The following is a 57,671-nucleotide window of genomic DNA, read 5'->3' as shown; positions in this document are numbered from 1 at the left end:
CGCCGCTACCCCGACGGGGGCGCGCCCCCCTCTCCCGCGGCGCAAGAAGGCCTGGTGTGACCGCACCTGAGCGCTCCGGGGGCGGAGGCCGGCGCCCGGGAGCACGGCCTTCGCGACCGTACGGGCACGCATCACCGCAAGCGCGGCCTCACTGCCGGACGTACGGGCCCTCACCGCTGGTTGAAGCGGTCGGCCGCCCGTTCGTTGAGGGCGCCGAGGACACCGCGAAGGTGCCGGGCCGGTGGCTTTTCCCCGGCGGCGACCGTCGAACCGTCGACGGTGCCGCGTGCGCCGTTGCGGGGCAGCACCCGGGCGACCGCCGACACCAGCCGGGTGGTGGTCACCGGCGCCAGCCCGTGCGCCGTGGCACCGAGCCTGGCCGCCGGCGTCAGCACGATACGGGGCCGCCGCCGCTGCAGCGCGGTCACGATGCGCTCCGCCGCCCGCTCGGCGTTCATGGACAGCACCGGGGCCCCGGCCAGCGCCGAGAACCAGGCGTACTCCCGGCGCCGGTCCCCGCCGAAGAGGGCGTGGACATGCGACCCGGTGCGCATCAGGCCGGGGTGGACCGCGGTCACGGTGACGCCGTGCGGGGCCTCCTCCGCATGCAGCCCTTCGGCCAGCGCGGCCACCGCGGACTTGGCGCAGGAGTACGGCAGCAGATGCGGCACCGCCAGCAGACCGCCGACGGACCCGACGAGGGCCAGCCTGCCGCCGGCCGGGCTGCGCCGGAGGTGGGGGAGGGCGGCGAGCGCGGTGTTCAGGGCCCCGTTGAAGACGGAGTCCATCGCTTCCTCGAAACCGTCGGAGCCCAGCGCGTCCGCGGGGCCGACCTGGATGATGCCGGCGTTGGCGATGACGATGTCCAGCCCGTTCTGGTCCCTGGCGATCTCCGCGAGGCGGTCCTGCACCGCGGCGCGGTCGCGCACATCGCACACCACGGCGCGCACCGTCCCGCCGCCCCACTGCCTCAGCTTGCCGACGGCTCTGCCGAGTTCGGCCTCGTCCCGGGCCAGCAGCACGACATCACAGCGGCGCCGCAGCAGCTGGCGGGCCATGAGCAGCCCGAGCCCCCGCGAGCCGCCGGTGACGACGGCGGTGAGCCCTTCGATCGAGGGAGCGGCCGGAAGCACACGCATGATGAGCCCTTCCACTGGGCGCGGATCGGCACGGACGGGGCGCGGCCCCGCGGGGCGAGGCCGGACGCCGAACGCCTGCTGCCTTCGACGGTAGCGGGCCGCGGAGTACGGCGGGCCCGGCGCACGCGCCGCTGAGCAGGGCGTTCGCGCACACTCACGGCATGGACTGCCGGGCCGCCAAGGGTGGGGGAGGCCCGCAGTGGTGCGCGGCACCCGCGAGGGGGCGTTGGGCCAGTCGGGCGGTGGCTGCCGTGCGCTGCCCGGAGCGGCTCGGTGGTACGGGCGGCGCGGCCGCGCCAGGCCTCGTCCACGTCAGGCCTCGTCCGCGCCAGGCCTCGTCCGCTGGGCAGGCCCTCGTACGGTTCAGCCCGCGCCGGGCAACTGCACGTAAACCGAGCCGTCGCCCTCCACGCTCACCCGGAAGGAGGGCTGGGGAGCGGTCGCCGGACCGGCGACATTCGCCCCGTCCGCCAGCCGGAAGACGCTGCCGTGCCAGGGGCACGTCACACAGCCGTCGGCGATGGTGCCCTCCGTCAGGGGCCCGGACAGATGGCTGCACCGCCCGGCGAGGACATGGATCTCCCCGCCCGCCTGACGGACCACCAGCAGGGGTACCTCACCGAGCTCCCGGCGCACGGCCTCGCCGACCGGAAAGTCCTCCACCCTGCCCACGGGGTGCCAGCCCTCTTCCAGCAGGTGCGGCACCGGCGCCGCCTTGTTGGCGCCCGCGCCCTGCCGGAAGGCGAGGTGCCCGCCGAGCATGGCGCCGGCCCCGGCCGCGGACAGTCCGGCGAACGCGAGCAGCTTGCCGTGCGCGGTGCCGCCGCGGCCGCGATGCACCCAGGACCTGGAGTACAGGCCGATGGCCAGCGCCATCGACGCCGCATGCACCAGGCCGGTACGCATCTGGTCCTCGTGCTGCTCGGCCCAGTCCACCCAGCCGGCCCATGCCGCCGGTACGGCCGCCAGGACGCCCACCCCCACCAGGAGGCGGGCACTGCGCCGGGTCCCCGGGACGACGTCCAGCACCGCGGCGGACAGCCATGCGCCCATCGGAACCTGCACCAGTGCCGGGTGCAGCGGATGACCGATCGGCAGGCCGTGCAGCACATCGCGGAAGCGCCTCAGGGGCAGGCCGCGCACCACCCGCTGCACCGGGCCGATGACGGTGTCCAGCTGCTCCCAGCGGCCCAGCGCGTCGAGTGACTTCACGAGTGCGGAACTCATTCCTCCTCTTCCTCCTCGTCTTCCTCTTCCTCATCCCATTCGCCGTCCTCGTCCTCCTCTTCCTCTTCGCCTTCCTCGCCTTCCTCGTCTTCGTCCGTGTCTTCGTCCTCGTCCTCGTACTCGCCTTCCTCGGCGTACTCCTCGTCCTCCTCCTCGCCTTCCTCGCCCTCGCGCTCCTCGGCCTCTTCCTCCTCGACGACCTCTTCGTGGGTCCGTACGACCTCGCCCTCGCGGATTTCGCCGCGCCAGCCCTCCGGCTCTTCGTCGGTGAGGGTGACGTAGCGCTGGAAGTGTTTGAAGTCCAGCCGCAGTCGCCGTCCTTGGACGCGCCAGATATTTCCGGTCTTCTCGAAGAATCCCGAGGCGTAATACTCGACGACCAGCACGATGCGGGTCAGATTGGGCGCCAGTTCATGGAAGCTGACGGCACCGCGGGTCGATCCCTTGGCGCCCTCGGACGTCCAGATAATGCGTTCGTCCGGCACCTGCTCCTGGACGGTGGCTTTCCAGCCGCGCGTCGACGGACCGACCTTGGCCTTCCAGTCACTGGTCGTCTCGTCGTGCAGCGACACATTGCGTACGCCCTTGGTGAAGCTGCTGAACTTCTCGTACTGCGTCCAGTGGTCGTAGGCGGTGCGCAGCGGCACCCCGACATCGAGGACCTCGATGATGTTGGTGACCTTCTGGTCCCCCGATTTGCGCTTTCCGCCACCGAAGAGTTCCTTGGCCTTCCCCGTGACGGTGTCCTTGACGTTCTCCGCCGTTCCCTTGACGGCGGCCTTGATGGGCGAGTCACCGCCCAGAAGATTGCCCGCGATCTTGGACAGCGAGCCGCCGTTCTCGGCCACATCGGTGAGCTGTCCGGTCACGTCCATGAGTTTGTCGCCGGCCCGTTCGGCCAGGTTCCCCACCCATTTCGTCGCGTAGCTCCCCAGTTCTTCTCGCAGCCGATCGAGGCCCGAGTCCGCGTTGTCCTGTCCCGTCTTGGCCATGACCGGTTACCTCCGGCGCTCGACGCGCGATGATGTCTTCTTGGCGCTCTTCTTCGCAGGAGCTGCCTTCTTCCGTGCGGCAGTCTTCTTCGCAGGAGCCTTCTTGGCAGCGGCCTTGGAGGCCGTCTTCTTGGCGGCGGTCTTCTTTCCCGCGGTCTTCTTCGCTGCCGTCTTCTTCGCGGCGGTTTTCTTCGCCGCCGCCTTCTTGGCCGGGGCCGCCTTCTTGGCGGGTGCCTTCTTGGCCGTCTTCTGTGCTGCGGTCTTCTTCGCAGGAGCCTTCTTGGCCGCGGTCTTCTTGGCGGGCGCGGCCTTCTTCGCCGCGGTCTTCTTCGCGGCCGGCCGGCCGGCCGCAGCCTTCTTCCCGGCGGTCTTCTTGGCGGGCGGCTTCCGCCCGCCCTTCTTCTGCGCAGCCGCTCGTGGCGTACGCCGGCGGGGCGGCTCCTCGGGCTCCTCTTCCTCTTCTTCTTCCTCCTCGGGCTCTTCCTCCTCGCCCTCGTCGTACTCCTCTTCGGGCTCCTCTTCCTCCTCCGGCTCCTCCTCTTCTTCCTCTTCCTCCTCCGGCTCTTCCTCCTCGTCGTACTCGTATTCCCCCTCTTCTTCCTCCCCTTCTTCTTCCTCTTCCGGTCCGAATTCGAGCGCGTGGGTACGGTCGTGGAGCGTGTCGGCAAGCGTCGACAGACGGCGGTTGGCGGCGGTCGTCAAGGCCTTCTTGCCGACGTCCAGCACCTCCCCGCGCAGCTGTTCACCCAGCTCTGCGACCTGGGGGATCTCGCTCAGCTTGCGCATCCCCTGGGCCACGAGCTGGCGTGGTTCAAGCCCGAATTGACGCCCGGCGATATAGGACGCCGCGGTGAGGGCGAACCGGCCCTTCTTCGTGCGGCCCAGCACATAGCCGCCGGCCAGAGCGGCGGCCAGCAGGACCTTGGTTCCGTCATTCATGGGTGCGTCACCTTTTCCCGGACGTGCGGCCGATGGGCGTCTGTGCAGGGGGCCGCCACTTGGCGGCGTCGTTTCTGCCCTATCTCCAGAGTGATCGGAGTCGCGACCGCCGCATCTTGAGCGGGCCGAAAAGCCCTCCGGGACCACGCTGTGAAAGGAGCCGGTCCCGCTGGGTGGCCGGGTCATGGCACCGTGACCGTCGGTTGCCGCCCGTACGGCAGGCCTTCACCGGGGCGCCCCACGGCAGGTGTGCGGGAGCTGTGCAACGGCCCTACGCTCGGAATATGCCGGGAACACGCCGTGCACCGTCTCGTGTGGGAGTAGGGGGAGCGCGGTGTGTTCGCCGGCGCATGGCAGCCGTCCGGCTGTCGGCCATGGCGGTGGTGGTGGCGCTGCTCTGGGTCTTCGGGGGAACTCCGGCTGCGACGGCCGTCGATGACCCGGGGCTGGCGACGTTCTACGAGCAGACGCTGTCCTGGGAGCCGTGTGGCAAGGACCTGCAGAACGGGACGCAGGGCGACGGCGCCTCCCCGCCGCCGGGCTTCCGGGAGCGTCTGGAGTGCGCCCGGCTGGAGGTGCCGCGGGACTACGCCCATCCCACACGGAGCACGATGCAGGTCCAGCTGATCCGGCTGAAGGCGACCGGGCCCGGTGAGCGCCTCGGCTCGCTGGTCATCAACCCCGGAGGGCCGGGTGCTTCCGGCGTCAACTATCTGATCGACAGCGGGAGCGCCTTCGCCCGGCTGGGGCAGCGCTACGACATCGTCAGCTTCGATCCGCGCGGCACCGGCCACACCGAACCCATCTCCTGCGGGAGCAAACTCACCACGGGCGGCGACGACAGCCTCGCCGCGAAGGAGAAGCGCATCAACGAGGCCTGCGGCCGGTACTCCGGCGGGCTGCTGCGCTGGGTCGGCACCCCCGATGTCGCCCGGGACATGGACGTACTGCGCGCCGCGGTCCACGACGACAAGCTCAATTACCTGGGCTTCTCCTACGGCACCAAGCTGGGCGCTGTCTATGCCCATGAGTTCCCCGACAAGGTCGGCCGGATGGTCCTGGACAGCGTCGAGGACCCGACCAAGAACACCTGGCAGACCGCGCTGGCCCAGGCCCGGGGCTTCCAGCAGGCGCTGGACGACTTCGCCGCCGACTGCCTCCGGACGGCGGACTGCCCGCTGGGCACCGACAAGAGCCGGGCGCAGGAGCAACTCCGCACCTGGTACCAGCAGTTGAGCGAACGGCCGATGAAGGTGAAGGGCGAGACGGTGGATGAGACCACCTATGTGTACGCCTTGCGCGAGGCCCTGTACAGCAGAAGCGACTGGCCGGCGCTGCGCCAGGCGCTGGCGCAGCTGCGGCGGGGCGACGCCGCCGGAATCCTCCGTCTGAGCGAGAGCGGTGGCGGCAGCGCCACCCGCACGGTCCCGGCACCGCGGGTCGGGCAGGACGAGCTACCGCCGCAGGACCAGCTGGCCCTCCGGGCGATCGCGTGCCGGGACACCTCGGAGCGCTATGACGCCGACGACTACCCCCGGGCGGAGCGCGAACTCACCAATGCCTCCCCGCTCTTCGGCCCGGACATCGCCCCGCTCATGCTGGACTGCTACGACTGGCCCGTCGCGGGCGACGACTCCTCCCGCGAGGTCGCGGCGCCCGGCGCACCGCCCCTGCTGCTCGTCGCGACCACCAATGATCCGGCGACCCCCTACGAGGGCGCGTTCAACATGGCCCGCGAGCTGGGCAATTCCAGTGTCGTGCTGACCTTCCACGGTGAGGGGCATGCCGCCTACACCACCCAAGACCCCTGCGTGCAGCGCCATGTCGACGACTTCCTGCTGAACGGCGTCTTGCCGAAGGCCCAGACCTCCTGCGGCTGAAAGGCGCGGCCGTCCCCGGAGCGCGGGGCCCCACGACGGAACGCACACCGCATGGCCGGGGACTACCTGTAGTAGCGGGGGCGGGGGGCGTCCTCGACGTCGACGACCGGGGCGCCGGGGGACGGGGGCTGGGTGCGCCGCCGCTTCAGAATGCTCACATAGGTGGCGAGGCCGATGATGCCGACGATCATCATGATGATGCCGACCAGGTCGACGTTGATTCCGGCCATGTGCCAGTCCACCGCGAAGGTGAGGATGGCCCCCACCGCGAGCAGACCGATGCATCCGCCGATACCCATGGCGTCCGCCTCCATAACTGTATTGGCAGTAAGGCCTGATGACGGTTCGCGTACCCCGGGGGAGGCGCCTTATGTGCACAGGCGGAGGGGGCCACCGACGGCCGGGCCTCCGGGGGCCGGGCTCAGCCGGCCCGGCGCCCGCCCCTGCTCGCGGTCTTCTTCGCCGCTGCCGTCTTCTTGGCGGTGGCCTTCTTGGCGGCGGTTTTCGAGGCGGTTGCCGAGGCGGATTTCGTGGCGGTGGCCTTCTTCGCCGCGGCCTTCTTCGTCGCGCTCTTCTTCGCGGTACGGCCGGACCGGTGCTCGGCCTCCTCGTCCTCGCCGCGGGACCTCTTGGCCGCCCGGACGCTGTCCTGCAGGGCCGCCATCAGGTCCATCACCTGCCCGGCGGGCTGCTCCTCACCGGCCGGGAACTCCGGCTCGCGATGCGCCAGCTTCGCCGCCACGATCTCTTCGAGTGCCTCGCGGTAGTGATCGTGCAGATCGTCCTCCGACAGCTCGCCGAAGGAGTCCATCAGGGCCTCGGCGGCCGACACCTCATTGGGGGCGACCTCCGCCTGCCGCTCGGGCAGCACCCCGTCCATCGGACGGATCTGGTGCGGCCACAGCAGCACCTGCATGACCAGCGCGCCCTCCATCGGGCGGATCATGGCGAGCGTCTCCCGCCCGTGCAGCGCGATCTTGCCGAGCCCGACGCGCTGATGCCGCTCCATCGCCTCCCGCAGCAGCACATAGGGCTTGGCCGCGGCGGGGCTGTCGATGCCCAGGTAGTAGCCCTTGCCCATCTGCAGCGGGTCGATGTCGCCGCCGGCCACGAAGGCCAGGATCGTCAGGGTCTTCGCGGTGGGCAGCGGCAGCGCGTCCAGATCCTCGTCGCTCAGCGGTACGACCGTGTCGCCGTCCCCGGGCTTGTAACCCCGGCCGATCTCGTCCGGGGAGATCTCGACGTCCTCCAGCGAGCACACGGGCTGATTGCGCACCCGTCCGCCGTCCGCCGTATGGATCCGTACGAAGCTGACCGACGCGGAGCTGTCCGTCGCGTTGTACGCGGCGACCGGGATCGTGACCAGGCCGAAGCTGATGGAGAACTTCGCCGTGGGGCGCATGGGGGCCGCCTTCATCGGAGCCATTCGGCACCATGCTAGGTCGGGTGGAGGGACCGTACATCCCGGGCGCTGCCGGGTGCGCCGATCGGGTGGCGGTGGGCTGCGGACGCCGCTCGGCCCGGCCGCTGTGGCGCCTCCCGCCGGTCTTCAGCCGGGCCTGGCCGTGACCCGGCCCTCCCGGACGGCCTCCTGGAGCGCCTGGTGATCGCGCTCGTTCTGGTCCGCGTAACGCTCCGCGAACCGCGCCAGCGCCTCGTCGAAGGGGGTGCCCCTGCCGAGGTAGGCGGCGATCGCGATCCGGTCGCCGGACCGGGCGTGCGCGCGGGCCAGCGTGGCCCCGCAGCGTACGGCGAACCGCCGCATGCCCACCGGCACCATCATGTCCGCCGGCATGATGCCCTTCCAGTCGCGCAGCTGGCGTACGTAGAAGTCGCGTTGGCGGCCGTCGATCCCGGTGGCCCGCTCCCAGCCGAGGAAGATGTCGCTGGCGGCCTGCATCAGCCGCTGGCCGGCCACGACGCGCTCGCCCTGGTTGGTGTGGAGGCTCGGGCCGGCGTACGGGGCGAGTACCGAATCGTCGGCCTCCTTGGCCTGCAGCAGGAGCGGGTCGCCCGCGTCCTTGCCGAGCAGCAGCACGATCCAGCAGCGGGTGCCCACGCTGCCGACGCCCACGACCTTGCGGGCCACGTCGACCACCCGGTACTGCTCCAGCAGCCGGCGGTGGTCCGACCGCAGACTGCCGGCGTAGCCCTGGATCAGCCCGCGGAGCTGCTCCTCCAGCTGGTCGCGCTCGACGTCCGGCAGCAGGTCGTCCAGCGGCACGATCAACGGGGGATCGGCGGCGAACCGGACCTGGCCGCCGCTCTTCCGGGTCAGCTTGCGGAACGCCTGCACGGTGTCGTGGGTCCGGGCTTCCGCGATGATCCGGGACAGCCCCGCACGGCCCCTGCTGCCGAGCTCCTGCGCTTCCTCGGCCTGGATGTCGGCCATGTCGGCATGGGCGTACCAGACCTCCAGGGTCCGCTGGTCCGCGTACTGGCGCATCCGGTCGCGGTAGGACGCGCAGGCGGCCCGGACGATACCGGCCCGGACCGACTCGCTGAAACCGTTGCCGCGGCCCGCGATGGCGAAGCTGGCCGCCAGCCGTTTGACGTCCCACTCCCAGGGGCCGGGCAGGGTCTCGTCGAAGTCGTTGATGTCGAACATCAGATGGCGCTCGGGGGAGGCCAGCAGCCGGAAGTTCAGCAGATGGGCGTCCCCGCACAGCTGGGTCCGCAGCCCGGTCGACGGGGTCGTCGCCAGGTCCGCCGCCATGATGGCGGCGGCGCCGCGGTAGAAGCGGAACGGCGACTCCAGCATCCGCCCGTAGCGGATGGGCACCAACTCCGGTACGCGGACGGCGGATTGCCGCTCGATGAGGTCGACCGGATCGGCACGGGAGGCGGTGGGCTCGAACTCCGCATGACGGGAGCGGGGCACTTCGGAGCGAAGTGCCCTGCCCTGTTCCGCGCGTTCCTGTGCGGTGGGTCCGGTGGCCATGCCGGGGCCGGAGATGCTCAGCTCACCGCGTGGCGGCGTGTCGGTGGTCGTCCGTACACAGCGCCCAGATGATGAAGATGTCGATGGCGACCAGCACGATGGCCCAGAACGGGTAGTGGGGAATCCACAGGAAGTTCGCGAGCGCACCGAGGCCGGCCAGGATCACACCGAGGATCCGTGCCCACATCGCCCCGGTCGAGAGCAGTGCCACGCCCGCGAGGAGGATGATGATGCCCAGGATGAGATGGATCCAGCCCCAACCGGTGAGGTTGAAGGTGAAGACGTAGTTCCGCGTGGTGACGAAGACATCGTCCTTGGCGATGGCGGAGATGCCTTCCAGGAAGGCCATCGCACCACCGAAAATCATCAGGACCGCGGCGAATGCCGTCCATCCGCCCACGTAGTGCTTCTGAGTGGCCATGGGTCACTCCTCACTTGAGAAACCTGGCCGTCCGTACCGGACCCGCCGGTGACCATGCAGTGCATTCCACGTTTACACAGGGTCCCGTCCGCCGCATGTCAGGGACGTTCGAAGGCCTGCAGCACACCGGCCACCGCGAAGCACAGCGCTCCCGTGAGCGTGCCCCAGTTGGCGACCCGGACGCTGATCTGACTGCCGGTCTCCGGACGGGTGAAGGCGGCCACCGCGGACACCATGAAGAGCACGGAACCCAGCTGATTGACCGCGACGATCCACCAGCCGAGGCTGCGCCGGTGGACGCACGGCCGGCCGTGGCAGATCTCGGCGATCGCCAGATGACCGGAGATCAGGAACAGCAGACAGCCGATGATGTCGGGCGTCCAGACCAGCCGGTTCAGCTGCTGGGTCGTGAGCCCCCGCAGAAAGGAGTCCAGCAGATTGACGCCGAACACCAGCGTCCCCGCGAACAGCACGAACGTACTCAGCCAGTCGATCCGGCCCGGCTCATAGCTCCACCACCGGAAGTGGTGCGTGGTCAGCGCACCGGCCGTGCTCTCCCGGCGCGGAGCGTTGATGGCCTGGACGAGTGAGGCATAGCCGCCCAGGGTGAAGAACGCCCCGCCGATGAAGTAGACCGTGGCGCTCGTGGTCGGGCGCTCCGCGGTGAACTGGGCGAGCGCAGCGCCGAGGGCGAAGAGGGTCCCGCCGATGGTGAAGGAGACCGCGGCCACGCCGTTGAGCCGGCGCAGCCGGTCGAGTGCCGCGGCACCGGCGCGCCGTGCACTGCTCTCGGTGGCCCCCGCGGGCCGTACGGCGAGGGTCCCGCGCTTGCGGGCCGCCCGCGACTCCCAGACGGCGGTGCCCCCGTCTTCGAGGCGCCAGGTCAGCCGGGAGATGAACGGTCCCGCACCCTCGGCGCACTCCTCGGAATTCCGCACCCGCCGAGCCTAGGGGTGCCTCCCCCGGAGATCGGGGAGACACCGCCCAGGGGCCCTGAGGGCTGTCCCGTCATCCCTGGCGGACGCACGGCGACGGCCTATGGCGCGTACAGGGGCGGCCAGGGCGCGTACGGGGCGACGTCGGCCTCCTCGCCCGGCGCGGCTCCGCACCGGGCGACTGCTCCTAAGAGGCGGACCCTTGCCGGGTGGCCTTACGGCGTGCCCGGTGGTTCGGTGCGCCCCGCGGTTCCCGGCGCGGGGAGCGGATCGGGTGCGGGGCCGGGTTCGGGTCCCGGCGTCGGCGGTGCCGGGGTGGGCGGGACGGGGTCCGGCTCGGGACGTGGCGGGGAAGGGGGCACCGGATCGGGGCCCGGTGCGGGGACCGGGCCGGGGACAGGGCCCGGCGTGGGTCCTGGCGGGCCGGGGCCCGGACCCGGGGTGGGCGGGACCGGGTCCGGATGGGTGCTGCCCGGCGGTCCTGGTGGCTGTCGCACCGTCATGAGCTCCTCCACGCGTCGCTCCTCCGCGGCCGGGCGCCCGGCGCCCGCTCCGCGCGGCATGCTGGTCTCCTTGCCGATCCTGCGCCGGCCATGCGACACGAGGCGCACGGGCTCAGCGGGACACCTCCTCACTGTGCGACGCCCCGCAACGCCCGGCGACAGCGGCAGGCGAACGGACCCGTCGCGCCCCGCACCACCCGGACGCGCGAGCGTACGAGGGCCCGGAGCGGGTACCCCCGCCCGCATGAACGACACAGGAACCGGCGCCCGCGCGGACACACGTACGGAGACGGTGCGCGCCGGCCGCCGTACGGTCGAGATCCACCGGCCGGAGAAGGTGCTGTTCCCCGACGACGGGCTGACCAAGGCCGATGTCGTCGGCTACTACCGCCGGGTGGCCGCCTCGATGGTCCCGCAGCTCCGGGGCCGGCCACTGATGCTGGAACGGCTTCCGGAGGGCCTCGGCGGCCCGCAGTTCATGCAGAAGGACACCCCGGCGCACTACCCCGACTGGATCCGGCGGACGGAGGTCACCAAGGAGGGCGGCACCGTCACCCACGCCGTCTGCGACGACAAGGCGACCCTCCTGTTCCTCGCCGACCAGGCCTGTCTCACCGTCCACCGCTGGCTGTCCCGCGCCGCCCGCCCCGATCACCCCGACCGGCTGGTGTTCGATCTCGACCCGCCCGGCCCGGACTTCGAGGCCGTACGGGAGGCCGCCCGGCAGCTCTGCGGGCTGCTCGACGAGCTCGGCCTGCCGGCCGTCCTGATGACCACGGGGTCGAAGGGCCTGCATGTCATCGTGCCGCTGGACGGGAAGAGCGACTTCGACACGGTCCGCGGTTTCGCCCAGGAGGCCGCGGCGGTGCTGGCGGAACGTCACCCGGACCGGCTCACCACCGCCGTACGCAAGAAGTCCCGCGGCAACCGGCTCTACCTCGATGTGCAGCGCAACGCCTATGCCCAGACGGCCGTCGCCCCCTGGTCGCTGCGGGCGAAACCGGGCGCCCCGGTCGCCGTGCCGATCAGCCGCACACAGCTCGACGACCCCCAACTCACCGCACAGAGCTGGACGTTGAAGGATGTCGCGGCAGTGCTGGAGCAGACGGGTACCCGGCCGTGGTCCGGGGTGCCGGCCCGCGGGCGGTCCTTGCGTACGGCGCGCCGGCGGCTCGACGCGCTGCGGTGAGCGTCGTGGAGGTGTGCGGCGCGAAGGTGTGCGGTGTGGAGGTGTGCAGTGCGCGGTGCTGTGGTGTGCGGTGTGGGCCGGCCGGGAGGCACCTCCGGCGTCGCCGTCACCTCACTCCGCGTCCTCCTGCTGCCTCGTCCCGGGCTCTTCGCGCCCGGCAGCCACGGTCTCGTCCAGCTGCCGCCGCTCCCGCCGGGCCCGCTCCCGGTCGTTCGGTGAGGCGTCCGTGACGTCCAGGAACACCTGGTCGGCGATCGGCCACTGCGCACGGATCGCCGACTTCAGCCGCACCAGGACCTCCTCGACCTCCTCGCTGTCCAGCCCGCCGACGAGATCGGTCCGGGCCGCGACCAGCGTGGAGCGGGTGCCCAGACGCATGGTCAGCAGGGTGGTCACCGTGTCGATCTCCGGCTGCTCCTCCAGGAACCTCCGCAGGGCCCGGCGCAGCGCGGGGTCGGCGGCCTCGCCGATGATCTGGCCGCGGGACTCCTTGGCGAGCTGATAGGCGACGAACACCAGCAGCGCCCCGATGATCATGGACGCCCAGGCCTCCCACCGCACCTCGCCGGTGATCATGTGAAGTCCCATCCCGGCCATGGCCACCAGCACACCGAAGCAGGCGGTGGAGTCCTCGGCCAGCACCGTCCGCAACGCGGGGTCGTCGGCCGCGCGGACCGCCTCTCGCATGCTGTGGCCGGACCCTCGTGCCTGGCCACGGACCTGTACCAGGGCGCGGATCAGCGAGGAGCCCTCGGCGACCAGCGCGACGGCCAGCACGGCGAGGCCGACGAGATAGCCCGTACGGGTCTCCGAGTGGTCCGAGCGCAGGGCCTCGATGCCCTGGAAGAAGGAGAAACAGCCGCCCATGACGAAAATTCCGACGGCGGCGAGCAGGGACCAGAAGTACCGCTCCTTGCCGTAGCCGAAGGGGTGCCGGCTGTCGGGCGCGCGGTTGCTGCGCTTGAGCGAGGCGAGCAGGAACAGCTCGTTGAGGCTGTCGGCGACCGAGTGCGCCGCCTCGGACAGCAGCGCGGGCGACCCCGCGAACAGCCCGCCGGCCAGCTTGGCCAGGGCGATCACCAGATTGGCGCCGAGGGCCACGAACACGGTGACCGCGGTCCTGGCGTCCTCCGTGTCCTTCCCGGGGTGCCGATCCGGTGTGCCGGTGGAGTGCGGTGCAGCATCAGCGTGCCGGGACAAGCCTGGCCTCCCCGTGGTCGGTCGGACCGCCGTCGCGAGCGTAGCCGCCCGGGTCCGGCCGCGCATACGGTGCGGCGTCGTTACGCCCCCTGGAGCAGTGGCGGTTTCCCGCCGTGCGGACCGGGGACGGTGACCGCGGACCCCACACCGGACGACGGAGGACAGGGCGTGGCCGGCACTTCCCCCAACGAGGCGAGCCGCCGGGACAGGGGTGCGCCATGAGCCCCCGCGGCGGGCAGCGGGCCCTGGCGCGCGCCCTGCTGGAGCGGCACGGCGAGACCTTCGCCGCCCAGAGCGGGATCCGGGTGGCGGACACCCCGCAGCCGCTGTACCAGGTGCTGGTGCTGGCCGGGCTGCTCAGCGCGCGGATCCGCGCCTCCGTGGCGGTGGCGGCGGCCCGCGCGCTGTTCGACGCCGGACTGCGCACTCCCCGTCGGATGGCGGACGCGACCTGGCAGCAGCGCGTCGACGCCCTGGGCGAGGGCGGATACCGGCGCTACGACGAGCGCACGGCCACCCAGCTCGGTGACGGCGCCACGCTGCTGCTGGACTCGTACGGCGGCGATCTGCGGCGGATGCGGGACGCGGCCGGCGGTGACCTCGGCGCGCTGCGCAGAGCACTGCGGGAGGTGCCGGGCCTGGGCCCCGCGGGCTGCGACATCTTTCTGCGGGAGGTCCAGGGCGTCTGGCCCGAACTCGCCCCGTATCTCGACGGCAAGGCCGTCCAGGGAGCGGAACGGCTGGGCCTGCCGGGCGACAGCGGGAAGCTGGCGCGGCTGGTCGGACCGGACGAGACCACGGCCTTCGCCTCGGGGCTGGTGCGCGCGGCGCTGGACCGGTCCGTCGTCGAGGACGTACGGGAGGCCGCGGGAGCCTGAACCGGCCGCGGGCATGGTCTGCCAGCCGGCGTGGGACGGTCCGGCATCCGGCCGCGGGCACGGCCCGGCACCCGGCCGCGCCCGTCACACGACCAGCACCCCCAGCAGGGTGACGCCCGCCAGGAACCACGCGACATAGTCGCCCATATGGCCGGAGTGCAGCCGGCGCAGCGGCGTGGTCCAGCGGGCCGGTTCGGCGCCCAGGGGACGCCGCACGGCGAGCAGGGCGCCCCCCACGGCCAGCGCGGTGGCCACCAGGCCCCACAGCACACCGGCCGTGGTCCAGTGCGGCGGGGGAGTGGCCGCGGGCTCCGTGGCGCGGCCGTGCAGGACGGCCGCGAGATAGCCGGCGTGGTCGGTGAAGGCGTCGGCGGCCCGGCCGATGCCGGTGCGCAGGCCCGGGACCAGCCCGACCGCCAGGGCCCCGGCGAGCAGCGCGGTGGGCACGGCGAGCATGCTGACCGGGGCCCGCGAGAGCCGCCCGCCTCTGGTCTCCGGCTCCTCCGCCTTCCCGGTCGTCTCGGCGTCGGCGGCGTCGGCCGGCCGGGACGCGGCGGCCCCGCTCCCCGGGACCGGCCCCAGGCCCAGGAACACCCGCGCCCCGGCCCGCAGCACCGCGCCCCCGGTGACCGCCGAGACCACCACGAACAGCGCCGTCGCCCAGCCGCCCACCGCCTCCTCGGTCACGGCCTTGCCCAGCGCGGTGCCGAAGGGCGGCAGCCCGGCGAGCGCCAGCCCGCCGGTCCCGAACAGCACGCCCACCCACGGGAGTTGGCGCCCCTTGCCGTGCAGCTCGGGCTCATCGACGCTGCCGAACCGGTCCAGCAGGATCCCCACGCAGGCGAAGAGCGCGGCCTTCACCCCGGCATGCGCCAGCACGTACAGGGCGACACCGCCGAGCCCCTCCGGGGTGAGCACCGCGAGGCCGATGAGGAACAGGCCGGTGTGCGCGACGGTGGAGTAGGCGAGCAGCCGCTTGAGATGGCGCTGCAGCCCGCACATCACCGCACCGAGCACCGCGGTCAGCACCCCCAGGGCCAGCAGCGCCCGGTGCGCGTCGGGTGCCGGGATGCCGCCGGGGCCCGCGAAGACCGTCCAGTAGACACGGGCGATGCCGTACACGCCCAGCTCGACCATGACCCCGGACATCAGCATGCACACCGGGGTGGGGGCCACCGCATGCGCATCGGCGAGCCAGAAGTGGAACGGCACCGCCGCGGCCTTGACGAGCAGTCCGGCGGCGACGAGGACGAAGGCGGCGACCACCAGCGCGTCCGGGCCGCCGGGGTGTGCGTCGAGGGCGCTGCCGATCTGGGCGAGGCCGAGTTCGCCGGTCCGGGCGTAGAGCAGGCCGATGCCCAGCAAGGTGGTGTAGGCGCCCAGGGAGTTGACGACGCCGAACACCAGCGCCCCCTGGACGGCGCGGGCCTCCTCGACGCGGTAGCCGGTCAGCGCATAGGCGACGACGCCCATCAGCTCGAAGAAGACAAAGGCGTTGAACAGATCCCCGGCCAGCGCGAAGCCGCACATGCCCGCCTGGAAGAGCAGCACCAGCGCGGGGAAGGAGCCCGCGTGGCGCCGCGGGGGTTCGTCGAAGTACCGCCAGGCGTAGGCGAGCGCGGCCACCACCAGCAGGGAGACCAGTGTGGCCAGGCCGAGGCCGATACGGTCGCCGACCAGCACGATGCCCACCCCCGCCCCGCCGTGCGGCCGCCAGCCGCCCAGCCATTCGAGGGGCCGGGCGGTGGACGACGGGGTACCGGCCGAGGCGTACAGCGTGAGCGCCGCCGTGCCCGCGGCGAAGAGACACCCCAGCACCTCCGCGGCGGACCGCGGCAGCCGCCGGCCCGCGCCGACCAGCAGCGCCGCGCCGAACAGCGGAGCGGCCACGATCAGCGGCAGGGTCCGGTCGACGCTCACCCCCGCAGCTCCGAGAGCTCGTCCGGGTCCACCGTCCGGTGCCGTTTGGCGATCTGGATGACCAGGGAGAGCAGCAGTGCGGTGACGGTCGCCCCGATGACGATGTCCGTGAGGGTGAGGGCCTGGACGACGGGGTCGACCACGGGGCGGGAGCCCGGCGTGATGTCGGAGAAGACCGGGGCGGTGCCGCCGTCCCGGTAGCCGACGGCGAGCAGCAGGACATAGGTCGAGGACTGGCAGACGGAGAGACAGCCCACCGCGTGGATGAGGTTCCGGCTGGTGGCCATGCCGTAACAGCCGATCAGAAACAGCCACCCCGCGATCAGATACGGCAGCACACTCAAGTCCCGGCCTCCGCTTCGTCGTTCCCGTCCCCGTCCCCGCTCCCGTCCCCGCTCCCGTCCCCGTCCCCGCTCTCGATCTCCACGGCCTGGTCCAGGAAACGGGCCAGCAGGACGACCACCCCGCAGGCCACCTCCACGCCGATCGCGGCGTTGAGCAGCGGAACGGTGCCGCCGGAGGAGAGCGTGTTGAAGGTGCCGTAGGGAAGGAAGTTGGTCAAAAACGCCGCCCCCGTCACCAGTGCGGCCACCCCCACCAGCAGATAGGCGGCCTCACCCGCGGCATCCGCCACCTCGTACAGGCCGACCGGTCTGATCCGCTCCAGCGCCCGGTAGTCCACGGCGATGTAGAGCAGATGCAGCGAGGTGGCGACCACGACGCCGCCCTGGAAGCCGCCGCCGGGGCTCAGCTGGCCGTGCGCGATGACATACAGGCCGATGAGCAGGGTGACGGGCAGCGCGATCAGCGCATAGCGGCGGACCGGGGGTGCGACCGTGGCCGGCTCCGGGGGCTGCCGGTCCTCGTCCCGGGTCTGCCGCAGCAGGACGACGGTGCCCACCACCGAGCCGAACAGGATGGACTCCTCGCCGAGGGTGTCGAAGGCACGCTGGTCGAAGTTGACGGACGAGACGGTGTTGGCGGTGTGCCGGGCGAGCGCCGCATGGACCGCCCGGTCGCCGTACGGGTGCCAGAGCCCGCCGAACGCGGGCAGGCCGGAACAGGCCAGCACGAACAGGACGGCCACCCCCAGACCGCCGACGGCCAGCACCCACAGCCGCAGCCTGCTGCTCATTCGTGCTCCTCCCGGCGCTCGCTGCGCGCCTTGCGCCGCACCTTGCGTACGGACAGCAGCACCATCAGCGGGGTCAGCGCGGAGCCCACCGCCAGCTGGGAGAGCGCGACATCGGGGGCCTGCAGCACCAGGAAGACCAGCGCGAGCGCCAGGCCGAGCAGGGACAGCAGAAAGGACTGCCGCACCGGATCGCGCACCAGGACGGTGGCGGTTCCGGCGCCGGCCACCAGGAGCAGGGCGAGCAGCAGCGGCAGATCGTCAGCCATCGGCCATTCCCTCCGCGGGGCCGGTCCGGCCGTGTCCCGAGGTGACGGCGGCGGTCACCGCGCGGGCCGCCACCCGGCTCCCCAGCACCAACAGCGCGCCGATGACCAGCAGTTTCACCGTGGCCCTGCCGGGGCTCGCGGCCACACACAGCGGCAGCACCACCACGGGCACGGCCGTATAGCTCAGCGCCGTCACCGCGAGCAGCGAGCGCGGCCGCGGCGGATGCGCCGCCAACTGGTCGGCGAGCAGCCGCACATACAGCAGTGTGCCGGCCGGTCCCAGCACCGCGAGCACCAGCGCCGGATCGGTGTACGCCGGGCGGCCGTAGCCCTGGGCCAGCAGCAGCATGACCAGGCTGAGCAGGGTGGTCACCAGATTCTGTGCGGGCACCCGTCGCCGGACCGGACCGGTGGCGGCGCCCCAGGCGGCCGGGGCGACACCGCACACCAGCAGCGCCGCGGCCGCGGCGGTCCAGCCGCTCACCGGCGCTCGGCCGCACGCCGCGCGCCGCGGGCCGCACCGGCTGCGAGCAGCGCGGCACCGGCCCCGACCGCCCACTCCAGCGTGTCGACCGGACCGATCAGCACGATCCACAGTCCGGTCAACACCGCCCACCAGCCGATGAGTTCGGCGCCCGTCGTCAGCCGTCGCGCCATTCGCGCACCTCCTGAGGCCCCGGGTACCCGGGCCTCAGGCTCACATGCGGGGACCGGGCCGCCCCGTCACCGCGCCGCGCGTTACTCCGTCGGAGGCGGGCCGCAGCCGGGTCCCGTCAGCCCGCCCAGGTCCAGTCGGCGACCTCCGGCAGATCGGTGCCGTGTTCCCGGATCCAGGCGTGGTGGCGGGTGCGGACGTCGGCCATCTCCTGCCGCAGCGCGACGGCCCGCACCCCGAGGCCGGGCACCCGGTCCACCACGTCCATCACCAGCCGGTACCGGTCGAGATCGTTGCGGACGACCATGTCGAAGGGCGTGGTCGTGGTGCCCTCCTCCTTGTAGCCGCGGACATGCAGATTCTCGTGTCCGGCGCGGCGGTAGCAGAGCCGGTGGATCAGCCACGGGTAGCCGTGGTAGGCGAAGATGACCGGCTTGTCGCGAGTGAACAGCGCGTCGTACTCGGGGTCCGGCATGCCGTGCGGATGCTCCCCCGACGGCAGCAGCCGGGCCATGTCGACGACATTGACCACCCGCACCGCCAGCTCCGGCAGATGCCGGCGCAGCAGAGCGGCGGCGGCCAGCGTCTCCTGGGTGGGGACGTCCCCCGCGCAGGCCAGCACCACATCGGGGTCCCGGCTGCCGTCCTCGGTGCCCGCCCACTCCCAGGCACCGGCGCCGCGGGCGCAGTGGGTGCGGGCCTCGTCGAGGGTGAGCCAGTCGAAGCCCGGCTGTTTGCCGGCCACGATCACATTGACGTAGTCGCGGCTGCGCAGCGCATGATCGGCCACCGAGAGCAGGGTGTTGGCGTCCGGCGGCAGATAGACCCGGACCACCTCCGGGCTCTTGTTGAGGATGTGGTCGACGAAGCCGGGGTCCTGGTGCGAGAACCCGTTGTGGTCCTGCCGCCAGACGTGGGAGGTGAGCAGATAGTTCAGCGAGGCGATGGGGCGCCGCCAGGGCAGCCGGCGCGCGGTCCGCAGCCATTTGATGTGCTGGTTGACCATCGAGTCGACGATGTGCGCGAACGCCTCGTAGCTGGAGAAGAGCCCGTGCCGGCCGGTGAGGAGATAGCCCTCCAGCCACCCCTGGCACAGATGCTCGGAGAGGACCTCCATGACCCGGCCGTCGCGGGCGAGATGTTCGTCGGTGCCGAGCGTCTGAGCCTGCCAGGCCTTGCCGGTGGCCTCGTAGAGCGCCTGCAGACGGTTGGACGCGGTCTCGTCGGGGCCCACGACACGGAAGTCTCGGCGCTCCGCGGTGGCATCCATGACCGCTTCCAGCAGCCCGCCCAGCACCCGGGTCGGCTCGTGCAGCACGCTGCCGCGCTTGTCGACCTCCACCGCGTACCGCTCCAGCGGCGGGAGCGGCAGGTCCCGCACCAGCAGCCCGCCGTTGGCGTGCGGCGAGGCACCGAGCCGGCGCGACCCCTCGGGCACGCACGCCAGCACGTCGGGGCTCGGCCGGCCCTCGTCGTCGAACAGCTCGTCCGGCCGGTACGAGCGCAGCCAGTCCTCCAGCTGCCGCAGATGCGCGGCGTTGTCCCGTACGCCGGACAGCGGGACCTGGTGGGAGCGCCAGGTGCCCTCGACGGGCTGCCCGTCGACCTCGTGCGGACCGGTCCAGCCCTTGGGGGTGCGCAGCACGATCATGGGCCAGCGGGGGCGCTCGGTGACGCCCTCGTCGCGGGCCCGGCGCTGGATCGCGGCGATCCGGTCCAGCGCGCGGTCCATGGCGGCGGCCAGCGCCTGATGGACCGTCGCCGGATCGTCGCCGGTGACGTGGAGCGGGTCATGACCGTAGCCGCGCAGCAGGGCGTCCAGCTCGTCCTGCGGGATCCGGGCGAGCACCGTCGGGTTGGCGATCTTGTAGCCGTTGAGATGCAGCACGGGCAGCACCGCGCCGTCGTGCACCGGGTCCAGGAACTTCGTGGCGTGCCAGGACGCGGCGAGCGGCCCGGTCTCCGCCTCGCCGTCGCCGACCACGCAGGCGACCAGCAGCTCCGGATTGTCGAAGGCCGCGCCATAGGCATGGGTGAGGGAGTAGCCCAGCTCGCCGCCCTCATGGATCGAGCCCGGTGTCTCCGGCGCGACATGGCTGGGCACCCCGCCGGGGAACGAGAACTGCCGGAACAGCCGGGCCATGCCCGCGCCGTCCCGGCCGACATCGGGATAGGTCTCGGAGTAGGTGCCGTCCAGCCAGGAGTTGGCCACCACGGCGGGGCCGCCGTGTCCCGGACCCCATACGCACAGCGCGTCCAGCTCACGGGCCTTGATGACGCGGTTGAGGTGGGTGTGGACCAGGTTCAGGCCGGGCGAGGTGCCCCAGTGGCCCAGCAGCCGCGGCTTGATGTGCTCGGGGCGCAGCGGCGTCTCCAGCAGCGGATTGGCCATCAGATAGATCTGCCCGACGGACAGATAGTTGGCGGCCCGCCAGTGGGCGTCGAGCCGGCGCAGCTCGGCGGTGTCGAGGGGCCCCGCCGTCGCCGGGGCCCCTGTCGTTCCGGCCGGGGATTCCGCGTCGTGCATGCTCAGCTCCTCCTCGAGGGGGCGTGCATCGGGCGTGTCACCGCGGGCGCAGTGCGGGCGGCGGCCCGGCCGGGGCCGGTGCCGGGCGTGCGCGCGGGGTGGCCGTACCCGGTGTCAGTCGGGCGGCTCGGGCGCCGGGTGGTCGCCGGGCTCCGCGCCGGGCGGCTCCTCCGGGGCGGGTGCCGGCTCGTCCGGTTCCGGTGCGGCGGGGACCGGCTCGCCGGGGCCCGGGTCGTGCGGCACCGGTTCGGGTTCGCTCGGCACCGGCCCCGGCCCCTCGGGCTCCGGTTCGGTGGTCATGGCGTCAGCGGTCATCAGGGTCATAGCGCTCTCCTTCCTCTCCATCGTCCGTCCAATGCCCGCGGTCGGCCCGTTCAAGAAGTGAACCCGAGGGCGCGCGAACGGCATGGTCGGAAGGGAGCGTTGCGGAGCGGGCGGGCCCCTCAGGACACGCCTCGTACGTCTCGGTACGTCTCAGTACACGTCGCGGACGTAGCGTTTCTCGGCGGCGAGCTGTTTGACGTAAACGGCGGCCGTCTCCTCCGAGTGGCCGCCGTGCGCGACGGCGATGTCCCGCAGCGCACGGTCTACGTCCTTGGCCATCCGGGACGCGTCACCGCACACATAGAAGTGGGCGCCGTCCTGGAGCCAGGACCACAGCTGGGCGCCGTGTTCGCGCATCCGGTCCTGGACGTAGACCTTGGCCCGCTGATCGCGGGAGAACGCGGTGTCCAGCCGGGTGAGGAGCCCGTCGTGGCACAGCCGGCCGAGCGCGTCCTCGTAGTAGAAGTCCGTGGCGCGGCGCTGCTCGCCGAAGAAGAGCCAATTGGGGGCGCGGTGGCCGCGGGCGCGCCGCTCGTCCAGGAAGCCGAGGAAGGGCGCGACTCCGGTGCCGGGGCCCACCATCACCATCGGGGTGGCCGGATCGGCCGGCGGACGGAAGTGGGCGGTGCGCTGGACGAAGACCGGTACCGGGCTGCCGGGCTCGGCATCGGCCAGAAAGGTGGAGGCGACGCCCTTGCGCGGATGGCCCTGGCGGTTCTCGTAGCGGACCACGGAGACCGTCAGCCGGAGGAGCCCGGGGTCGGTCAGCGGGCTCGACGATATGGAGTACAGCCGGGGCTGCAGGCGGGGGAGCAGACCGGCCCACTCCGCCGCACCGGCCCGGACCGGGTATTCGGCGAGGACGTCGACGGCCTGCCGGCTCCAGGTCCACTGGGCCAGCTCACCTTTGTTGTCGGGGCGCAGCAGCTTCTTGAGGACCCGGTCACCGGTGCGTTCGGCGACGAGCCGGAGGAGCGCGGGGGTGATCCTGGCGATGTCCAGATGGCGGTGCAGGGCCTCGCCCAGCGGCACGGTGCCCGGGCCCGAGAGGTCGACGGTGGCGGCGGGATCGAGGCCGGTGACGGCCAGCCACTCCGCGACCAGGTCCGGGCAGTTCCGCGGCAGCACGCCGAGCGCGTCGCCCACCTCGTACTCCAGTGGGGTGCCCGCGCCGTCCCGGGTGTCGAAGGTGAACTGCCGCACCTCCTTGGTGGCCCCGGTCCGGCTCAGCAGATCGTTGCCGACGAGGTGGGCGGTGGCGGGCGCGGCCTTCGAGGGCCGGGCCGCGCCGCCGGCCGGCCGGTCCGGCGCCGCGTGAGCCGGGACCGTCCCCGGGGCGACGGCCGAGGTGCCCGCCTCCCCGCCGGCGTCCGGTTCCGTACCGCCGTCCGGCCCGGCGCCGGCCCCCAGGGCGGTGAGGACCTGGTCGAGCCACTGCTCCGCCGGCGTCTCGTAGTCCGGTTCGCAGTCCGTACGGGGCACCAGCCGCTCCGCGCCCAGCTCGGCGAGGCGTGCGTCGAGCCGGCGGCCGTGGCCGCAGAAGTCGTCGTACGAGGAATCGCCCAGCGCCAGGACGGAGTAGCGCATCCCGTCCAGCCGCGGGGTGTCCGGCGCGTTGAGGGTGTCCCAGAAGCCCGTCCCGTTGTCGGGGGCGTCACCGTCGCCGAAGGTGCTGGTGACGATGAGCAGATCGGCGCCGCGGGGCAGGGCGGCCGGTGCGCTGTCGTCCATGCTCTGCAGCGTCGCCGCCCGGCCGCTGCCGGTCAGCCGCCGGGCCGTGTCGGCCGCGACCTCCTCCGCGTTGCCGGTCTGGGAGGCCCACAGGACGATGACCGTACGGGCGGGCGGGGCATCGGCGGCTTCGGCGGAGACCTCCGCCGGGTCCGTCGACGTCGCCGTCCGGGGGGCCGGAGCGCGCGAGAACATCCCGGCCAGGACGCCGTTGACCCACAGCGCGCTCTCCGGGCCGAACGGTGCGTGGGAGGGCAGCACGGGAGTGCCGACGGCGGGCCCGGAGTCCAGTCCGGCAAGAAAGCCGGAGAGATAGCGCCGTTCGTGCTCGGCCAGCACCGGCGGGGTGGGGTCACCGAGCCGGAACACCTCGGCGAGCACGGCCGTCGCCCCGCGTGGGTCGCCGCCCTGGAACGCACCGGCCGCGCCGCCGGTCCGCCCGGCGCCGCCCCCGCCCTCCGGCTGCCCCGGGGCGGCCGCGACCCTGGCCAGCGACACCGCGCAGACCTTGAACTCGGGCTGGAAGGAGACCGGGTCGACCGCGTCATGGGTCACCGCGTTGACGCTGAGGTACTCGCCGAACAGGTCGTTCCAGTGGAACGGCGCAAAGCAGTCGCCGGGCCGTACCCGGTCGGTCACCACGGCGGGCAGCACCGCCCGGCCGCGCCGTGAGGCGACCTCCACCATGTCGCCCTCGGCGAGGCCCAGCGACTCCGCGTCCTGCGGGTGCAGCTCCACGAACGGGCCGGGGTTGAGCTTGTTCAGCTTGGCGACCTTGCCGGTCTTGGTCAGGGTGTGCCACTGGTGGGGCAGCCGCCCGGTGTTCAGCACGTACGGGAAGTCGTCGTCGGGCATCTCGGCCGCCGGGAGGTGCGGACGGGCGAAGAACACCGCCCGGCCGGACGCGGTGGGAAAGGACAGCCGGGGGCGGGTGCCGTCCGGCCGCTCGTCCAGGGTCTGGCTCACACCGTCGTTGAGGTAGCGCACCGGATTGCGGTCGGGCCCGTCGACGGCCGCGCTGGGCCACTGCACGGGAGTCTCCCGCAGCCGCTCATAGGTCACCCCACGCAGGTCATAGCCGGTCTGCGGGTTCCAGGCGCGCTTGATCTCCTCGAATATCTCCTCCGCGCTGTGGTACGTGAAGGCGTCCTCATAGCCCATTTCGCAGGCGATCCGCGCAATGATCCGCCAGTCCGGCCAGGCCTCGCCCGGCGCATCCGCGGCCTGTCGCACCAGCGTCAGATTGCGCTCCGAATTGACCATCACGCCCTCGGACTCGGCCCACATGGCCGCGGGCAGCACGACATCGGCGTACGCATTGGTCTCGGTCTCCGCGAAGACGTCCTGCGCGACCACGAACTGCGCCGCCTCCAGCCCCTCGATGACCGTCCGGCGGTTGGCGACCGAGGCGACGGGGTTGGTGCAGATGATCCAGCACGCCTTGATGTCGCCGTCCGCCATCCGCTGGAACATCTCGACGGTCCCCCGGCCGGGCCCGTCCGTCCGCAGCGTCCCCGGTTCCAGCCCCCACAGCTCCTCGACGAAGGCACGGTCCTCGGCCACCAGCGTGGACCGCTGCCCCGGCAGCCCCGGACCCATGTAGCCCATCTCGCGGCCGCCCATCGCATTGGGCTGGCCGGTGAGCGAGAACGGGCCGCTGCCGGGGCGGCAGATCGCACCGGTCGCCAGATGCAGGTTGACCAGGGCATTGGTGTTCCAGGTGCCATGGGTGCTCTGGTTCAGGCCCATGGTCCAGCAGCTCATCCAGTCGTCCGCCGCACCGATCCACTCGGCGGCCCGGCGGAGGTCCGCCTCCGGAATCCCGGTGAGCTCCGCGACCCTCGCGGGCGGATAGTCCTGGAGGAAGGCCGGCATGGCCTCCCAGCCCTCGGTGTGCTCGGCGATGAACTCCGTGTCGACCCGGCCGTTCTCGACCAGCAGATGCAGCAGCCCGTTCAGCAGCGCCAGGTCCGTCCCGGGCGCGATCTGCAGGAACAGATCGGCCTTGGCCGCGGTGGCGGTACGGCGGGGATCGACCACGATCAGCTTGGCGCCCGCCTTCACCCGTTCCATCATCCGCAGGAAGAGGATCGGGTGGCAGTCGGCCATGTTGGAGCCGATGACGAAGAAGACCTCGGCATGCTCGAAGTCCTGGTACGAGCCGGGCGGACCGTCCGCGCCCAGCGACAGCTTGTAGCCGCTGCCCGCGCTCGCCATGCACAGCCGCGAGTTGGACTCGATGTGCCGGGTGCGCACGAATCCCTTGGCGAGCTTGTTCGCCAGGTACTGGGCCTCCAGCGTCATCTGCCCCGACACATACAGGGCGAGGGCGTCCGGGCCGTGCTCGTCGACGATCTCGCGCAGCCGCCCGGCGGTCTGCTTGACCGCGGCCTCCATCTCCTCGGCCACCGGCTCGTCGCCGCGGTCCGCGCGCACCAGGGCGGCCGACAGCCGCCCCGGCGCGGCGAGCAGCTCGGCGCTGGTCGCGCCCTTGGTGCACAGCCGTCCGCCGTTCGCCGGGTGGGCCTTGTCACCGGCCGCCCTGCGGACCGTCCGCCGCCCCTGCGGGTCCGTCGCGACGTCCAGCACGATCCCGCAGCCGACCCCGCAGTACGAGCACGCCGTCCGCACCTGCGTGATGCTCTCTGCCAGCGGTTCCGGTGCGGTCACGGACGGTCCCCTTCGTGGTCGGATGCTCGCTCCGACCCTACGAACGGCCCGTTAACCAGGTGTCACATCAAGCGATCACCAGTCGTTACGGCGGCCACACAGTCGCCCGCGGCGCGCCGTGAGAACCGGGCGGCGGCCGCCGCTTCAGGGGAGCAGTCCGGCCAGCGGTACGTCCGGATCGGCCAGCTGTCCCGGGTCGACGGGCTGCCCGCTCGCCACCAGCGCCCGGATCTCCTCGGTGACGTCCCAGACGTTCACATTCATCCCGGCCAGCACCCGTCCCCCGGAGAGCCAGAAGGCGAGGAACTCACGCGCCTCGGTGTCCCCGCGGAAGACGACCTGGTCATAGCCCTCCGGTCCGGTGTATCCGGTGTACTCCATGCCCAGGTCGTACTGGTCGGTGAAGAAGTACGGCAGCCGGTCGTAGCGGACGTCCTGGCCCAGCATGGCCCGGGCGGCGGTCTGCGGCTGGTGGAGGGCGTTGGCCCAGTGCTCGACGCGCAGGTGCCGGCCCAGGACGGGGTGGTAGGCGTTGGCGACATCGCCGGCCGCGAAGACGTCCGGGTGGGAGGAGCACAGCCGCTCGTCCACGACGACACCGTTGTCGACCTTGAGCCCCGCCGCGGCGGCCGGCTCGGTGTTGGGGGTGATCCCGACGCCGACGATGACCGCGTCGGCCCCGATGAGGCTGCCGTCGGCCAGCCGGACGCCGTCCACCGCACCGCCCGTGCCGGTGATCTCCGCGACCTGGGTGCCGCAGCGCAGCTCGACCCCGTGATCGGTGTGCAGCTTGGCGAAGATCCGGGCGACCTCGGGTCCCAGGACCCCCAGCAGGGGCAGCGCCGCGGCCTCCAGCACGGTCACCTCGACACCGGCGGTGCGCGCGGCGGCAGTGGTCTCCAGACCGATCCAGCCGGCGCCGATCACCACGACCCGGGACGCGGACCGGAAGACCTCCTTGAGGCGGTCGCTGTCCGCCAGCCGCCGCAGGTAGTGGACCCCGTCGAGATCCGCGCCGGGCACCGGCAGCGGGCGCGGGGTGGAGCCGGTGGCCAGCAGCAGCTTGGCGTAGCCGAGCCGGCTGCCGTCCGCGAGGGTCACCTCGTGAGCGGCCGGGTCGAGGGCGGTGACGGCCTGGCCCAGGCGCAGCTCGACGTCGTGCTCGGCGTACCACCGGGGCGGGTGGACATAGACCTTCTCCTTCTCGGAGGTGCCCAGCAGATAGCCCTTGGACAGCGGCGGCCGCTCATACGGACGCTCGTGCTCGTCGCCCAGCAGCACGAGCGGGCCGTCGAACCCTTCCGCACGCAGCGTCTCCGCGGCCTTGGCGCCGGCCAGCCCCGCCCCCGCGATCAAGAATGCCGTGTTCCGGTCCATGTCCCGCTCAGCTCCTTCGGACGATCGGTTACCCGGTCATCCGTTCCCGCCCGGGGCCCCGGCAGGTACCGCCGATGGTGTGGCCCTCACTCCCGCCCGGCGGTGCGCGCCAGATGCCCGCGCAGCGCCCGCGCCGTCAGATCCCGGTCCTCGCCCACGACGAACGCCGTGACACCGTCGGCGCGCCACTGCGCGCGCCGGTCCGGCGTGGTGGACATGGCGCAGAACGGGACGGTGTGGCGGGCACAGGCCTCGCGCAGGGTGCGGACCGCTTCCTGGACGCGGGGGTGGCGGACCTGCCAGGGCACCCCGTACGACTGCGAGAGATCTCCGGGTCCGGGCAGCACGAGGTCGACACCGCCGGGGGAGAGGATCTCGTCGATCGCCTCGACGCCCTCGGCGTCCTCCAGGAGCGCGATGACCATGATCTCCGCGTTGGCCCGGCGGAGGTACTCGGCCGGGTCGATCCGGCCGAAGCCGGGGCCGCGGCCGCCGTTGAGGGAGCGCATCCCCTCGGGGGCGTAGCGGGCGGCCCGGATCGTGGCGTCGATGTCCGCGCGCCCGCGGACGTGCGGGACGACGATGCCCATCGCCCCGGCGTCCAGGGCGCGCAGCACGGCGCCGGGGTCGGCCTCGGGGACCCGGACGAAGGGCGTGAGCCCGGCCGTCTCGGCGGCCCTGATCAGGTTCTCCAGCCGCTGCGGGTCGACGAGGGTGTGCTCGGTGTCCAGGATGACGAAGTCATACCCGGCACAGCCGATCATCTCCACCATCGTGGGCTCGGGAAGCGTGCTGAACAGCCCGTAGACCTCCTCGCCCGCACCGAGCTTGTGCCGGACCTCATTGGGCCGCAGCGTCTCAGGCCTCCTCCGCCGCGCCGGGCTCCGCGGCGCCGAGGAAGTGGAAGCCGGGGCGCGGGTGCATCAGGAAGTCGTGGTGCGAGATGTTCCAGGCGTACGCCCCGGCGACACCGAACACCACCCGGTCACCGGCCCGCAGCCCCGGTGCCGGGACCGCCCGGGCGAGGACGTCCTTCGGGGTGCACAGCTGCCCGGTCACGGTGACCAGCTCGCCCTGCGCCGCCGGCCACGGCCAGGGGTGCGGCCAGGGCGTGTCGGACGGCAGCACCGTGCAGGGCTGGTCGTGGCCCTTGGTCGCGGGGGTCCGCAGATGGTGGGTGCCCCCACGCACCACGGCGAACTCCTCGCCGTGGCTGTGCTTCACATCCAGCACCTCGGTGGCGTACCAGCCGCAGTACGCGGTCAGCGCCCGCCCCGGCTCGATCCGCAGGGTGAGCTCGGGGTGCGCCGCGGCGAGCCGGGCCAGGCCCGCCCCGTACGCGGTCCAGTCGAAACGGCGCTCCGGCGCGGCGTAGTCGACGGCCATACCGCCGCCGACGACGACCTCGGAGAGGGGGAACCGGTGCTCCGCGGCCAGCGCGGCGGCCCAGGTCACGATGGACTCCGCCACGGCCAGCTGCTCCGGTGCCTCCAGGCCGCTGGCCAAGTGGGCGTGGATTCCGCGGAGTTCGAGGTGCGGGTAGGTGCCGTCGGTGAGCAGCGCGACGAGTTCTCCGGCCTGGCCCGGGTCCAGCCCGAAGGGCGTCGGGCGGCCGCCCATGGCGAGCGAACTGCCGTCCAGGGAACCGTCGTCGACCGGCAGATTGAAGCGTGCCAGCACCGCGATACGGCGTTCCGGGGCGAGCCGGGAGGCCAGACTCGCGAGCATGTGGAGCTCGTACAGGCTCTCCACGTGGAAGCGCTCCACACCGCACTCCAGCGCCTGGGCGACCTCCGCGGGGGTCTTGCCCGGTCCGCCGAAGGCGAGCGGGGCGCCGGGCACGGCCTTGCCGACGTGCGCCAGCTCACCGCCGGAGGAGACCTCGTAGCCGTCGACGTACGGGCGCAGCGTGTCCAGGATCTCCGGCTCCGGGTTGGCCTTGGCCGCGTAGTACAGCTCCACGCGCTCGGGCAGCGCGGCCCGGACCTCGGCCGCATGCGTGCGCAGCGCCGTCAGGTCGTAGACGTAGGCGGGCAGTTCCTCGGGCGGCAGGCTCCGGATGCGGTCGCGGACCGCGGGGGTGGGGGCGAGGCCGGGGGTGGTCATCGTGCGCTCCAGGGGGTGGTGTCGTCGACGCGCACGGCGCCGGACAGAACGGCTTCGGCCAGCGGCGAGGGCAGCAGGACATAGCCAGCCTCACGGTCGGCCTTGCGCTCCCAGCGAGTGAGCAGATTGGCCTTGGCGGGCAGCGGGACACCGGCCAGCAGGGCGGCCAGCCGCGGCGGGCAGCCGTACCGGTCCGCGTGGGTCCGCAGGGTGCGGCGGACCTGCGCCCACAGCTCGACCTCGGTGTCCGGGTGCAGATCGGCGAGCGCGGCGAGCATCTCGGCGACATGGTTGACCAGCAGGCAGTACACGACCCGGTCCCAGCCGCGCTGGGCGTCATAGGTCATCGGCTGCGCGATCTGCTCGGGCAGCGACGCCAGCAGCTCGGCGTGGTGCTCGGGCACCAGCTTGGTGCCCTCCAGGTCGCGGAAGAGGACCTGCGCGGGCATCCCGTCGCCGTCGACACAGACCAGCACGTTCTGCAGATGCGGTTCCAGCACCAGGCCGTGGTCGAAGTAGGCGGCGAGCACCGGCGGGAGCAGCAGATTGAGGTAGGCGGCCCACCACTCCAGGGCGGCCTGCGGCCCCGCGCCGTCCAGGAGACGGGAGATATGGGCCGGACCGGTCGGGTACTCGTCGGCGACCGCGGCCGCCAGCAGCGGGGTGGTGCCCGGCAGCAGCCGCTGGGACAGGCCCTCGCGGACGATCACGCCGAACCCTTCGAGCAGCTCGGTGTCCGGGCGGCCGTCGGCGCCGGGCAGCGCCAGACTGCGGTAGGCGGGCTCACGGAGCACCGCGCTGCCGGGGAACCGGGCGGCCAGATCGGCGAGCGCCGGTGCCAGCAGCCGGGTCAGTGCCACCGCCCCGGACAGCTCGTAACTGGCGTTCTTCCGCAGGCAGTTGGTGATCCGGACGTTCAGGCTGAACTTGAGGAACGCGTCGCCGTCGTAGAGCGTGCGCACCGACGCGGTCGCGGCGAACGGTGCCCCGCCGGTGCCCAGGACGCGGATGTCGTCGCGGTCCAGCGCCTCCTGCAGACCGGCGTGGTCACACAGCAGCTCGTACTGCCAGGGGTGGACGGGCAGCAGCCGGTAGCCGTCCGGGACCTCGGAGTGCAGCGCGTCCAGCGGGGCGGCGGCACCCTCGTCGGCCGCTTCCTCGGCGATCAGTTCCTCGCGCACGGCGAGCAGCAGCAGCGGGAAGGCGGCCCCGGTCTCGGGTGCGTACGACTGCCAGGCGGTGGGGTCGCCGGTGCGCGCCTTGGGGGTCGGGTGGAAGCGGTGGCCGAGGACCAGCGACTGCTCGGAGGTGACATAGGTGGTCTGCCAGTCCTCCTCGCCGTACTCCCCGGCGGCCGGGAGCTGCCCCGTACGGGCCGCCAGCGCCGCGGAGACGGCCTGGTGGCTGGAGGCGATCTGCGCCAGGAACTCCTCGTTGTCCACCCCGGTCCGCAACGACAGCTCGGCGTGCACGTACTCGGCCAGCCGGCGCCAGCCGACCTCGGCCCAGCCGTCGGCGGTCTGTTCGGACACCGGGCCGGTGAACCGGTGCGCGCCGAGCAGCGAGGCACGGCGCAGCGCGACCCGCAGCAGCACCCCGCGGCGCGGCAGCCGCAGCAGCAGGCGGCCGTGGTCCACGGCGGTCTGGTGCTCGGGGCCGGACACCTCGCGCAGCAGGCAGTTGAGCAGGGTGTGCGCCACGGCCTGGTCGGCGGTGGGCAGACCGGCGGGGGCGGCGTGCGCCGCGGCGGTGCCGGGGGAATTGGTCAGCGGAGGCATCGCGGGCTCCTGCGGGTGCGGGGGAGGCGGGACAGCAGAACAGGGGCGGCGGTCGCGAGGACGGTCACCAGGGCGATCGCGGTGCCGGTCAGGACGGGCGCGGCCGGGCCGAACCAGTCGTTGCCGACCGCGGCGGCCACACCGGCGGCGACCGCGCCGGCCTTGGAGAAGAATTCGATCGAGCCGAACAGCCCGCCGGGGGCCCGGCCCTTGGCACAGTCCGCGGCCAGTACGGACAGACAGACCAGACCGAGGGTGAGCCCGGCACCGAGTACCAGACGGACCGCGATGAAGCCGGTGAGCGAGTCCACCAGGCCGTGTCCGGCCAGTCCGAGCGCGATACAGCCGAAGCCGATACCGATACCGAGCCGGGGGCGGGTGCGGAAGACGGCGTGCACCGCCATCGCCGCGACCAAATAGCACATGTGGGGCAGGGCGAACAGTACGCCGGACACCATCGGTCCGGTGCCCGGAATCCGTTCCTTGATGAGGGAGATCAGGTACGGGAAGGAGATGACGGTGGAGAAGACGAAGGCGAACTCCAGCGCATAGAGGGCGCGCAGGGACGCGACCGGGGCACGCCCGGCCGGCTCCGCCGCCGTCCCCGCCGCCGTCTCCGGCGACTGCACGGCATCGGTCTCCGCCACGGCCTCGGCCTGCTTCGCCGCGGCGGCCGGGGCTCTCGGCGGCTCCGGCAGCGCCGCGAGCATCACGGCCGCGGTCAGCGGCAGCACGGCCAGCAGTGCGTACTGACGGTGCGGTGACAGCCACGGCGTCAGCGAGCCGACCACGATCGGGGCGAAGACCAGTGCCGCACGGGCGCTGCCCTGCATCAGGGTCAGTGCCCGGGACAGCGCATTGCCCTCGAGCGCCGCTCCCAGATAGCCGTTAGACGCGGCGAAGGTGCCGCCGAGGATGCCCTGGAGGACCAGCGCCGCGACGAACGTGGCCAGCGAGTCGGCCCAGCCGGCCAGCAGGAATGCCGCCGCCAGCCCCAACTGCGCCCGCAGCAACAGCCGTTTGCGTCCGAAGCGGTCAGCGAGCCGCCCCCACAGCGGTGCGCCGAGGGCCCCGAAGATGGTGGGGACGATGTAGAGCAGACCGGCCCAGCGGGCGGCGCCGTCACCGAGCTCGGGCAGGATCTCGGTGAGATACGGCGGCAGGCCGAGGGCGGCGAACGACGCCACGAAGTAGCAGCCGGCCACGGCGTGCACCTGGCGGCGGGTGAGGCCCGGACGGTCCTTGGTTTCGACGGCGGCCGGCTCGACCTGGCGAGAAGTGGTGGTCCTCATCGGGAAGTCCCGTTCGGCAGCAGATAGTTGGGGCCGGTGGTGTAGTGCTTGTTGATGTCGGCCGCGCCCGAACGCTCCTTGGAGAGCAGCGTCCCGGCGCTCACCATCGCCTTGACGGGGAGCTGCGGGGCGTCCAGGACGTATGCGCGCAGCGCGGCGCCCGGCTCGCCCGGGGCGGTGCCCAGCCGTTCGACGGCCTCGGCGAGCCGGTCGCGGACCAGACCCAGCAGCCGCGTGAGCGGCGCCCGCCCGTGCCGGGCGAGTCCGAAGGCGTACGAACCGGCGCACAGGTGGACGGTGATGGTGGCGAACAGGTCCAGCACCGGCCGGTCGCTCTCGGCGAAGATCCGCGGGTCGGCGAAGACCGCGGGGTCCGGGGCGTCGGCTCCCAGCGTGTCCCGCAGCCGGGCGGTGTTGATCCGCGGCCCGTCGTTGTCCTTGAACAGCAGCCGCAGCCGTGCGCCGTCCGCCGTACGGTCCCACACCAGCGAGATGTTCTGCTGGTGGGACTCCAGCGCGATGCCGTAGCCGAAGAGCGTGGTCTGCCAGTCGAAGAGCAGGGTGAGGCAGGCGTCCAGCAGGGCGAGCGGATCGCCGCCGTAGAAGCGGTCCGCGAGGTGGTCGATCACCAGTCGCCCGCCGGGCGCCCGGCTCAGCAGTGCGGCCATCGGCACCACGGCACTGCCGTCCAGCCCTGCGGGGTAGCGGCGGCACAGCACGGACAGCAGCTCGTGGCCGGCGTGCGCGTAGACGGTCTCGTCGGCCTGCAGGACCGACTCCCGGAAGCGCGGCTCGCGGGCGAGCACGGTCTCCAGCAGCCGCTGGCCCTCGGCGCCGTCAATGAGCGTTCCGGGCTTGATGGTGCGCCGGTTCCGCAGGCCCAGCGTGGCGGTGGCCAGGGGCAGCTTCAGATGGAGCCGTGGCTCGGCGTCCAGTGCCACGGTGCGCATCGACAGGGTGGGGACGACGTCGACCACGGCGCGCTCGGACAGCACCGCGTCGCCCGCCAGGCCCGTGTCGCGCAGCGCACCGTCCAGCGGGTCGCCGAGCGTCAACGGGTGGACCGGGAGGGCGAGATGGCTGCCGTCGAGGTGGGGGAGGCCCAGCTCGGCAGGCGTCGGCCAACAGGCGGGCAGCGTCGCCTCGCCGCCCGGCAGGGTGACCGCGTCGCGCGGCAGGGCGAGCCAGCGCAGCGGGAAGTCCGGGCGCAACTCCGGTGCGTAGGCGCGCAGTTGGCCCTCGGTCAGACCGGACCGGCCGCGGGCGGTCGGGTAAACGGGGTGGTCGAGCCGGGCGGCGAGCGTGTCGTACGCCAGACCGCCCTTCAGCCCCAGCCAGCCGGCGGGGTCCGCGCCATGACGAACAGTCAGCTCGTCCTCGGCCTCGTCCCGGGTCCGGGTGTGCAGCCGCATCGTCGCCAGGGTCTGGCGGCACTCCTCGGCGAAGGCGGCGAAGCCCTCGTGGTCGGCCGGGTCGGCCAGCGCCTGGAGCGCCGCGAGGGCCTCCTCGACCGCGGTCAGCCGGGCGCCGTCGGACTCGCGGACGAGGAGCGGCAGCCGCGCCGTGTACACGCTCTGGTAGCCGTCCTCGCCGAGGGGCAGCAGCAGCGCCCCGGCGGCCTCGTCCGCGGGCAGCCGCAGCCAGGGGCCGTCCGGCCGCTCCAGCAGCGTGCCACGGGTGCGCAGGCCGACCACGTCCTCGCGGAGCAGCGCGCCCAGGACACGCAGCAGCAGTCCGGATTCCTCCGCGTCCTCCGCGGCCCCGGCCTGGCCGGTTGCGGTGTCGAGCGCGGCGGTCACGTCGATATCTCCCAGCGCTCGGCCGCGAAGAACGCATCCGACACCCGGTCCACGGCGCTCCGGTCGGTGCCGGTGGCCCGCAGTACGCCGAGGTAGTCGCGGTTGGTGCGGTAGTGCGGGTGCTCGGTGCCGACCTCGCGCAGCGGCCGGTAGGTGAGCCGGACGCCGTCCACCGTCCGGTCCGCGGCGGCGGGCGCCGCGGTGAGCGTCCCGGCCCGGTCGGCGCAGGCGTAGTCCACCCGGCCCGCCCCGTCGCGCCGCGCGCCGAGATCGGCGGGCAGCGGCTCGCCCAGGTGGGTCCGCAGAATGTGCTCGAACAGGGGGATGTCCAGGACCTGCGCGAGCATCAGGTCGCACTGGTCCCCGATGACGCGGTAGTTCACCTCGATGAGCCGCGCGCGGCCCTCGTGGACCACGAATTCCGTGTGGCAGGCGCCGAACCCCACGCCCAGCGCGTCCAGTTGGGCCAGCACCTGCTCCACCACGGGCTGGGGGTGGGCGGCGACGAAGTCGAGCCGCTCCTCGATGAAGGCCGGCGGGGCGGAGACCGTGGTGTGAAAACCGCCCAGGACATGCCGTACGCGGCCGTCGCCCAGGGTCTCCAGGGTGTAGAGCTCGCCGGCCAGGAACTCCTCGGCGACCAGCGCCGCCTGCGGGCGCCGCGCCTGGATCTCCTTGGCGAGCGCCACCAGCTCGTCCGGTCCCTCGGCGAGCACCACATCCTCGCTCGCCACGCCCTCGCGGGGCTTGAGGACACAGGGGTAGGGCAGGCCGGCGGCGGTGAGCGCGGACGGGTCCTGGCCGGGCGCGAGCTCCGCGGACCGTACGGTGTCGGCGCCGGCCGCGGCGAGATGACGGCGCATCTCGGCCTTGTTCTTGGCGCGCAGCGCGGCCCGCCAGTCCTTGCCGGGCAGCCCGAAGTAGTCGGCGACCAGCGCCGCCTGGGTCTGCAGATGGTCGCTGTTGGTGAAGACCGCGTCGGCCGGGTGGTGGGTGGCTATGCGGGTGATGACGGCGCGGAAGTCATGGACGTCGCACTCCAGGACCTCGATCTCGGGGTAGCCGCGCCGGTGCGCTTCGGGCTGGTCCGTCAGGACCGTGACATCGAGACCGAGGCGGGCGGCGGCGGGCAGGAAGCCATCGGTGACCGAGTCGGTGGGGTTGAGGGCGAGCAGGTACATCCGCATGAGCGGGGCCCCTTCGGGATCAAGGGTGGTGTGTGGGGGGGGAGTCGTGGCCGGCCCCGGCGGATCGTGGCCGGGGCCGTGGGGGCGGGCCGGGGGACGACGGCCCACCCCCGGGCGGTTCAGCTCTTCGGCAGCGCCACGCCGGTGGCCTTCGCCACGTCGGCGAGCATGTGCTCGGCGGCCTGGATACCGATGCCGGACATCCAGGTCTCGTCGGACACGTTGTGGACCTTGTGGTCCTTGACGGCCCGCAGGTCCTTCCAGACCGGGTTGGACGTGACGTCCTTCTGCTGGGTCTTGTCCGGGTCGTCCGCGACGGTCACGAACACCATGTCGGCGTCGGCCTTGTCGATCTGCTCGGGGCTGACGTCGAGCATCGTCTTGACCGGGTCGGTGGAGCTCTGCGACTTCGGCCGCTCCAGGCCGATGTCGTTCAGGACCACGCCGCTGTAGGAGGACTTCTGGTAGAGGCGGGTCGGGCCGGCGACGAAGCGGACCACGGAGGCCGACGGCATCTTGCCGTCGTACTTCTTCTTGATGGCCTCGCCCAGCGCCTTGGCCCGGGCCTCGTACGCCTTCAGCCTCTGGTCGGCCTCCTTCTCCAGGCCCAGGGCCTTGGCGTGGACCTTCAGATTGGCCTTCCAGGGGCCGCCGGTGGTCTCGGTGAAGACGGTCGGCGCGATGGCGTTGAGCTTGTCGTAGATCTTCTCGTGCCGGACCTTGGAGGACAGGATCAGATCGGGCTTCAGCATCGCGATCTTCTCGAGGTTCGGCTCAAGAAGCGGACCGACGTCCTTGACGCCGCCGATCTTGCCCTTGAGGTAGGCGGGGAAGCCGCCGTCGTTCTTCATGTGCGGGGAGACCGCGCCGACGGGCTTGATGCCGAGCATGGTGACGTCGTCCAGCTCACCGGTGTCCAGGACGACCACGCGCTTGGGCTTGGCCGGGATCTTCACCGAGCCGCCGAGGACGCTCTTGACGGTGCGCGGGAAACCGGCGCCGCCCTTCGCCGAGTCGTCGCCGTCCGAGGACGCGCCGCCGCCGCACGCGGTCAGGGTCCCGGCGCCCAGGGTGGCGGCGAGCAGGGCAACCGACAGCCGGCGGCCGCCGGGGAAAGCAGATCTCGTGAACATGAGGGTTCGACTTCCTTGAGGGGAGAGCGGAAAGGGAAGTGCTCGTGGGGGAGAGCGGGCGGGTCAGGCGGAGACGGAGGTGTGCCGTTTCGCGCTGCCCTTGGGCACGACCAGCGGGGTGCCGGTCTCGGGGTCGGGGATCACCCGGCAGTCCACGTCGAACACGGACTTGACCAGCTCCGCGTCGAGTACGTCCGCCGGGGCGCCGGCCGCCGCCAGCTGCCCGTCCTTGAGGACCACGAGATGATCCGCGTAACGGGCGGCCTGCCCGAGGTCGTGCAGCACCATCACCACGGTGCGGCCCGCCTCGGAGTGCAGCGCGGCGACCAGGTCGAGGACATCGAGCTGGTGCCGCAGGTCCAGGAACGTGGTCGGCTCGTCGAGCAGCAGCAGATCGGTGTCCTGGGCCAGCGCGAGCGCGATCCAGGCGCGCTGCCGCTGGCCGCCGGAGAGCTGGTCGACGGGCTGGTCGCGCAGCTCCACGGTGCCGGTGCGCCGCAGCGCCTCCTCCACCGCCTGCTGATCCGCCGTCGACCAGGGGCTCAGCAGCCGCTGGTGCGGGTAGCGGCCGAGCCGTACCAGCGCCTCGACGGTGATCGCGTCGGGGGTGACCGGCTGCTGGGGCAGCAGCCCCATCCGCAGGGCCAGCGCACGGGCCGGCATCCGGTGGATGTCTGCGCCGTCCAGGGCGACGGTGCCGGCGGCCGGCGGCAGCAGCCGGGTCAGACCGCGCAACAGGGTCGACTTACCACAGGCGTTGGGGCCGACGACGGCGGTGACGGCGCCGCCGGGCAGCACCAGATCGAGGCCGTCGACGATCAGCCGGTCGCCGTAGCGCAGATCGAGTCCGTGGGTGGAGAGCTGGTTGGCGGTCATCGGGCACTCCTGTTCACGGAACTGCTCTGTCGGATCATCAGCACCAGCAGCCAGGGCGCGCCCAGAGTGGCGGTGACCACTCCGACCGGCAGGCCGCTGACCGGCAGCAGATACTGCGCCACCAGATCGGAGGCGAGCAGCAGTACGGCGCCGGCGAGGGCGGACAGTGCCAGCGTCCCGGCGGTCGGCGGCCCGGCGAGGAACCGCACCATGTGCGGGACGGCCAGCGCGACGAAGGCGACCGGGCCGGTCAGCGCGGCGGCCAGCGAGGCCAGCACGATGGCGATGACCAGGACCTGCAGCCGGGCGGTGTGGGTGTTCAGACCGAGCGTGCCGGCCGAGTCGTCGCCCAGGTCGAGGACGGCGAGCCGGCGGTGCAGCGCGAAGGCCAGGGCAAGGCCCACGGCCACCGCTCCGCCCGCGGACCACACTTCGGTCCAGGTCCGCCCGTACAGCGAGCCCGTGGTCCACTGCAGGGCCGAGCCGGCCAGCTCGGTGGGGAAGCTGACGATCATGAAGCTCACCGCCGCGGTCAGGCCCGCCTGTACGGCGAGACCGACCAGCACCAGGCGGGTCACACTGGTTCCGGAGCGCCAGCCGAACACGCCCAGCAGGACCGCGGCGAGCAGCCCGCCGCCGAGCGCGGCCAGCGGGATCATCGCCTGCGAGGCCCCGGCGGCCAGCATCGCCACCGCGCCGAACGAGGCACCGCCGGTCACCCCCATCACATCGGGGGAGGCGAGCGGATTGCGGAACAGCCGCTGCAGCAGGGCACCGCCCACCGCCAGGCCCGCCCCCGCGACGATTGCCGCGGCCATCCGCGGCGCGCGGAACTCCTGGACGATCAGGACCGTGCCGGCATCACCGGCACCGAACAGTCCCTTGGCCGCCTCGACGGGAGGCAGCGGCATCTCACCGTTGGCCACGGACACCGTCACCAGCGCGCAGAGCACCACCAGACCGGCGAGGGCGAGCAGCAGGGTCCGGCCGCGTCCGGCCCGGCGTCCGGGGGCCGCGGCGGGCGGCAGGGAGGAGGAGCCGAGCGGCTGCCGGCTCCGCAGTGCGTCGTTCACCGGGCCACCTTCCGGGCCAGCATCGCCAGCAGCGGCGCGCCCAGGAACGCGCTGATGATGCCGACCTGCAGCTCGGACGGCCGGATGACGAGCCGTCCGAGGATGTCGGCGGTGAGCAGCAGCAGCGGGCCGGCGATCAGACAGCCGGGCACCACCACCCGGTGGTCGGAGGTGCGCAGCAACTGGCGGACCAGGTGCGGTGCGGCCAGCCCGATGAAGGCGAGCGGACCGGCCACGGCCACCGCGGACGCGGCGAGCAGTACGACGGCCAGGCCGCCGGCGGTACGGATCCGGGCCACCGGCACACCCAGCGCCTGCGCCGAATCGTCGCCCAGGGCCAGGGCGTTGAGGGCGGGGGTGAGGGCCAGCGCGAGGACCAGACCGATCACCAGGGTCGGCAGCACCGGGTAGAGCACCGCCAGCGGGCGCTCGGCCAGCGAACCGGCCAGCCAGAACCGGGCCTCGTCCAGCGACCGCTTGCTGGCCAGCATGACCGTCGACGTCCAGGACAGCAGGACGAGTTGCAGCACGGTGCCGCCCAGCGCGAGGCGTACCGGGTCGAGGTCGCCGCTGCGCCGGGCCAGGGCCTGGGCGAACAGCGCGGCGGCCGCGGCGCCCGCGAAGGCGAACCAGAGGTATTGCACGGGCCGGGTCAGATGCAGTGCGTAGATCGCGGTGACCACCGCGAAGCCCGCGCCCGCGTTGATGCCGAGGGTGGTCGGTGAGGCGAGCGGATTGCGGGTGATGCCCTGGACGACCGCTCCGGCGACCCCGAGCGCCGCGCCGACGGTGAGCGCCACCACGGTCCGTGGTACCCGAAGCCCCGTCACCACCAAGGCGTCCGGCCCGTGGGCGGCACCGGTCAGCGCGTCCCACACGGTGGCAAGCGGTACGGAGCGGGCGCCGAGGGCGAGGCTCAGGGCGGCACAGACCGCCAGTGCACAGAGCCCGGCCACGAACAGCGGGATGCGCCGCAGGGTGTGAGCGGCGGGGCGCGGATCGGGCACAGGGGGTGCAGTGGCAGGTGGTTTGGTCGTCGACACGTGTCGTTACATTAGGTTAGGCATACCTAATATTGCAAGCGAGGGTTCGGTAAACGGTCAACTATCCCATTTGTCGGCCGATCATCGTCCCGACGCTCCCTGAGGGCCCCGACCTGGGGCGACCTACCCACTCGCCCGCCCTCTCACTCCGCCCGCGCCGTCACCGGTGACGGCCCGTCAACCCCTTTTGGGGCTTCTGGGTTGAGTCACCCCGCAAGTGCATCGATTGTGCGTTATGGGGCACTGTGCTTCTCTGGCGAGGGGGACTTGTGGTTCCACCCGCCGAGGAGCGCCATGCACCCCACCACTCCGCGTATCGCGATCATCGGTGCCGGTCCCGGGGGGCTGACCTGTGCCCGCGTGCTCCAGCGCAGCGGCGTACCGGTCACCGTCTTCGCCCATGAGTCCTCGGTCGCCGTCGATCCGCAAGGCGGCACCCTGGAACTGCAGATGACGACCGGTCGGACCGCGCTGCGGGCGGCCGGTCTCTACGAGGAGTTCACCGCCCTCGCCCGCCCCGCGGGGCAGGAGGTGCGACTGCTCGACCACACCGCGACCGTGCTCCTCCAGGACGCCCCCGCCCCCGGCGGCCCCGACCGCACCGAGGTCGACCGGGCCGGACTGCGCCGTCTGCTGCTGGCCTCCCTCGCCGCCGGGACCGTGCACTGGGACCGCTATCTGCGCACCCTGCATCCGCTTGGCGACGGCCGCCACAAGGCCGAGTTCGACGACGGCCACACCGAGACCTTCGACCTGGTCATCGGTGCCGACGGTGCCTGGTCCCGGGTGCGGCCGATGCTCACCGACGACACTCCCCACTACTCCGGTGTCACCTTCGTCGAGACCGGTATCTCGGATGCCGACAGCCGCCATCCGGACCTCGCCCGGCTGGCCGGCGACGGCAGCGTGCTGGCGCTGTCCGCAGGCAAGGGGCTGATCGCCCGGCGGCACGGTCATGGCCGTCTCCTTGTGTATGCCGCGTTCCGTGGCTCCCAGGACTGGGCGCTGGAGGCCGGGGTGACGATGACGGACACCGAGGCCGTCCGCGCCGTACTGCTCGACGGGTTCGCGGGGTGGGGCGACCGGCTGCTGGCGCTGCTGCGGGACAACGACGGCGGATTCGTCAACCGGCCGCTGTTCGCGCTGCCGGTGCCGCACCCCTGGCCCCACACCCCGGGCCTGACCCTGCTCGGCGACGCCGCGCATCTGATGACACCGTTCGCCGGCGGGGGCGCCGGCCTCGCCATGCTCGACGGCTGCGAACTCGCCCGGGCCCTGGCCGAGGCCGGGGACCCGGACGCGGCGGTACGCGCCTACGAGTCGGCCATGCTGCGCCGCGCCGTGCAGGTCGCCGAGCACGCCGCCCGCGCGCTGGCCCAGGCCTTCGCCCCCGACGTCCCGGACGGCGCACTGCGCCTGCTGCCCGCCCGACGGCCGTGACCCGTGACGGGAGCGGGGCGGCCCGCCCGGCCGACGCCGCCCTCCGGTTGCGGCCCCGCCGTGCCCATCGGACGATCGGCAGCGTACGGAGACCGGCAGGGTACGGACGCGAATGCAGCACCGCCCGGCAGTGCCCGGCGCGGAGGGACGGAACACACCGTGAAGATCACTGAGCCCACGCCCGGCGCGCCCTGCTGGGTGGAGCTGGGCACCTCGGACGTGGAAGCCGCCAAGGTGTACTACCGCCATGTCTTCGGCTGGCGCGCCGAGACCGACCCGCGGGAGGAGGCGGGCGGCTACACCACGCTGTATCTGGGAGACGCACCGGTCGCCGCGCTGACCCCGCTCTACGCCCCCGGGCAGCCGACCGCCTGGACCGTGTCGTTCGCGACCCGGGACGCCGATGCGCTGACCGCGTCGGTCGCCGAGGCGGGCGGGCGGCAGCTGATGGGGCCGATGGACGTCTTCGACGTGGGCCGCTTCGCCGTCCTGACCGACCCGGAGGGCGTCGTTTTCTCGATCTGGCAGGCCCGTTCGTTCGCCGGCGCCGCGCTGTTCAACGCACCGGGCTCGCTCGGCTGGGTCGAGCTCGCCACCCGGGACGCCGAGGCCGCCAAGGCGTTCTACACGAGGGTCTTCGGCTGGACCGTGGGCACCCACGAGGACTATCCGCAGTGGGGCATCGACGGCGCCGACTTCGGTGGCCTGAGCGCGCTGGACGAGTTCTACCCGGAGGACGTCAGGGCGCACTGGCTGCCGTACTTCGCGGTCGCCGACGTCGATGAGACGGCCGCCCGGGCAGCCGAGTCCGGGGGGATGCTGCTGGTGCCCCCGACGGAGGTGCCCCACGGGCCGAAGGTTGCGGTGATCCGGGATCCGCAGGGAGCCTCGTTCGGCATCCACCGCGTCGGCACCGAGGGCTGACACCGGTCGTCCCCGGTACGCCCCGCCGGGCGGCGACGGCTCATGACCCGGGCGCGCCCGCCCGCCCCGTCACACGATCGGCGGCCTGTTCGTCGTTTCACCACATTCCGATGGCGGTTTGCGCGTAATGTCCACTTCCCGCCAGTGGGTGGCACTGCGCGTCAAGAACAGGAGACCCCTATGTCCACGACCGACATCCTCGCGGCCCGAGGCAAACGGCTCGTCGCCGGCACGGGTGCGCTGGCCACGGCCGTCGCCCTCGGCGCGACGCTCCTCGCCGCCGCCCCGGCCCAGGCGACGCCCGGCCCCGCCAAGCCCTTCGGCGTGGTCACCGCCAAGAAGGGGCTGAGTGAGCGTCAGTACCCCAGCACGGACTCCTCCGTACGGGGCTACCTCCGGCACCGCGCGCACGTCGGCCTGGTGTGCAAGGTGCGCACCCAGAGCGTGGGCGGCAACTCCGTCTGGTACCTGACCCGCGCGGAGCGGGGGACCTGGGTCGCGGCGAAGTACGTGACCAACAGCGGCCAGGTCAAGTACTGCAAGGACATCCACCGCACCCGGGTGCAGACGAACCACCCGGCGAAGCACACCGTGGGCTGATGGAGCCCCGGGGAGGCCCGGTCCGGTGCCGCAGCGGCACCGGACCGGGCCTTCGTGCGTCCACCGCCGCCCCGCCACGCCGTCCGGTCCTCCGCCCACACCCTCCCGCCCTCCGCACCCTCCACACCTCTCCACACCCTCCACACCCTTCCGTATTACTGGAACGCGTTCTACTGTGCCCCTCGATCCGGCAGCCGACGGCCCGTCAGCTTCGCGGGCCGTCCTCGGACCGGACGACCGGACCGGACGAACTGGAGGGGCCGTGCACCTCGAATACACCCCCGAGCAGCAGCAGTTGCGCGCCGAGCTGCGCACGTACTTCGCCGCGCTGGTGCCGGACAACACCTACGGCCGTGACCCCGAGGGCACCAGGGGCGCCCCCCTCGCCGACCCCGCCGCCCAGAAGCGCTTCTACCGCGAGACCGTGCGCCGGCTCGGCGCCGACGGCTGGCTCGGCGTCGGGTGGCCCAAGGAGTTCGGCGGCCGCGGACTCTCCCCGATGGAACAGTTCATCTTCTTCGACGAGGCCGCCCAGGCGGGGGTGCCGCTGCCGCTGATGGCGCTGAACACCGTCGGCCCGACGATCATGCAGTTCGGCACCGACGAGCAGAAGTCCTACTTCCTGCCCAGGATCCTCTCCGGCGAGATCGACTTCGCCATCGGCTACAGCGAACCCGACGCCGGCACCGACCTGGCCGCCCTCAAGACCCGCGCCGTACGGGAGGGCGACGAGGAGACCGGCCACTACCTCGTCAACGGGCAGAAGATCTGGACGACCAACGGCGACACCGCGGAGTGGGTGTGGCTCGCGGTGCGCACCGACCCGGCCGCCCCGCCCCACAAGGGCATCACCATGCTCCTCGTCCCCACCAGCGACCCCGGCTACTCCTGCACCCTGATCAACACCCTCGCCTCGCACGACACCACCGCCAGCTACTACGAGAACATCACCGTCCCGGCCTCCCGCCGCGTCGGCCAGGAGAACAAGGGCTGGCGGATCATCACCAACCAGCTCAACCACGAGCGGGTCACCCTCGCCGCCCACGGCACCATGGCCATCCGCGCCCTGCACAACGTCCAGCGCTGGGCCGCCGACACCAAGCTCGCCGACGGCCGCCGGGTCATCGACCTGGGCTGGGTACGCGGCCGGCTGGCCCGTACCCACACCAGACTGGACGCCATGAAGCTGCTGAACTGGCAGATGGTCGACGCCCTCCAGCACGGCACCCTCACCCCGCAGGACGCCTCCGCGGTCAAGGTCTACGGCTCCGAGGCCCGCCGGGACGCCTACGCCTGGCTGATGGAGGTCGTCGGCTCCGCGGGCCCGCTCAAGGAGGGCTCAGCCGGAGCGGTCCTGCACGGCGAACTGGAACGCGGCTACCGCTCCGCCGTCATCTTCACCTTCGGCGGCGGCAACAACGAGATCCAGCGCGAGATCATCTCGTGGATCGGCCTGGGGATGCCTCGGGTGCGGCGGTGATCCGGTGACCCGGGGGCAGTGAGCCTGTTCGACAGCGTGTGGATGGTGGCAGTTCCGCGAGCAGGGAAATGGCGTTGGCCGGCTGAACGGCAGTATCAGCTCTCCCCGCGATGGTGGGGTCGTGGTGTGCCTGGAGCTCATCCCTGCCTCAACCACCATGCGGTGAGAGCGACGAGCATCGATCCGCCTGCTGCCGCAGCGCCACGTACGGCCGCAAACAGGGCGGTCTGCAGTAGACGCTTGCGAGTCTGTGAACGTGTGCGGTTGCGCATTTTGATCTCCTCGACTGGTCGAATGTGAGAGACGATGACGTCCTCGTCGTCGAGGCGGGTAAACGACGGGCAGAGCGGACGCAGGCCCCTTACCCTGCTGGTCACAAGCTGCCCGTCGGTGCCCGCCACGGGCACCGACGCGGGGCGGGTAGCGACTGGGAGAGCGATGGCGGGGCGGGCGAGCGGTCTGTGGGAAGAGTTACGCAGCCTTGAACGCCGGGCCTGCGCGGGGCGGAGTGCTGAAGGCCTGCCCTATTCGCGTCGCGCGACAGCGCAAGCCCTTCGCGCTCAACCCTTCAACGTGCTTCTGGACGCTCAGCGTCTCAGCTCCTGGATTCCCGACGACCCGGCCAAGGCTGTAGCGCCAAGTCCTGCGAGCGGCGACAAGGTCTGGGCTTTGGTTCAGCTATGGCACGCATGGTCTGGTGCACCAGTGCCCGCGATGCGGAGCCGACGGTACTTTCAAAGCTTGATCGAGGAGGCACAGCCTGAACGCCCGCGGCGAGCATGTTCTGCCACCAGCCTGCCCGTCGTGCTTGAGGATCTCTTGGAGCGGCAGCGGGACCAGGGAGAGTTGTGGCCGTATGTCATTCACGACGGATCAGGTGCACGGCTACCGCTGTCGGAGGTGCACGTCCCGCAGACGCTTGATGCGGGCTTCGCAACAGGGGAGGCATCCGATGTGCTCCGAGGTGTTCCCGTCGACGAGATCCTGTCGTCACCCGAGCGCGGGCACCTGCTGGTGGAGGCCGGCCCCGGCGGGGGCAAGTCGACCCTGATGGCCCGTCTGGCAGGAAGGCTGTCTCAGCTACTGCTGCAGGGGGGAGACAGAGACGGAAGCCTGATCCCGGTTTGGACCACGGCGTCGTATCTGGCTACCTCGCACGATGGTGTTGACCTTGCCCTGTCTCGGCTGGTCTATGGGCGAGGGTATGACGGTGAGCGTCGCTTCACCAAGGCCGTGGGTGGACTGATGCCCGAGGGCGCAACGTGGCTGATCATGGTGGATGGGCTGGATGAAGTCTCTGCTGTTGGGGAACGCGCCCATCTGACGCAGCGCCTGACCACGTTGGCGGAGCAGATTCGGGCGGACGAAGCGCGGACGCGCTTCGTCGTGGCAAGCCGCCCGCTGCACCGCCTGGAGAGGGCCGTGTTCCATCGGGCGGGCTTCAGCCGATGGGCAGTGGCGCCGTTCGATGACAGGCAGGTGCGAGAGTTCGCTTCCCGCTGGTTCGGTGTGGAGGAGCCCGGGCCCGGACAGGCGCAGGAGTTTGTCCGGCAGGCGGAACTCGCGGGCCTGCAGGAACTCATGGCGAATCCGCTCTTGGCGGCCGTTGCCGCAGCAGTGTTCGAGGCATGGCCGGACCGGATGCTTCCCGCTAATCAGTATGCGCTCTACGAGCAGTACCGCGCCTACCTCGTAAGTGCCAAGAGTCTGCAACGTGACACGTACCTGAACTGCCCGGCTTCCAGCACGTTGCGTGACCCCGCCGCCCTGGACTGCGTACGGTTCCTGCGGGAGCGGTTTGACGATCTGCTGCGTCACCTTGCGCTGACCACGGTCACGGAGACGTCTCCCGATTTGCTCCACAGCGCGTTGTCATGGCTTTGCGAACAGCTGGGCCCGCGTGCCCGCACCAGCATTCCGGGGTGGGCCGAACTGGTCGCCGCTCTGCTCACCACGAGCGGCCTCGTTCTCTCCGCTGAAGACGGCCTTCGCTTTCTGCACGTGAGCTTTGCCGAGCACCTGGCTGCCGAGGCGCAGTCCCTGTGCCTGCCTGCCCACTTCGACCCAACGTCCCGGGAATGGACAGGCATCCTGGAGCAAGCGGTCCTGGGCAAGGAGACGCGAGCGCAGACAGCACGAGCCGCTCTTCTCCACTACGCTCACCGGCATCCACTCGAATCTGCGCGCATGCTTACCTGGCTGCAGCAGGGCTCGGAACAACACCAGCAGATAGCCGGCTTCCTTCTTGCCGAGGGCAGCCCTGCGGATCCCGCGCACGTTGCTTCCTTTCTGGAGCGACTCCCCTTCCTGCCACCTGACTGTTGGCGTATGGCGGGCCACCTCACGGATCCCTCAGCCCACAAGATGCTGCGTTCCTATGCAGGCAGCGCCAGCTACCCGAATGCGCTGCGCTTGCAGGCGTTGGCCGCCCTGGCCATTCGTCACCCCGCCGAGGCGGAGGAGATCAGGACATGCTTCACCACGCACCTACTCGATGAGCACAGCCTGAATGGTGGACAGACGTCGCCTGATGAGCAGCCGTTGCTACCCTTCGATGCCGCCGCTGAGTACTGCGAGCCCTCTGCCCTGATCACCGTGCTCGAACAACTCACCGCAGAAGACGTCCGTGATGGGGCCGAACTGTTCAGCGAACTTGTCTGTGAGGGGGGTCTGGAGAGCGCTGAGCGAAGCGCAGTGATCTACCGGCTGTGCGAGGCAGCCCCCGAAGAGGGACACCGGACCGCGGAGCGAATGCAACACATCGCCTCCAGCACTCAACTGGCCCCCTGGCTACGTCTCGACGCAGCTGAAGCGCTGATCGAATTCGGCGGGCGTTACCTCGCGACCGCTACTGCCGCACTCACCTCCATCGCGGAGAACGAGCACTGCGCCATCCCGAGCCGCTTGGCTGCCGCCGAATGTCTCGCCGGCCTGGGCAGTCAGCATGCCGACTACGCCCACCGACTCCTCACTCATCTCGCGCAGCAAGAAACCACGCCTCCCTTCGAGCGCATGGAACTACAGGAGGCACTCGCGCAGCTTCAAGGCTGACGGAGACCGCGCTCGGCACCGGCCGTGGCAGCTTCACCTCACACCCCCACGGCGAGGACCACGTGTCCACCGCAGCTGTATGAAAGCTCAGGCCACTGGTAAGAGTGGAGCATCTCCAAGGAGCCCTGGCAGAGGGCTCACCTGAGCCTTGCTCCACGACCGGGGGTACGGCATCTGCGTCGTCCATACTTCCGAATGCGCCAGGTAGAGTCCGTAATCTGGGCCTGTGACGCGGAAGGAAGTTGGCATCACAGCTCAGAAGTGTCGCCTGAATGCCAACTGGACATCTGGTCACATCCGGCAGCAGGAGGTGCGGTGATGGCAGCAGACCCCGGGCTCTTCGGGCCCCGCTCCGTGACCTGGCAGATGCATGCGGATCCGATGATGTGGATCGCGGGCGTCCGCGCGCTGTACCTCCAGGCGCTGCACCCCCGCGCGGTGCGCGGTGTGCACCAGAACTCCGCCGCGTTCCGGATGAGCAAGCAGGGCAGCCGGGACGCCTGGGGGCGGCTGATGCGGACCGCCAACTTCGTCGGCACCCTTACCTACGGCACCACCGAGGCGGCCGAACAGGCCGGTGCCGCGGTCCGCAGTATGCACCGCCGGCTGTCCGCCGCCGACCCGGCCACCGGCGAGTGCTATGGCGTCGACGCACCGGACCTGCTGCTGTGGGTGCACTGCGCCGAGGTGGACTCCTATCTGCACGTACTGCGCCGCTCCGGCTACCCCGTCGGAGACGCCCAGGCCGACGCCTACCTCGACGAGCAGCGCGAGAGCGCCCGGCTCGTCGGCCTCGACCCGGCCGGGGTGCCCGGCAGCCGGGCCGCGCTCGCCGCCTACTTCGCCCGGGTACGGCCCGAGTTGGCGCTGACCCCCGAGGCCCGGGAGGTGGACGGCTTCCTGCGCCGGCCGCCGACCCCGGCCGTGCTCGTCCCGGTCCGCGCCCTGCTCTGGCGGCAGGTGGCACAGCTCGCCTACGGCGCCCTCCCGGCGTACGCACACGAGCTCTACGGGCGCCCCGCGCCCCCGCCTCCCGCCGTCACCCGCCGGCTGCGCGCCGCCGGCCGCCTCCTTCGCGCCATTCCGCCCACGGTCCGCTGGCGGCTCCCGCCCCGGCACATCCTGCGCGCCGTCGAACGACTCGGTCCCGACACCCGCCCAGCGCCCTACAAGCTCCGCCGATCCGCCGCCATACTGGACGGGCAGGAGGGCACGCAGGGGGAGCTGCGCGGCTGACCGCGGGGAACGGGGACGGGGACGGGGGCGGCGATACACGGTGGCGGAAAACAGACTGATTCAACGGCGGTACCGGCTTCTCGACACCATCGGGCGCGGCGGGATGGGGGAGGTGTGGCGGGCCCGCGACGAGTCGCTGGGCCGGCAGGTCGCGGTCAAATGCCTCAAGCCGCTGGGGCCGCGGCACGAACCCTCGTTCCTTCAGGTGCTGCGCGAACGTTTCCGCCGTGAAGCCCGGGTCGCGGCCGCGCTCCAGCACCGCGGTATCACCGTCGTCCATGACTTCGGCGAGGACGACGGCACCCTCTTCATCGTCATGGAGCTGCTCAGCGGCCGTAACCTCAGCCAGCTGCTGGACGACAACCGCCGCCAGCCGCTGCCCGTCCCGGACGTCATCGAGATCGCCGAACAGGTCACGGCGGCGCTGGCCTACACCCATGAACAGGCCATCGTGCACCGCGATCTGAAACCGGCGAACATCGTCCGGACCGCCGACGGCACGGTCAAGATCTGCGACTTCGGCATCGCCCGGCTCGGCCATGACATCGGCTTCACCGCCCGCCTCACCGGCACCGGTATCGCCATGGGCAGCCCGCACTACATGTCGCCCGAACAGATCGGCGCCCACGGCATCGACCACCGCAGCGATCTCTACTCCTTCGGCTGTGTGCTGTACGAGATCGCTACCGGTGTGCCGCCGTTCGACCTGGGCGACGCCTGGGCGGTGCTCGTCGGACACCGAGACCTGGCGCCGAAGCCGCCGCGCACGCTCCGCCCCGACCTGCCCGAGGCCTACGAGCGGATCATGCTCGAACTCCTCGCCAAGGACCCCGACGACCGGCCCCGGGACGCCGACGAGCTGGGCAAACGCCTGGTCGATGCCCGCCGGTCGCACCCCGGCCGAGGCCCCGCGGCCGCCGGTTCGGAAGAGGCGACGGTGCCCGCCTGGCAGCTGCCGCCCTGGACCGACGGGATGACGTTCGGCTCTCCGGCGGGCGCCACCCGGCGGCCGCAGCGGTATCCGGCCGCCGGAGGCACCACGGTCCTCACCGGCACCTGGACCGGCGGCACCGACCCGCGGGGCGGCGGCGCGTCCCCGGCCGCCGGTATCGCCAGCCCGGCACCGCCGGACGACCGCCGCGCCGCCCTCGCCGAGCTGGCCGGACGGCACACCGCCGCGCTGGACCTCGGCCGGCTGGGCCGCTGGGAGGAGGCGGGCGAGGCGCACCGCGCCCTCGCCGCGGAACGCGAGCGGCTCCTCGGCGCGGACCACCCCGACACCCTCACCAGCCGTCTGGAAGCCGGCCATGCGCTGGGCCGTCTCGGACGGCACTTCGAGGCGCACCAGATCTACGCCGAGGTACTGGCGGGCCGCGAGCGCGCCCTGGGCCCGGACCATCCCGACTCGCTGAGCTGCCGCCACCATGTCGCAGGCAACCTCGGCCGGCTGGGACGGCTGGAGGACAGCCGTGCCATGGCCCAGGAGGTGGCCGCGGCCCGCGCCCGGGTGCTCGGCGCACAGCACCCCGACACCCTCGCCACCTACTGCGAACTCGGTTACGTCCTGGGCAAGTTGGGTCAGTGGGTGGACGCGCTGCACACTTACCAGGGGGTCGCGGCGGCGCGCGCCACCACGCTCGGACCCGAGCACGAGGACACCCTCGCCGCCCGTTACGAGGTCGGCATCGGCCTCGGCCGGCTCGGCCGCAGCGCGGAGGCCCTGGCCCTCTACCGCGACCTGGTCGCGGACCGTACCCGTGCCCAGGGCGCCGACGACCCGGAGACGCTGCGCGCCCGGCACGGTCTGGTCGTCAACCTCGGGCGGCAGAACCGCTGGCAGGAGGCGCTCGTGGAGGCCCGCGAGGTGGCCGCGGCCCGTGCCCGGGTGCTCGGTCCCGAGCACCCCGACACCCTGGTCAGCCGCCGGGAGACGGCCGTGGCGCTCGGCTGGCTCGGCCGCTGGAGCGAGGCACTGGACCTCTACCGCCAGGTCGCCGACGCCCGCGAACGGGTCCTGGGCGCCGCCCACCTCGACGCGCTGGCCAGCCAGGGCGACCTCGCCCAGTGCCTGGAGCAACTGGGCCGCACGGACGAGGCGGCCGCGCTGCACCGCCGGGTCGCGGCCCTGCACCAGGAGCGCGCCGTACGCCGGCGGTGAAGCCGGCCGGCACCCCGCCGGCCCGGGGTCAGTGCGGAGTGACCCGGTAGAGCACGGTGCTGTGCGGCGGCACCTCCCGCGCCACGATGTTCCCCTCACTGTGCGTACGGCGGCCGGTGACCAGATTGTGCAGCTCGTAGGTGCCGGACTTCGCCAGACCGGCCGCGCCGGCGGAGACGGACAGGGTGCGCGGGCTGCCGCCCGAGTTGAACAGGGCGACCGCCCGGTCGCCGTTCTTGAGCGGCTTGGACAGCACCGCCGAGCCGTCGTCCTGCGCGACGACGCGCCCCTGGACGCCGAGCGGATCCTGGTCGACGGCGATGACCTGCTCGTTCCCGAGCACCTTGCGCGCCGCGGGGGACAGCTCGCCCACATCCGTACTGGAGATCAGCGGTGCGGCCATCATCGCCCACAGCGACATCTGGCTCTGCGTCTCATGCCGCGTCAGCCCCGCCGCCCCGGCCAGCAGAAAGTCCGGATCGTTCCAGCGCCCGGGACGCTGGAGGCCGGCCAGGCGGGAGTTGTAGCGGAAGTTGTAGACGATGGAGGCCCACTTCGCGGCAGGTGTGCTCTTCTCCAGGGCCACGTCCCGGCCGGTCCGCCACAGGTTGCCGACCTCGGCCGACCAGCCCATGACCCGGTGCCAGACGCTGTCCCCGTCGAACTGGAAATAGGCCGGTGCCGACACGGAGAAGGTCATCGGCCGGCCGGTGGCACGGAGCGCACGGCTCAGCTGTCCGTACAGATCCCGGTAGGCCGCCTCCTTGCCGTGCCCCGGCGTCACCGGCACATTGCAGCCGTCCGCTTTGACGTAGTCCACCTTCCAGCGGGCGAACTGCTCCGCGTCCTGCTGGAAGTGCCCCAGGCTGCCCGGGTACTTCTCACAGGTGAGCGTGCCGACGTCCGCGTAGATCCCGAACTTCAGCCCCATCCGGTGCAGCTGCTCCCCGAGGTGGGCCATACCGTGCGGGAACTTCGTCCGGTCCGCCACCAGCCGGCCGCGGTCGTCGCGCTGTCTGCTCATCCAGCAGTCGTCGACGGTGACGGTGCGGTAGCCCTTGCGGGCCAGCCCCGTGCGGACCAGGGCCCGCGCATTGTCGAGGACGACCTTCTCGTCGAGGTCGCACATGTAGTACGACCAGTTGTTCCAGCCCATCGGGGGGCGCGGCGCCAGATTCGGATACGCCCCGGCGGGGCGCGGGGCGCCGGGCGCGCGGGCCGGATCGGGGGTGGCGGAGGCGGGCGCGGGGGCCGCCAGCAGCCCGGCCGAGCAGGCGGCGACGGCGGTCAGTCCGGCGAAGGTGCGGCCGATGCGGGGTACCGACGGATGGGGCACGGGTCACCTCACGGGTGGGCGGGACGGCCTGCGGAGCGGACGGCAGGAGCGGTGCCGGGGCGGAGCACGGCCGGACGCTAGGAGCAGCCCCCGGCCCGGTCAAGAAGCCGCACCGACCTGGGCGAAGGTTTCAGCCGCCTGCACCTGGCGACCGGGATCATCGCGTGCTACCAAGGGGCATGCCGGAACGGACTTCGTATGACGCGGTCATCGTCGGTGGCGGGCACAACGGACTGGTGGCCGCCGCCTATCTCGCACGCGCAGGACGCAGCGTGCTGGTGCTGGAGCGGCTGGACCACACCGGTGGTGCCGCCGTGTCGACCCGGGCGTTCGCCGGGGTCGATGCCCGGCTGTCCCGTTACTCCTACCTCGTCAGCCTGCTGCCGCCGAAGATCGTGCAGGATCTCGGGCTGCGGTTCGCGGTCCGCAAACGCACCGTCTCCTCCTACACCCCCGCCGTACGCGACGGCCGCCCCACCGGGCTCCTCGTCGGCGGCGGCGAGGCCCGGACCCGTACCGCGTTCGCCGAACTCACCGGCTCCGACCGTGAGTTCACCGCCTGGCAGCGCTTCTACGGAAGTACCCAGCGGCTGGCCGAACGGGTCTTCCCCACCCTGACCGGGCCGCTCCCCTCGCGCGCCGCGCTGCGCGCCACGGTCGACGACGACGCCCTCTGGTACGCGCTGTTCGAACGCCCCCTGGGCGAGCTGGTCGAGGAGACCTTCACCGACGACCTGGTCCGCGGAGTGGTGCTCACCGACGCCCTGATCGGCACCTTCGCCGGTGCTCATGACCCGTCGCTGCGCCAGAACCGCTGCTTCCTCTACCACGTGATCGGCGGCGGCACCGGCGACTGGGACGTCCCCATCGGCGGGATGGGCGCCCTCACCGACGCCCTGGCCGACGCCGCCCGCCGGGCCGGGGCGGAGATCGTCACCGACTGCGCGGTGACCGGTATCGCGACGGACGGCCACAGCGCGGAGGTGACCTGCGACCAGGGCACCGTCGGCGCCCGCCGGGTCCTCGTCAACGCCGCCCCGCGGGAGCTGGCCCGCCTCCTGGGCGAGGCTCCGCCGCCACCCGCCGAGGGTGCCCAGCTCAAGGTCAATATGCTGCTCACCCGGCTGCCGCGGCTACGGGACACCGGCGTGGACCCGCGGGAGGCCTTCTCCGGCACCTTCCACATCGCCGAGGGCTACCGCCAGCTGGAGGACGCCTACCAGCAGGCCGCGTCCGGCGGTCTGCCCGTCTCCCCGCCCTCCGAGATCTACTGCCACTCCCTCACCGACCCCTCCATCCTCGGCGCCGACCTGGTCCGCCAGGGCTACCAGACGCTCACCCTGTTCGGGCTGCACGCCCCCGCGCGGCTGTTCACCGCCGACAACGACGCCACCCGCGACCGCCTCCTGGCGGCCACCCTCGCCGAGCTGGACACCCACCTCGCCGAACCCCTCGCCGGCTGCCTGGCCCACGACGCCGACGGCCGCCCCTGCATCGAGGCCAGATCCCCCCTCGACCTGGACCGTGAACTGGGCCTGCCCGGCGGCAACATCTTCCACCGCGACCTGGCCTTTCCGTACGCGGAGCCGGCGGATGACGCCGCCGAGGGCACCGCCCCGGCCCGCTGGGGGGTGGCGACCACGCATGCCAACGTCCTCCTGTGCGGCGCGGGCGCGGTACGCGGCGGGGGAGTGAGCGGTATCCCGGGCCACAACGCGGCGATGGCGGTGCTGGAGGAGGGGTGAGGGGCGGGGGCCGTTCCGGGGCGACGGAACGACCCGACGCAAGTTTCTGACGAGGCATCAGAAAATCTCTTCCCTCGTACGGCCCGCTGCGGCATCCTGCGCCCATGCAGACGGAGCTGAGCAACACGCTGGGAGCCGAGCACGCCGTCTTCGGGTTCACCCCCTTCCCCGCGGTCGCCGCGGCGATCACGCGGGCCGGCGGGTTCGGAGTGCTCGGGGCGGTCCGGTACACCGCGCCGGACGAACTGGCGCGTGACCTCGACTGGATGCAGGAGCACACCGACGGGCTGCCGTACGGGCTCGATGTGGTGATGCCCGCCAAGAAGGTGGCAGGCGTCAGCGAGGCCGAGGTCGAAGCGATGATCCCAGAGGGGCACCGCCGCTTCGTCGCCGAACTGCTCGAAAAACACCGGGTACCGCGGCTCGCGGAGGGCGAGGCGTCCGGCTGGCGGATCACCGGGTGGATGGAGGAGGTCGCCCGCACCCAGCTCGATGTGGCCTTCGACTACCCGATCAAGCTGCTGGCCAACGCCCTCGGGTCGCCGCCGGCCGATGTCATCGAGCGCGCCCACGCGCACGGCGTCCTCGTCGCCGCGCTGGCCGGCAGCCCCCGGCACGCCCTGCACCACAAGGCCGCCGGCATCGACATCGTCGTCGCCCAGGGGTACGAGGCCGGCGGGCACACCGGCGAGATCGCCACCATGGTGCTCACCCCGGAGGTGGTGGCTGCCGTCGACCCGCTGCCGGTGCTCGCCGCGGGCGGCATCGGCACCGGGGAGCAGATCGCCGCCGGGCTCGCCCTCGGCGCACAGGGCGTCTGGCTGGGCTCGCTCTGGCTGACCACCGAGGAGGCCCAGCTGCACTCCCGGCGGCTGACCGCGAAACTGCTCGCCGCGGGCCCCGGGGACACCGTCCGCTCCCGCGCCCTGACCGGCAAACCCGCCCGTCAGCTGCGCACCGCGTGGACCGACGCCTGGGACGACCCGAGCGGCCCCGGCCCCCTGCCCATGCCGCTGCAGGGCCTGCTGGTCGCCGAGGCCAACTCCCGTATCCAGCGGCACGAGGTCGAGCCGCTGCTGGGTACCCCGGTCGGCCAGATCGTCGGCCGGATGAACAGCGAGCGCAGCGTACAGGCCGTCTTCGACGAGCTGACCCGCGGCTTCGAGCGGGCCATCGACCGGATCAACCGCATCGCCGGACGCGCGTGAACCCGAGGAGGACAGCGGAATGAGCAAGGACTCCCCACCGCCCAACGGCTTCTGGGCGCAGGCCGCCGCCGACCCGGACCGGACGGTCCTGATCACCCCGGACGGCGAGGAGTGGACCGCGGGCCGGCTGCACGCCGCGAGCAACCAGCTGGTCCACGGGCTGCGCGCGGCGGGCCTGGAGCGCGGCGACGCCTTCGCCGTGGTCCTCCCCAACGGCGTCGAGTTCTTCACCGCCTACCTCGCCGCGTCCCAGGCCGGTTTCTACCTCGTCCCCGTCAACCACCATCTGGTCGGCCCGGAGATCGCCTGGATCGTGGCCGACTCCGGGGCGAAGGTGCTGATCGCGCACGAGCGGTTCGCGCAGGCGGCCCGGCAGGCCGCGGACGAGGCGGAGCTGCCCGCGTCCCAGCGCTACGCCGCCGGTCACATCGACGGCTTCCGGCCGTACGGGCAACTCCTCGACGGGCAGCCGGAGTCGGCGCCCGCCGACCGCACCCTGGGCTGGGTCATGAACTACACCTCGGGCACCACCGGACGCCCGCGCGGCATCCGCCGCCCGCTGCCCGGCACCCCGCCCGAGGACTCCTACCTCGGCGGCTTCCTCGCCATCTTCGGCATCAAGCCGTTCGACGACAACGTCCACCTGGTCTGCTCACCGCTCTACCACACGGCCGTGCTGCAGTTCGCCGGTGCCTCACTGCACATCGGCCACCGCCTCGTCGTGATGGACAAGTGGACACCGCAGCGCATGCTGGCCCTGATGGACGAGCAGCGCTGCACCCACACCCATATGGTGCCGACCCAGTTCCACCGACTGCTCGCGCTGCCGGAAGAGACCCGTGCGGCGTACGACGTGAGCGCGATGCGGCACGCCATCCATGGCGCCGCGCCCTGCCCCGACCACGTCAAACGCGCGATGATCGACTGGTGGGGCGACTGCGTCGAGGAGTACTACGCGGCGAGCGAGGGCGGCGGTGCCTTCGCGACCGCCGAGGACTGGCTGAAGAAGCCCGGGACGGTCGGCAAGGCCTGGCCGATCAGCGAACTTGCCGTCTTCGACGACGACGGCAACCGGCTGCCCGCGGGCGAACTCGGCACCGTCTACCTGAAGATGAGCACCGGCGGCTTCCGCTACCACAAGGACGAGGGCAAGACCCGGAAGAACCGGATCGGTGACTTCTTCACCGTCGGCGACCTGGGCTATCTCGACGAGGACGGCTATCTCTTCCTCCGTGACCGCAAGATCGACATGATCATCTCGGGCGGGGTGAACATCTACCCCGCCGAGATCGAATCCGCCCTGCTCAGCCACCCCGCGGTGGCCGACGCGGCCGCCTTCGGCATCCCGCACGACGACTGGGGCGAGGAGGTCAAGGCCGTCGTCGAACCCGCCGAGGGCCATCCTCCGTCGCCCGGACTGGCCGCGGAGATCCTGGCCCACTGCGCCCAGCAGCTGGCGGGCTACAAGCGGCCCAAGTCGCTCGACTTCATCGCCGTCATGCCGCGCGACCCCAACGGCAAGCTCTACAAGCGCCGGCTGCGTGACCCGTACTGGGAGGGCAGGGAGCGCGCCCTGTAACCGTGCACCCCGCGTGCCCGCCGCGGCTGACGGCGGCCGGTCCACCCTCCGGGGGGCCGGCCGCCGGCGGCGGACTCCGCCGGGTGCCTTGACCCGGAGGGGGGTGCGGCCCAGGATCGCGCCATGACGCAAGCGCGGAGCAATACGGTCGACGGAGTCCTGCGACGCAGCGCCCGCCGGGTGCCCGGACGGACCGCGGTGCGGTACGCGGACCGGTCCTGGACCTATCGCGAGCTGGACGAGGCGGTGACCGCCGCGGCCCGGGTGCTGCTGGCGGACGGCCTGGAGCCCGGCGACCGGGTCGCCTCCTACGGGCACAACTCCGATGCGTATCTGATCGGCTTTCTGGCCTGCGCCCGCGCCGGACTGGTGCACGTTCCGGTCAACCACAGCCTGACCGGCGAGGATCTGCGCTACCTCTTGGACCAGTCGGGCAGCGCGCTGGTGCTCACCGACGCCGCGCTCGCGCACCGGCTGCCGGATTCCGTACGCACCATGCCCCTCTACGGGGCGCCCGGCGGGCTGCTGGAGCGGCTCGCGGCCCGGGAAGCGCCCGCGGGCACCGGGCCGGGGCCGGCGGGGCCCGGCGCCGCGGACCTGGTCACCGAGGTGCCCGACGACGCCCTCGTGCAGCTCCTCTACACCTCCGGAACCACCGCGCTGCCCAAGGGCGCGATGATGACGCACCGCGCCCTGGTACACGAGTACACCAGCGCCGTCGTCGCCCTCGACCTGAAGGAGACGGACCGGCCGGTGCACTCGCTGCCGCTCTACCACTCCGCGCAGATGCATGTGTTCCTGCTGCCGTATCTGGCGGTGGGCGCGGAGAACACCATCCTGGACGGGCCCGACCCGGGCCGGATCTTCGACCTGGTGGAAGCGGGCCTGGCCGACAGCCTGTTCGCCCCGCCGACCGTGTGGATCGCGCTGGCGAACCACCCCGATTTCACCGTCCGGGAGCTGAGCGGGCTGCGCAAGGCCTACTACGGGGCCTCGATCATGCCGGTTCCGGTCCTGGAGCGGCTCCGCGCCCGGCTGCCCGGCCTCGCCTTCTACAACTGCTTCGGGCAGAGCGAGATCGGGCCGCTGGCCACCGTGCTCGGCCCCGGGGAACACGAGGGCCGGATGGACTCCTGCGGGCGCCCGGTGCTGTTCGTCGAGGCACGGGTGGTGGACGAGGAGGGCCGGGAGGTACCCGACGGCACCCGGGGTGAGGTCGTCTACCGGTCACCCCAGCTGTGCACCGGCTACTGGGACAAGCCGGAGGAGACCGCCGAGGCGTTCCGGGGCGGCTGGTTCCACTCCGGTGATCTCGCCGTCCGCGACGCGGAGGGCTATTTCACGGTGGTCGACCGGGTCAAGGACGTCATCAACTCCGGTGGCGTACTGGTCGCCTCGCGCCAGGTGGAGGATGTGCTCTACGAGCATCCGCAGGTGGCCGAGGTCGCCGTCATCGGGCTGCCGGACGAGCGCTGGATCGAGGCGGTGACCGCGGTGGTCGTACGGCGCGCGGACAGCGCGGGCGGTGGCGACGAGGTGGGGGAGCGGGAGCTGATCGAGGCGGCCCGCGCCCGCCTGGCACCGTTCAAGGCGCCCAAACGGGTGATGTTCGTGGACGCGCTGCCGCGCAACGCCAGCGGCAAGGTCCTCAAGCGCGAGCTGCGGGCCCGGTTCGGCGCACCCTGAGGCGGGCCCTGAGCCGGGCCCGGCGCGGTGTGTGTGAAGGGCGGCTGTCAGTGCCCGCTGACATGCTGAGAAATGGCGCGCACACCGCCGTG

General features: G+C 72.2%; 46 protein-coding genes (1 of these 46 only partly in view). 15 read left to right on the top strand and 31 right to left on the bottom strand.

What is annotated here, in order from left to right; translation table 11 throughout:
• Positions 1–60, top strand: partial view of an SAM-dependent methyltransferase gene (locus NUT86_RS06810; RefSeq protein ID WP_159490577.1) — the end only. The gene continues 558 nt to the left of window position 1, outside the view; 60 of the gene's 618 nt are visible here — the last part of the coding sequence; the start codon falls outside the window, past its left edge; its stop codon occupies positions 58–60.
• A gap of 110 nt (positions 61–170) precedes the next feature.
• Here NUT86_RS06810 and NUT86_RS06805 read toward each other — a convergent pair whose 3' ends face one another.
• The 4 genes from NUT86_RS06805 to NUT86_RS06790 form a co-directional block, all read right to left on the bottom strand.
• On the bottom strand, positions 171–1,139 hold the full coding sequence (locus tag NUT86_RS06805) for an SDR family NAD(P)-dependent oxidoreductase (RefSeq protein ID WP_274734126.1): 969 nt from the start codon (positions 1,137–1,139) through the stop codon (positions 171–173).
• A gap of 363 nt (positions 1,140–1,502) precedes the next feature.
• Positions 1,503–2,366: a Rieske 2Fe-2S domain-containing protein gene (locus tag NUT86_RS06800; protein WP_274734124.1), complete on the bottom strand. Its 864-nt coding sequence runs from the start codon at positions 2,364–2,366 to the stop codon at positions 1,503–1,505.
• Positions 2,363–3,358: an SRPBCC family protein gene (locus tag NUT86_RS06795; protein WP_159490583.1), complete on the bottom strand. Its 996-nt coding sequence runs from the start codon at positions 3,356–3,358 to the stop codon at positions 2,363–2,365. The genes NUT86_RS06800 and NUT86_RS06795 overlap by 4 nt, the downstream gene beginning before the upstream one ends.
• Positions 3,359–3,364: 6 nt before the next feature.
• On the bottom strand, positions 3,365–4,297 hold the full coding sequence (locus NUT86_RS06790; RefSeq protein WP_274734121.1) for a histone H1-like repetitive region-containing protein: 933 nt from the start codon (positions 4,295–4,297) through the stop codon (positions 3,365–3,367).
• A gap of 350 nt (positions 4,298–4,647) precedes the next feature.
• Between NUT86_RS06790 and NUT86_RS06785 the strand changes: the two genes are divergently transcribed.
• Positions 4,648–6,177: an alpha/beta hydrolase gene (locus NUT86_RS06785; RefSeq protein WP_266441157.1), complete on the top strand. Its 1,530-nt coding sequence runs from the start codon at positions 4,648–4,650 to the stop codon at positions 6,175–6,177.
• Positions 6,178–6,239: 62 nt separating this feature from the next.
• Here the strand turns inward: NUT86_RS06785 and NUT86_RS06780 are convergent, their stop codons facing one another.
• The 5 genes from NUT86_RS06780 to NUT86_RS06760 all read right to left on the bottom strand — a co-directional run bounded on the left by NUT86_RS06780 (position 6,240) and on the right by NUT86_RS06760 (position 10,477).
• Complete coding sequence (locus tag NUT86_RS06780; RefSeq protein ID WP_018090728.1) at positions 6,240–6,476, bottom strand: DUF6458 family protein; 237 nt, start codon at positions 6,474–6,476, stop codon at positions 6,240–6,242.
• A gap of 122 nt (positions 6,477–6,598) precedes the next feature.
• The gene (gene ku / locus NUT86_RS06775) at positions 6,599–7,579 is read right to left on the bottom strand and encodes a non-homologous end joining protein Ku (protein WP_274740394.1); all 981 of its coding nucleotides are present in this window, start codon (positions 7,577–7,579) and stop codon (positions 6,599–6,601) included.
• A gap of 147 nt (positions 7,580–7,726) precedes the next feature.
• Positions 7,727–9,118, bottom strand: coding sequence for a DUF2252 domain-containing protein (locus NUT86_RS06770; protein ID WP_274734119.1), 1,392 nt, complete (start codon positions 9,116–9,118; stop codon positions 7,727–7,729).
• A 22-nt stretch (positions 9,119–9,140) separates the two neighbouring features.
• Complete coding sequence (locus NUT86_RS06765) at positions 9,141–9,539, bottom strand: DUF7144 family membrane protein (RefSeq protein WP_018090725.1); 399 nt, start codon at positions 9,537–9,539, stop codon at positions 9,141–9,143.
• Positions 9,540–9,637: 98 nt separating this feature from the next.
• Entirely contained in the window at positions 9,638–10,477 is an 840-nt protein-coding gene (locus tag NUT86_RS06760) for a hypothetical protein (protein ID WP_274734117.1), read from the bottom strand.
• A 744-nt stretch (positions 10,478–11,221) separates the two neighbouring features.
• Between NUT86_RS06760 and ligD the strand changes: the two genes are divergently transcribed.
• Entirely contained in the window at positions 11,222–12,166 is a 945-nt protein-coding gene (gene ligD / locus NUT86_RS06755) for a non-homologous end-joining DNA ligase (protein ID WP_274734115.1), read from the top strand.
• 111 nt (positions 12,167–12,277) lie between these two features.
• Here the strand turns inward: ligD and NUT86_RS06750 are convergent, their stop codons facing one another.
• Complete coding sequence (locus NUT86_RS06750; RefSeq protein WP_266441142.1) at positions 12,278–13,366, bottom strand: cation diffusion facilitator family transporter; 1,089 nt, start codon at positions 13,364–13,366, stop codon at positions 12,278–12,280.
• A gap of 218 nt (positions 13,367–13,584) precedes the next feature.
• On the opposite strand from NUT86_RS06750, the gene NUT86_RS06745 reads away from it, so the two are divergent.
• Complete coding sequence (locus tag NUT86_RS06745) at positions 13,585–14,244, top strand: endonuclease (RefSeq protein WP_159490597.1); 660 nt, start codon at positions 13,585–13,587, stop codon at positions 14,242–14,244.
• 84 nt (positions 14,245–14,328) lie between these two features.
• Here the strand turns inward: NUT86_RS06745 and NUT86_RS06740 are convergent, their stop codons facing one another.
• From NUT86_RS06740 to NUT86_RS06645, 20 genes are all read right to left on the bottom strand, one after another.
• Positions 14,329–16,164, bottom strand: a complete 1,836-nt coding sequence (locus NUT86_RS06740; protein WP_274734112.1) for a complex I subunit 5 family protein — start codon at positions 16,162–16,164, stop codon at positions 14,329–14,331.
• The gene (locus tag NUT86_RS06735) at positions 16,161–16,508 is read right to left on the bottom strand and encodes a sodium:proton antiporter (RefSeq protein ID WP_093638691.1); all 348 of its coding nucleotides are present in this window, start codon (positions 16,506–16,508) and stop codon (positions 16,161–16,163) included. The genes NUT86_RS06740 and NUT86_RS06735 overlap by 4 nt, the downstream gene beginning before the upstream one ends.
• Complete coding sequence (locus NUT86_RS06730; protein WP_274734108.1) at positions 16,505–17,299, bottom strand: MnhB domain-containing protein; 795 nt, start codon at positions 17,297–17,299, stop codon at positions 16,505–16,507. The genes NUT86_RS06735 and NUT86_RS06730 overlap by 4 nt, the downstream gene beginning before the upstream one ends.
• Positions 17,296–17,565, bottom strand: coding sequence for a DUF4040 domain-containing protein (locus NUT86_RS06725; protein WP_018090717.1), 270 nt, complete (start codon positions 17,563–17,565; stop codon positions 17,296–17,298). The genes NUT86_RS06730 and NUT86_RS06725 overlap by 4 nt, the downstream gene beginning before the upstream one ends.
• Complete coding sequence (locus tag NUT86_RS06720; RefSeq protein WP_266441130.1) at positions 17,558–18,049, bottom strand: monovalent cation/H+ antiporter complex subunit F; 492 nt, start codon at positions 18,047–18,049, stop codon at positions 17,558–17,560. Before NUT86_RS06720 ends, NUT86_RS06725 begins: the two co-directional genes overlap by 8 nt.
• Complete coding sequence (locus tag NUT86_RS06715; RefSeq protein ID WP_018090715.1) at positions 18,046–18,222, bottom strand: hypothetical protein; 177 nt, start codon at positions 18,220–18,222, stop codon at positions 18,046–18,048. Before NUT86_RS06715 ends, NUT86_RS06720 begins: the two co-directional genes overlap by 4 nt.
• Before the next feature lie 116 nt (positions 18,223–18,338).
• A complete protein-coding gene (locus NUT86_RS06710) occupies positions 18,339–20,747 on the bottom strand; it encodes a phosphoketolase family protein (protein WP_274734103.1) in 2,409 nt (802 codons plus the stop codon).
• Positions 20,748–20,861: 114 nt separating this feature from the next.
• The gene (locus NUT86_RS06705) at positions 20,862–21,071 is read right to left on the bottom strand and encodes a hypothetical protein (RefSeq protein WP_266441123.1); all 210 of its coding nucleotides are present in this window, start codon (positions 21,069–21,071) and stop codon (positions 20,862–20,864) included.
• A 150-nt stretch (positions 21,072–21,221) separates the two neighbouring features.
• On the bottom strand, positions 21,222–25,472 hold the full coding sequence (locus NUT86_RS06700) for a bifunctional nitrate reductase/sulfite reductase flavoprotein subunit alpha (protein WP_274734101.1): 4,251 nt from the start codon (positions 25,470–25,472) through the stop codon (positions 21,222–21,224).
• Between the two features lie 144 nt (positions 25,473–25,616).
• Positions 25,617–26,849, bottom strand: a complete 1,233-nt coding sequence (locus tag NUT86_RS06695) for an NAD(P)/FAD-dependent oxidoreductase (protein ID WP_159490609.1) — start codon at positions 26,847–26,849, stop codon at positions 25,617–25,619.
• A gap of 86 nt (positions 26,850–26,935) precedes the next feature.
• Positions 26,936–27,649 (bottom strand): HpcH/HpaI aldolase family protein, encoded by a 714-nt coding sequence (locus NUT86_RS06690; RefSeq protein WP_274740392.1) that lies wholly within the window; start codon positions 27,647–27,649, stop codon positions 26,936–26,938.
• A gap of 58 nt (positions 27,650–27,707) precedes the next feature.
• Positions 27,708–28,955 carry a type III PLP-dependent enzyme gene (locus tag NUT86_RS06685; protein ID WP_274734099.1) on the bottom strand — a complete coding sequence of 416 codons (1,248 nt, stop codon included), beginning with the start codon at positions 28,953–28,955 and terminating at the stop codon, positions 27,708–27,710.
• Positions 28,952–30,733, bottom strand: coding sequence for an IucA/IucC family protein (locus tag NUT86_RS06680; RefSeq protein WP_274734097.1), 1,782 nt, complete (start codon positions 30,731–30,733; stop codon positions 28,952–28,954). The genes NUT86_RS06685 and NUT86_RS06680 overlap by 4 nt, the downstream gene beginning before the upstream one ends.
• Entirely contained in the window at positions 30,721–32,025 is a 1,305-nt protein-coding gene (locus NUT86_RS06675) for an MFS transporter (RefSeq protein WP_018090707.1), read from the bottom strand. Before NUT86_RS06675 ends, NUT86_RS06680 begins: the two co-directional genes overlap by 13 nt.
• Positions 32,022–33,824, bottom strand: coding sequence for an IucA/IucC family protein (locus tag NUT86_RS06670; protein ID WP_274734094.1), 1,803 nt, complete (start codon positions 33,822–33,824; stop codon positions 32,022–32,024). Before NUT86_RS06670 ends, NUT86_RS06675 begins: the two co-directional genes overlap by 4 nt.
• Positions 33,821–35,011, bottom strand: a complete 1,191-nt coding sequence (locus NUT86_RS06665) for an ATP-grasp domain-containing protein (RefSeq protein ID WP_018090705.1) — start codon at positions 35,009–35,011, stop codon at positions 33,821–33,823. The genes NUT86_RS06670 and NUT86_RS06665 overlap by 4 nt, the downstream gene beginning before the upstream one ends.
• 119 nt (positions 35,012–35,130) lie before the next feature.
• A complete protein-coding gene (locus NUT86_RS06660; protein WP_274734091.1) occupies positions 35,131–36,144 on the bottom strand; it encodes an ABC transporter substrate-binding protein in 1,014 nt (337 codons plus the stop codon).
• 63 nt (positions 36,145–36,207) lie between these two features.
• The gene (locus NUT86_RS06655) at positions 36,208–37,020 is read right to left on the bottom strand and encodes an ABC transporter ATP-binding protein (protein ID WP_018090703.1); all 813 of its coding nucleotides are present in this window, start codon (positions 37,018–37,020) and stop codon (positions 36,208–36,210) included.
• Positions 37,017–38,048, bottom strand: coding sequence for a FecCD family ABC transporter permease (locus NUT86_RS06650; RefSeq protein ID WP_037742184.1), 1,032 nt, complete (start codon positions 38,046–38,048; stop codon positions 37,017–37,019). Before NUT86_RS06650 ends, NUT86_RS06655 begins: the two co-directional genes overlap by 4 nt.
• A 41-nt stretch (positions 38,049–38,089) precedes the next feature.
• A complete protein-coding gene (locus NUT86_RS06645; protein ID WP_274734088.1) occupies positions 38,090–39,100 on the bottom strand; it encodes a FecCD family ABC transporter permease in 1,011 nt (336 codons plus the stop codon).
• Between the two features lie 330 nt (positions 39,101–39,430).
• Between NUT86_RS06645 and NUT86_RS06640 the strand changes: the two genes are divergently transcribed.
• From NUT86_RS06640 to NUT86_RS06610, 7 genes are all read left to right on the top strand, one after another.
• A complete protein-coding gene (locus NUT86_RS06640; RefSeq protein WP_274734086.1) occupies positions 39,431–40,576 on the top strand; it encodes an FAD-dependent oxidoreductase in 1,146 nt (381 codons plus the stop codon).
• Positions 40,577–40,735: 159 nt separating this feature from the next.
• Positions 40,736–41,500 (top strand): VOC family protein, encoded by a 765-nt coding sequence (locus NUT86_RS06635; protein WP_148590798.1) that lies wholly within the window; start codon positions 40,736–40,738, stop codon positions 41,498–41,500.
• 180 nt (positions 41,501–41,680) lie between these two features.
• Positions 41,681–42,100 carry an SH3 domain-containing protein gene (locus NUT86_RS06630; RefSeq protein WP_159490629.1) on the top strand — a complete coding sequence of 140 codons (420 nt, stop codon included), beginning with the start codon at positions 41,681–41,683 and terminating at the stop codon, positions 42,098–42,100.
• Positions 42,101–42,362: 262 nt separating this feature from the next.
• Positions 42,363–43,580, top strand: a complete 1,218-nt coding sequence (locus NUT86_RS06625) for an acyl-CoA dehydrogenase family protein (protein ID WP_266441094.1) — start codon at positions 42,363–42,365, stop codon at positions 43,578–43,580.
• Positions 43,581–44,384: 804 nt separating this feature from the next.
• A complete protein-coding gene (locus tag NUT86_RS06620; protein ID WP_274734084.1) occupies positions 44,385–46,631 on the top strand; it encodes an NACHT domain-containing protein in 2,247 nt (748 codons plus the stop codon).
• A 318-nt stretch (positions 46,632–46,949) separates the two neighbouring features.
• Complete coding sequence (locus NUT86_RS06615) at positions 46,950–47,867, top strand: oxygenase MpaB family protein (protein ID WP_274734083.1); 918 nt, start codon at positions 46,950–46,952, stop codon at positions 47,865–47,867.
• A gap of 40 nt (positions 47,868–47,907) precedes the next feature.
• On the top strand, positions 47,908–50,025 hold the full coding sequence (locus NUT86_RS06610) for a serine/threonine-protein kinase (protein ID WP_274734082.1): 2,118 nt from the start codon (positions 47,908–47,910) through the stop codon (positions 50,023–50,025).
• Positions 50,026–50,053: 28 nt separating this feature from the next.
• On the opposite strand, the gene NUT86_RS06605 is transcribed toward NUT86_RS06610, so the two are convergent.
• A complete protein-coding gene (locus NUT86_RS06605; protein ID WP_274734080.1) occupies positions 50,054–51,361 on the bottom strand; it encodes a glycoside hydrolase family 27 protein in 1,308 nt (435 codons plus the stop codon).
• A gap of 179 nt (positions 51,362–51,540) precedes the next feature.
• Between NUT86_RS06605 and NUT86_RS06600 the strand changes: the two genes are divergently transcribed.
• The 4 genes from NUT86_RS06600 to NUT86_RS06585 all read left to right on the top strand — a co-directional run bounded on the left by NUT86_RS06600 (position 51,541) and on the right by NUT86_RS06585 (position 57,579).
• Positions 51,541–53,106: a phytoene desaturase family protein gene (locus NUT86_RS06600; RefSeq protein WP_274734078.1), complete on the top strand. Its 1,566-nt coding sequence runs from the start codon at positions 51,541–51,543 to the stop codon at positions 53,104–53,106.
• Positions 53,107–53,210: 104 nt separating this feature from the next.
• A complete protein-coding gene (locus tag NUT86_RS06595; RefSeq protein ID WP_159490641.1) occupies positions 53,211–54,314 on the top strand; it encodes an NAD(P)H-dependent flavin oxidoreductase in 1,104 nt (367 codons plus the stop codon).
• Positions 54,315–54,333: 19 nt separating this feature from the next.
• Positions 54,334–55,893, top strand: a complete 1,560-nt coding sequence (locus NUT86_RS06590) for an acyl-CoA synthetase (protein ID WP_159490642.1) — start codon at positions 54,334–54,336, stop codon at positions 55,891–55,893.
• A gap of 123 nt (positions 55,894–56,016) precedes the next feature.
• The gene (locus NUT86_RS06585; RefSeq protein ID WP_159490644.1) at positions 56,017–57,579 is read left to right on the top strand and encodes an acyl-CoA synthetase; all 1,563 of its coding nucleotides are present in this window, start codon (positions 56,017–56,019) and stop codon (positions 57,577–57,579) included.
• Positions 57,580–57,671 lie beyond the last annotated feature (92 nt).

Source organism: Streptomyces sp. G7(2002) (assembly GCF_028870195.1).
Classification (GTDB): domain Bacteria; phylum Actinomycetota; class Actinomycetes; order Streptomycetales; family Streptomycetaceae; genus Streptomyces; species Streptomyces nigrescens.
Note: the sequence above shows the minus strand (reverse complement) of the source record. Positions and strands in the feature narration are given on the sequence as shown.

Excerpts from the sequence above, each read along its gene's own strand:
- NUT86_RS06805 (WP_274734126.1), bottom strand. The coding sequence starts at position 1,139 with ATGCGTGTGCTTCCGGCCGCTCCCTCGATCGAAGGGCTCACCGCCGTC.
- NUT86_RS06800 (WP_274734124.1), bottom strand. The coding sequence starts at position 2,366 with ATGAGTTCCGCACTCGTGAAGTCACTCGACGCGCTGGGCCGCTGGGAG.
- NUT86_RS06795 (WP_159490583.1), bottom strand. The coding sequence starts at position 3,358 with ATGGCCAAGACGGGACAGGACAACGCGGACTCGGGCCTCGATCGGCTG.
- NUT86_RS06790 (WP_274734121.1), bottom strand. The coding sequence starts at position 4,297 with ATGAATGACGGAACCAAGGTCCTGCTGGCCGCCGCTCTGGCCGGCGGC.
- NUT86_RS06785 (WP_266441157.1), top strand. The coding sequence starts at position 4,648 with ATGGCAGCCGTCCGGCTGTCGGCCATGGCGGTGGTGGTGGCGCTGCTC.
- NUT86_RS06780 (WP_018090728.1), bottom strand. The coding sequence starts at position 6,476 with ATGGGTATCGGCGGATGCATCGGTCTGCTCGCGGTGGGGGCCATCCTC.
- ku (WP_274740394.1), bottom strand. The coding sequence starts at position 7,579 with ATGCGCCCCACGGCGAAGTTCTCCATCAGCTTCGGCCTGGTCACGATC.
- NUT86_RS06770 (WP_274734119.1), bottom strand. The coding sequence starts at position 9,118 with ATGGCCACCGGACCCACCGCACAGGAACGCGCGGAACAGGGCAGGGCA.
- NUT86_RS06765 (WP_018090725.1), bottom strand. The coding sequence starts at position 9,539 with ATGGCCACTCAGAAGCACTACGTGGGCGGATGGACGGCATTCGCCGCG.
- ligD (WP_274734115.1), top strand. The coding sequence starts at position 11,222 with ATGAACGACACAGGAACCGGCGCCCGCGCGGACACACGTACGGAGACG.
- NUT86_RS06745 (WP_159490597.1), top strand. The coding sequence starts at position 13,585 with ATGAGCCCCCGCGGCGGGCAGCGGGCCCTGGCGCGCGCCCTGCTGGAG.
- NUT86_RS06730 (WP_274734108.1), bottom strand. The coding sequence starts at position 17,299 with ATGAGCAGCAGGCTGCGGCTGTGGGTGCTGGCCGTCGGCGGTCTGGGG.
- NUT86_RS06725 (WP_018090717.1), bottom strand. The coding sequence starts at position 17,565 with ATGGCTGACGATCTGCCGCTGCTGCTCGCCCTGCTCCTGGTGGCCGGC.
- NUT86_RS06715 (WP_018090715.1), bottom strand. The coding sequence starts at position 18,222 with ATGGCGCGACGGCTGACGACGGGCGCCGAACTCATCGGCTGGTGGGCG.
- NUT86_RS06710 (WP_274734103.1), bottom strand. The coding sequence starts at position 20,747 with ATGCACGACGCGGAATCCCCGGCCGGAACGACAGGGGCCCCGGCGACG.
- NUT86_RS06705 (WP_266441123.1), bottom strand. The coding sequence starts at position 21,071 with ATGACCCTGATGACCGCTGACGCCATGACCACCGAACCGGAGCCCGAG.
- NUT86_RS06695 (WP_159490609.1), bottom strand. The coding sequence starts at position 26,849 with ATGGACCGGAACACGGCATTCTTGATCGCGGGGGCGGGGCTGGCCGGC.
- NUT86_RS06685 (WP_274734099.1), bottom strand. The coding sequence starts at position 28,955 with ATGACCACCCCCGGCCTCGCCCCCACCCCCGCGGTCCGCGACCGCATC.
- NUT86_RS06680 (WP_274734097.1), bottom strand. The coding sequence starts at position 30,733 with ATGCCTCCGCTGACCAATTCCCCCGGCACCGCCGCGGCGCACGCCGCC.
- NUT86_RS06675 (WP_018090707.1), bottom strand. The coding sequence starts at position 32,025 with ATGAGGACCACCACTTCTCGCCAGGTCGAGCCGGCCGCCGTCGAAACC.
- NUT86_RS06665 (WP_018090705.1), bottom strand. The coding sequence starts at position 35,011 with ATGCGGATGTACCTGCTCGCCCTCAACCCCACCGACTCGGTCACCGAT.
- NUT86_RS06660 (WP_274734091.1), bottom strand. The coding sequence starts at position 36,144 with ATGTTCACGAGATCTGCTTTCCCCGGCGGCCGCCGGCTGTCGGTTGCC.
- NUT86_RS06655 (WP_018090703.1), bottom strand. The coding sequence starts at position 37,020 with ATGACCGCCAACCAGCTCTCCACCCACGGACTCGATCTGCGCTACGGC.
- NUT86_RS06640 (WP_274734086.1), top strand. The coding sequence starts at position 39,431 with ATGCACCCCACCACTCCGCGTATCGCGATCATCGGTGCCGGTCCCGGG.
- NUT86_RS06630 (WP_159490629.1), top strand. The coding sequence starts at position 41,681 with ATGTCCACGACCGACATCCTCGCGGCCCGAGGCAAACGGCTCGTCGCC.
- NUT86_RS06615 (WP_274734083.1), top strand. The coding sequence starts at position 46,950 with ATGGCAGCAGACCCCGGGCTCTTCGGGCCCCGCTCCGTGACCTGGCAG.
- NUT86_RS06600 (WP_274734078.1), top strand. The coding sequence starts at position 51,541 with ATGCCGGAACGGACTTCGTATGACGCGGTCATCGTCGGTGGCGGGCAC.
- NUT86_RS06595 (WP_159490641.1), top strand. The coding sequence starts at position 53,211 with ATGCAGACGGAGCTGAGCAACACGCTGGGAGCCGAGCACGCCGTCTTC.
- NUT86_RS06590 (WP_159490642.1), top strand. The coding sequence starts at position 54,334 with ATGAGCAAGGACTCCCCACCGCCCAACGGCTTCTGGGCGCAGGCCGCC.
- NUT86_RS06585 (WP_159490644.1), top strand. The coding sequence starts at position 56,017 with ATGACGCAAGCGCGGAGCAATACGGTCGACGGAGTCCTGCGACGCAGC.